Origin of the sequence: Psychromonas sp. Urea-02u-13, assembly GCF_002835995.1 — a bacterium.
Taxonomy (GTDB): domain Bacteria; phylum Pseudomonadota; class Gammaproteobacteria; order Enterobacterales; family Psychromonadaceae; genus Psychromonas.
This window is the reverse complement of record NZ_PJBZ01000068.1, coordinates 1-57671: the sequence shown is the minus strand read 5'-3', so window position 1 is coordinate 57671 and position 57671 is coordinate 1. Positions and strand designations below refer to the sequence as shown.

Genomic DNA, 57671 nt, shown 5'->3' with positions numbered 1-57671 from the left:
AATGCAAACTATCCAAAATCATTCTACGTACCACAGAATGTGTTCCGTTGAGTGTATTACCACAACCACTAAAGTTCATGTAGTGCTTTCTGTCTTCTGACATAATGTAATAAACACTACTGTCGAAACCACGAAAAGACAGTGTCGGGCCATTTTCATCTCCCTCGGCCGTATGGTTGTAAACAACATCCAAAATAACTTCAATATCCGCTGCATGTAATGCTTTGACCATATCGCGAAATTCATTAATTGGCCCTAATACAGATTGATCAGAGCTGTATTCCCGGTGCGTGGCAAATAGCGATAAAGGGCTATACCCCCAATAATTAACCAATCCTGCATGATGCTCACTTGGATCAAACTGATGCACTGGCATCAATTCCACCGCAGTAATACCAAGCTCTTTAAGGTAGGGAATTTTTTCAATTAAACCCGCATAAGTCCCACGTTTATCTTTACTGATACCAGAGCTCACATCCCGCGTAAATCCACCAATATGCATTTCATAAATAACACTGGTTGCAAAGGGGTGACGCGGATGTACATCCTCCTCCCAGTCATAATTATCAATATCAACGACAACACTTTTTAAGCATTTATCAATATTTGAGCCCTCTTTAATCGCAGCGTCACGACAAAAGTTTTCACCTCGTTCTACTAATAAACCGTAGGGATCAAGCAACACTTTATCTGGTTGAAATGACAAACCTTCATATGGCCGATAAGGCCCATTAACACGAAATGCATAGAGTTGCCCTGCATCAACCCCTTCAATAAAAATATGCCAGTAATAGGCGGTGCGATTATCAATATCTGACAGATTAAAGACTTGGCTCGCCTCTAAAGCATCCTTATCATCAAAAAACAGTAACTCGACCGATTCTGCTAATCGCGCATAAACACAAAAGTTGGCGCCTTTTTGAGAAAAAGTGACACCTAATTTATCCGGCTTTCCCTGCGAATGACTGTACATAATAGACTCCATGTTATCTGTTTTTATATATTGAAATTATAGAAGAAAATAAATGCTCTGCGGATAACAATTATTCACGTTGCTAGCACGATGAGGTTTTATGCTTTTTTCTGCGCGCAGAATAAACAGATAAAAACACAAGCAGCTAAAACCAACCCAATTCTAATGAATTAAAAGTCACTTTAATGGCAAATAATTACGCAACGCTAAAAGGATAAATATTAAAAATCAAATGCTTCCCTTTTTCTCACTCAAAACCAATAAATGCAAGCCTTGCAAGCACTTAAATCCTACCTAAACTTATTTTGATATTGCTGACCAACCTAGGCTCCACCAAGGTTAATCAATCACATTTATCTATTTTTCTATTACGTTTTTTTATATTGATACATGGAGTATTTTATGAAATTTCAACAAAGTCTAATCTCGTTATTTGTTCTTGCGACCCTCTCTGCTTGTGGCGGCAGTTCTTCCTCTAGCTCAACAACAGCTGAGTCGCTTTCTCTTGCTGGTAAAGCCGCTGACGGTTACCTGAGTAATGCTAAAGTTTGTCTGGATTTAAACAATAATAAAGTATGTGATACTGATGAGCCTTCTGCTGTCACTGGCGATGGCGGTGAATTTACATTAATCGGTGTTACGCAAGCTCAAATTGATGGCAACCCATTATTAGTCGAAATTGTTGCCGGTGAGACTATTGATGAAGATGAACCCGGTGTTGTATTAACACAAGGTTACACACTAAGCGCGCCTGCTGGTTATACCTTTGTAAGCCCACTCACCTCACTGGTACAAAACGAGATTGATAACGGCAGTAGCGTTGCTGAAGCCGAAGTCTCAGTACAAGGAAAATTAGGCACAACACTCTCCCTTAATGAAGATTATGTTGCCGGCACAGATGGACAAGAAAATGCAGCTGAATTTGAAAAATTACACCAAATAGCGCAAGTCACTGCCAATATTATTGCAGATAATATGACGCTTCTAGAAAGTGCAGCAGAAACAGAAGACATCTCGTTAGAAGAGTTAATTTCATTGGTAACCAATGAAGTTTATGATGCGTTAAATAATATTACTCAACAAGTTGAAGATATAGCTACCGACGATAGCCTAATTTTTGACGCTGATGGCATTGCAACAGAGGTGGATGAGGAACTTATTAGCCTTGAAAGTGGCGGTTTATCCGCTCAAGTCGCTCAAAATGAAGCAGAAAACACTTCTACTGCAACAAGCCTAGCTACGCTAATTAAAGGCACTGGCATCAACTGGTTTTGGAGCGAGGAAAATGGTGATGACTTTATATCATTAGAGTTTGGAAGACTAAATATTAATAGCGATGGCACCTTCACTGATATTGAATATGAAATAAATGCTGATGGCGTCACTGAAGAACGAGTTTATGAGGCCGAAACAGACCTCCTTTTAACCAGCAGTGGCTGGATTGTTGCTGATGATACGATCATGAACATCATTCTAAATGAAGATAACTCAATAACATTAATTATGGAAACATCGGAGTTGAACGAAACCGTTACTGGTAAAGAGCTAATTTTAGATGGCTTAAATGTTCAAAATGCACTAAGTAGTACTGGAGGCGATGGTTCATGGGCAGACACAGTGACTGATGAGCTAGTCTTTCCAGAGGGATCCAGGGCATATCAGCTAACATTCTCTAATACTGCATACCCTTATGAGCTTAATATGGGTGATTGGTGCGAAACTGATGATGTGTCACGATGGGAAGCTCTTGATGGCACATGTAATGCCGTGTACTTAAACGGTAGCTGGGCAACAACGCTTGCATCTTTGACTAAAGCTTCTGCTGCAACAAGCCCATATACTGAATTAACTTCTGTCTCAGCGGTCATTGGCTTAGCAAACACTAATATTGTTACAGAAATAATGACAGGAGGCATCGTTAATTTTTATAACCAAGATTATGATAATAATGCAACTAAGTTAGCTTCTGGTAGTTGGAAAGATCTAACCGTGCATGGAAAAGTATTACGGGAAATAAGTGTTCCAGCATCAATTGCAACGATATCTGGCCAGCAATGGACAAATGTTAATGATGACGATAATAAGCTGTATTTGACGGCTGTTGATGGTTTTGTACGTGTTGTGCATGCTGATAATGATTTTGGCGACGATGGTGAGTATGCATTTAACACCATAGCTAAAGAATTTATTTTAGAGAATGCAGATAGGGATAACATTGATAGTAACACAACTGAAACAGTCACCATTTCTACTTTAGACATAACAGTAGATGGCGTAATAACAGACTGGGGCAATACGAGCTCAATCATATCTGATGCAAATGGCGATGCAGGTGTAGGAGCCTTAGATCTCACAGCCCTATATTTAGCACAAGATGATAGTAATTTATATCTTCGCTTAGACAAAGCATCCCTAGCGCTTCCAATTGTAGAGGCCTACTACAACTATTGGATATATTTTGAATCTGATGATGGTGGTCCAGAGTTTGCCGTTGAGCTATTCCACTCTACCCACAATGAAGTTTCCCCTAGACTTTACGATTCAACAGGTGTCGATAGAGATTACAACTCACTTGAGCAGTTATCAGATTCATTAACAGTGAATACATCAACTCAGTATATTGAAGTGATGATACCTAAATCTTTTATTAATAACGATGCGAAATATAGCATTGACTTCTTTACCCATTATTCTAATGAAGTAAATACATGGAATGATGATGAAAGTGAGCATGACACTGCAGATACAATCGGGAGTGTCATATTTTAACGGTTATTAATTGATTAATAACCTTGAAGAGTTTAATTTGCTATATACATCTAGTTAAACTCTTTTTAAGCCTCTCTATCATCACTAAAAACCGGCAACGATAAATGCCAATAAATAGCACATATACGCAGTGAGAGTGTGCCAAGCATTGCAATCGTCATCGCGAAAATAGGGCCAAACTCAAAGTAGTGACAAATAACATATAACGTGGCGCCTAAAATGGAAGCTGTTGCATAGATCTCTTTTTGTAATACAAAGGGGATTTGACCACTTAACAAGTCGCGTATCATGCCACCAGCCACCCCAGTTATACATCCCATCGCAATAGCAACGGGCCCAGTAAAGCCTAACGTCAATGCTTTTTGTGCGCCAATAATAGTAAAAATAGCAAGACCAAAGGCATCTAAAAGAGGTAATAAATAGGCGGGAAAGCGGTGTATACGATGTAACCAATACACCGAAATAGCAGCGCTTGCCAGGATCACATAGATATAGGTATTATCAATAATCCAGAATACTGGGGTTGCCCCCATCATCATATCTCTTAACGTGCCGCCACCAATACCGGTAACACCAGCAAGTACAGCGATACCAAAAGGGTCCATACGTAAGCGAGTAGCCACTAACACACCAGATATTGCACAGACAATAACGCCGATCATGTCCAATATATAGATAAAACTTTCTAGCATTAAGGTACGTCCATGAAACAAAATAGTAGGCCATGAATGTTAGCGACCTAATATTCATCTTGCAAGCTATCCCTTAATAGATAGCTTAACCTATGCCTTTAATTCGCTTCTAGTTTAGTTTTTTGAGGCATTGATCTCCCTCTATATTGCGAAAACCAACGTGCACTATTTGCCCCAATCATTAACAAACATGGCGTTAAAATTAATGTCAGTAATGTTGCAAAAGTAAGGCCACCTGCAATAGCAGTCGCTAACTGTGCCCACCATTGAGTAGAAGGCGCACCAAATTCAATAGTACGCGCAACAAAATCGATATTCATTTTTAAGACCATGGGCATTAACCCAAGAATAGTCGTGACCGTTGTTAATAATACCGGCCTGATACGCTGGGCTCCCGTTCTTAATATTGCTTCGTGTGTTTCCATTCCGCGTTTTTTGAAAACATTAAAGGTATCAATCAATACAATATTGTTATTAACAACAATGCCCGCTAACGCAATCACCCCAATGCCCGACATGACAATACCAAAGGCACTTTGACTCAAAAATAGGCCGATAAATACACCCGCGGTTGAGAAGATAACCGCGCTGAGAATTAAGAATGATTGATAAAAAGAATTAAACTGCAGCACAAGAATTAACGCCATCACAGCAAGTGCCACCATAAACGCATTTTTCAAAAAGGCAGCGGCTTCCTGTTCATCTTCATTTTGACCACGTAATTTCAACGTTACACGCGCGTCTAACCCTAAGGTAGGTAGTTCTTTTTCTAACTCAGGTAAAATAAGACTCAAATTGTAACCCTCAGCCATATCAGCACTTACTGTCATGACAATACGACCATCTACTTTTTTAATCGAAGACTGTTTAGCCATTGGTGTTAACGTAACAAAATGACTCACAGGTATTTGACCAAAGGCAGTTTGTAGACGTAACTCAGCAAGCTTGCTCAAACTACGCTCGCTTTCAGGATAACGAACACGAATATCCAGCTCGTCATCTACATCATCGGGTCGATAAGTCCCTAACATCAGGCCGTTAGTCACAAATTGAACCGTACTTCCTAATAATGTGGCATCAGCACCATAACGCGCAGCATCTGCACGATTGATTTGAAACTGCCACTCTACCCCCGGTTTGTCGCCATCATCTTCCAAATTAATAAAATAGGGTTTAGTGGCTAACGCATGGTGTAGTTTATCAGCGGCACTTTGTAATAATTCAGGGTAACGAGAGCTTATTTCGATTTGTAATGCTTTACCCGTTGGAGGGCCTGCTTGGTCTTTTTTTAATTCAATTTCAACGCCGGGCAGATCTTTAGTACGCGCTTGAATATCAGCAATAATTTCACTCGCACTACGTCTATCTTGCCAATCACGTAAGTTAATACGCATCGAGCCAGCGGTCTCGCCTGTTGAGTCTCCCGTCTTCACGTAGAGCGTATCTATCTCATCTTTTAAAGGTAAAATTCTAGCTTCAATTGTAGCCATTATCTCATCTTGCTCATCAATCGAAAAATCGCCATAAGAACGCACTTTGACATTAATACCAGGAGGCTCAACATCAGGGAAGAACTCAACACCTAAATTTGAAGTGGCAAAAAGAGTCATGCCTGAACCAGCAATTAGCGTCGCCATGAATAAAACTAACCATGGACTTTTTAAGGATTTATTCAGTGTTTTAACATAGGCTCCGGTGAAACCTGTTAACGCTAAAAGATCCCCTTTATCCGCAATCAGGGCATTGTTTTGTTCTTTTTCAGAAAGCTTACGTGGTTTACCAAAAACACTGCCTAAGACAGGAATAAAAATAAGCGCCATTAACAATGATGCACTTAACGTGGCAATCAAGGTTAAAGGTAGATATTTCATAAATTCACCTGTCATACCAGGCCAAAAAAGTAACGGCGCAAATGCAGCTAATGTTGTCGCTGTTGATGCAATAATTGGCCATGCCATGCGTTTTGCAGCCGTTAAATAAGCTTGATGACGTTGAACACCCGCACTCATTTCCCGATCAGCAAATTCGGTGACAACAATCGCGCCATCTACGAGCATGCCTACCGCCATAATCAACGCAAATAACACCACAATATTGACCGTAATACCAAATAACCATAACACCAGAATACCGGTTAAAAACGAGCCAGGAATAGCAATGCCGACTAAACCTGCACTTCTTATTCCTAAGGTGGCGATAATAACGATCACCACTAATAACACCGCACTGATAACGTTATTCTGCAGATCATTAAGCATCTGTTTTACATCTTTAGAGCTATCACCCGCGTAACTTACCTGAATATTATTAGGCCAATATTCTCTATTTTCATCGATTAACGCTTTTACCTTATCAACCGTTTCAATAATATTTTCACCGGGGCGTTTAATGATTTCTAATGAAATAGTGGGTAAACCATTCACACGTACATAACTTGAAGGATCTTTAAAAGCGCGGCGTATTTGCGCAACATCCGCAAAGGTAATGACCTTGTCACCGGTTACTTTAATGGGCATTTCCATCACATCTTTAACCGAAGAAAAAACCGAAGGCACTTTAATAGGAAAACGCCCTTTGCCGTTATCCATTACCCCCGCGGCCACTAAACGATTATTACGTGAAATCAGGGTATAGATATCAGCCATGTCTAATTGATAGCTTTCCATTAGCAGAGGATCCGCGAGGATCTCAACCATATCTTCTCGATCGCCACCAATTCTAACTTCTAAGACTTCAGCAAAACTTTCCAATTTATCTTGCATCAAGCGAGCAAGCGTAATCATGGCACGCTCAGGTGTGCTACCAGAAAGTAAAATAGTTAACGCGGGGTTCTCACTGGCTAGCGTGACCTGTTTTACAACCGGTTCATCGCTATCTTGAGGTAATTTACTCTTGGCTTGATTGACCTGCTCACGCACATCAATTAATGCGTTTTTAATATCCGTATCGATGTAAAACTCAATCACTATCGAGGCATGCCCAGAACTTGCCGTGGACTTCATCTCTTTAATACCTTCAATACTGCGTAATTGTTGTTCGAGCGGTCTTAGTAACTGTCGCTCTGCATCCTCTGGTGATATGCCTTCATGGCCAACAGAGACATAAATAACAGGAATAGGGATATCAGGATCCGCTTCTTTAGGAATGTTGATATAAGCGGAAAGTCCTGCCACCAGTAAAAAAACGAGCATCATTAACACGGCACGTTTGCGCGATAATGAACCTTCAATGATTGTTTTCATACCTACTCCTTGGCAGCCGTTGCATCAACTTGTGCGCCCGGTTTCACAAAACCTTGCCCAAGCGTAATAATATCAACAGGCCCATCAAATCCAGATAACCAAGCCCCGTCATTGTCCGCTTCAACTAAGTTGATCGCTATAAACACTACAATGCCCTGCTTTACCAATTTAACGCCGAGGTTGCCCGACTCATCCATAGCAAGTGCAGAAGGAGAAACATAGATAGCGTCAACAGGGTAAAGTGGAATGGTTAATTTAGCGCTGATACCAGAGAAGATTTTAAAATCAGGGTTATCAAATTCAGCTTCAATACGAAAAGTACTGCTTTTACTGTCTGCCATTGATGCAATAAAGGTCAATTTTCCGCTAATCACATCGCCAGACAATAAAGTTGCAGTTACTTTTTGGCCACGTTTTAACTGAGTAATATAATGCTCAGTTGCATCACCCCGAATCACGATAGGGTTAGTATTTTCAATACTAAAAATAGGATCGCCAACCTGCATATAGTCCCCTTTATCTGCAAACTGTTCCTGTAATACCCCAGCAAAAGGCGCAACAACATGCGTTCGCTGTAGTTGTAGTTTTAATTTTTTCACACTGGTTTTAGCAACAAGATATAAGCTTTTCATTTCCGCAAGTCGGGCGCGTCCTTGAAGACCTCTGTCATTCAGAGATTTAACCGCTTTAAAGTTTAACTCTCGTTCAGCGAGTTGTGCTTCAGCTTGTGCGAGTCGTTCAGGTAGTTCACTTTTTTCTATGTTAATCAGACTTTTATTGGCCTTAACATAGTGCCCTTTTTGCGTTGATATCTTTATGATCTTACCCGCAACCTCTGCGCGAATAACGGCGCGACTATTAGCTTCGCTTTTCCCGTATAAACTGAGTTCTTTAATCATTGCTTGAGGGGTAAAATGTGTTGTTTGGACTTTAGGTAGTGCAACCACTGGTGTTTCTTTATCTTTCTCTATTAATTCACTTTGAGCGGGCGCTGAGAACATCCAAAAAAATAGTAGGGCTGTAATTAATAAAGTTAAATAGTATGGGCGTAAGACAATATAACTAACAGCAGAGAGAAACATAACAAACCTCAATAAATAATAAAATCCTAATAAATTTATATTATAGTGATTGAAGCTGATTACTAGGCAAAATGAGAGGTATTGTTATTTGAGCGGGGTTTTAAATGAAAAAATTGATGAAGCATTGTATTTCAAAACTTCATCACTTTTTAATAGAGCGGGATTTAGACTAAATTGAGAATGAAGAGCCACAACCACAGGTTGCTGTTGCATTTGGATTATCAATAAAGAAACGTGAGCCATCTAAGCCACTTGTATAATCAACAGTGCCACCCACTAAGTATTGCAGACTCATTGAATCAACAATCAAAGTAACGTCGTTTTTCTCTATTTGTGTATCGCCGTCATTAACTTTTTCATCGAAGGTAAACCCGTATGAAAAACCAGAACAACCACCACCCGTAACATAAACACGTAACTTCATGTTAGCTTCTTCGTCTTCCATTAGTGTTTTTACTTGATTTGCAGCGCTATCGCTGAAATAAATGGGTAATGCCATTTCTACTTCGGATGTCATGTTAACCTCTAATTCGATGTGATCTATCATGCATTATCTAATACCCGACTGTTTTGTTCAACTATTTATTCTATGGTGTCGTGCTATTGTCACTACTATCATATTCACTGGCATCACCGACATCATGTGTCGTTAATACACGCCAATCATAAAGTTGTTCAACACGCTGTGCTTTGTACCAACGATTACCCACAACATTTAAGTTTACAATCACCTCATCAACCATCATTCCCTCAGGTAATACAAAACTACCTTGCACGGTTTGGAAATATTTAAATTTAAAGCTTTTTTCAAGTGTTTCAGTCAATGCAGAAAGTGATACTTTTTTTAAATTTTCGCCTTCAAAAATGGACAAGCTAATATCGATATTGCCGCTTAAAAAACGTCTGCCCTTTTTTGACTGCATAAGCACAAGCTCGTAATCCCAACCACCCGTTTTTGCATTTTCAGTCATTTCAAATGAATGTGCCTTCACCCCTGTTTTTTCTAACTCTGGCGAGATAACACCTTCATAAAAATACAATTTATTATTAACAATGGCGAGTTCATTTTGAAGCTGTTTATTACTTTGAAGCAAACTTTTAATTGTCTGTTGGTCCGAAACAGAGATAATCTGCACACGTGAAAGGTCTGTTTCTACACGTTGGTTACGAATTTTTATGGTGTGTAAATCGACCGCCATCACAGATAACTTTTCGTCTAAAATATCCTGTTTAAACTTGCCTAAAAAAAAGCCTAATAATAAACATAGTAGTGAGATAACTAACCATTTTACAACACTATTTCTTAACCGTTTCACTGTTATTCCTTAGGATCTGTAGGGGCAACACGTGACATCGCTTTACGTGTTGTTTCTTGACGTTTACGACGCATAGAAAGTTTCATTGTGCGCTCTAGAAGTTGCGTATAAATAGGTCGCCCTCCTAAAGACTGAGCCACCATTGTAGCACCTAAGCAAGTTACAATAAGGGGTAAAATCATTTCATAATTACTAGTCATTTCAATAACTAATAAAATGCCAGTGATTGGCGCTCTTACCGTAGCCGCAAATAAGCCGCCCATACCCGCAATAGCAAATGTACCGGCATCCGTCACCAAATGAGGAAACAGTTGCTGTGCGGCCAAACCAAATAACATGCCAAATAGAGTCCCTAATGCAAGTGTTGGCGCAAATACACCGCCAGGGGCACCCGAACCAAAACTCAATAAGGTGGTAATAGTACGGAACATAAACAGCATGAGTAATCCGCCCATCAGATAATGCCCACCTTCAACTTCAGGAATCAGCTCGATACCACTAAATGCGATGTCCGGTTGCACAATTGATAACGCGCCAAAAATAGCCCCTAGAAAAAGACCAATGGAAACAAAACGCCAGCGCTGATTTTTATGAATCAATAAGTACATATCCTGTGTCGCAAGAATCATCCTATTAAAGAGGATACCAATCACACCAAAACAGAAACCTAAAAGAAGATATAACCACAAAGACATTAAATCGGGGTGAGAGTATTGGGTCACTGTCACAACGGCATCTTGATCGGTAATCAAACGCATCACAATGGTCGCCATCACGGCGCTCATAAATACGCTTTTTGTCGAGGTTAAACTGTAATTAAATTGAGAACGCATCTCCTCAATCACAAACATAATACCCGCAAGTGGTGCATTAAAGGCAGCAGCCAAACCACCAGCAGCCCCGGCTGCTAACAGCGCTTGAGCATCTACTTTGTTTACTTTAAAAATGTCTGAGATCATACGTCCAAGGTTTGCACCCAATTGCACCGAAGGCCCTTCGCGACCCAATGCCATGCCACTACCTAGCGCTAACAATCCACCAAAAAACTTAACCGGAATAACACGCTTCCAACGTACCGGACGCATCCCTTCCATCGCCCCTTCTATTTCAGGGATACCACTGCCACCCGCTTCAGGTGCAAATCGATGAGTGATATAAAATGCCAGCCCCGCCATCAACGATGAGATAGGAATAGCCACCGCCCACATCGGCACCGCGGAATCACTATAGGTGGCAATAAGATATAATCGTAATTCGCTAATCCAAATAATACCGTGATCAAATAAAGCTGACATAGCGCCAGCTAAGACGCCAATAAAAACAGATAACCAGATCAATAACGCACTGCTTTTTCGTGTAAAGAAACGATCCACAAAACGACGGAAATTATTGATAAAAAAAGATGACACGGTATTTTTCATACAATTGAAAACAACTTTATGTAGGTGAAAGCGGGAAAAAGCTATTATATAAAATAAACAACAAATAGAAACCTGATATAGCTCAAATAAACCATTGAAGGTAAAAATAATTACCTGTTATTCACAATGCTGAGAATCTGCTATATTGTCGCCTCTTAAAATAACTACAAATAGGAATAGCATGAGCCATTCAAAAACTCTTTTTCAACGCGCACAGGATATCATTCCTGGTGGCGTAAACTCCCCTGTTCGTGCTTTTAATGGCGTAGGCGGAGGTCCGTTATTTATTGAACGTGCACAGGATGCTTATATCTTTGATGTCGATAAAAAACAGTATATTGATTATGTCGGCTCATGGGGACCGATGATTCTTGGCCACAATCACCCGGCAATTAAAAAAGCCGTTATTGAAGCGGCAGAGAATGGCTTAAGTTTTGGCGCACCCACAGCTATTGAAATCACCATGGCAGAGAAAGTGAAAAGCCTGGTTCCTTCAATGGAACAATTACGCATGGTGAGCTCAGGTACTGAAGCGACAATGAGTGCGATTCGTTTAGCACGTGGTTATACAAACCGCGATAAAATTTTAAAATTTGAAGGTTGTTATCACGGCCATGCAGACTCGTTATTAGTTAAAGCTGGCTCAGGTGCGCTTACCTTAGGTCAACCAAGCTCTCCAGGTATTCCAGCTGATTTTGCTAAACATACCCTGACTGCAAACTATAATGATTTAGCCTCTGTCGAAGTGTTATTTTCAGAATACCCAGAGCAAATATCTTGTATTATTGTTGAGCCCGTTGCCGGAAATATGAACTGTATTCCACCTGCAGAAGGTTTTTTACAAGGCCTGCGAGCAATCTGTGATCAATACGGCGCGTTACTTATTTTAGATGAAGTGATGACAGGTTTTCGTGTTGCATTAGGTGGCGCACAAGCTCACTACTGTATCACCCCTGATTTAACAACATTAGGTAAAGTGATTGGTGGCGGCATGCCAGTGGGCGCTTTTGGTGGTAAAAAAGAAATAATGCAACACATTGCGCCAACGGGTCCAGTTTACCAAGCGGGTACACTTTCAGGTAACCCTATTGCAATGGCGGCAGGACTTGCCGCATTAAATGCGTTAGACACGCCAGAATACAAACAACTTGCACTGAAAACAGAAAAGCTAGCACTGGGTTTACAACAAGTAGCCAAAGAGGCAAACGTTGCATTAGCGGTAAATTACGTCGGTGGTATGTTTGGTTTCTTCTTCACCGAAGCACAGCAGGTAACAAACTTTGCAGATGTTTGTGATTGTGATGTAGAGAAATTCAAAAAATTCTTTCACCTCATGTTAGCCGAAGGTATCTATTTAGCACCTTCAGCCTTTGAAGCAGGTTTTTTATCTTTAGCGCATACAGACCAAGATATTGAAGATACGTTAACAGCTGCTAAGAAAGCATTTTTACAGCTTTAATTTAGCTTTCATAAGATTAATAATCTTTAAAGTGATTAATCTTTAAAAGTCATAAAAACAAAAAGGGGAAGGTAATTAATTACCTTCCCCTTTTTATTACGTTATTACTTACCCTAGGGCGTTAATAATAACGAGATTTTTATAATCTATTAGCCCGATTACTATTAATCTTGGTTCACTAAAACAAATTCAACTCTTCTGTTTAAGCGACGCTCTTCTTCCGTTAGATTTTTATTAACAGGTTCACTTTCGCCTACAGCAACATTAGAGAGTTGTTTCTCAGGTACGCCTAGGATTAATAATTCCGCAGTAATAGAAGCTGAACGCTTTTCTGAAAGTAATAAGTTATACGCTTCACTACCTTTAGTATCAGTATAGCCACGAACTTCTACAATCTGCTCTGGGTAATCTTTTAACAAGCCAGCAACACAGCTCATTTGCTTATCTGCTTTTTCAGTTGAAACCGTCGCATCAAAATCAAAATAACGTGGCTGGTAACCAATAAATTCATCATTTCGAATAATCACATATTCTAAACAGCTACTCAACACTTCAACACCAGAGTATTCAACCGCTATTGGAGCCACTTCGTTTTGTGCTGTTTCAGTCTCAACGGCAGGCTTAACTTCAGTTTTTGCACTTTCTACTTGAGGCTCAGGTGTTGATGAACAAGCAGCTAAAAAGGCGAAACTACAAGTGATTAAAAACAGTTTAATAGCAGACATACGATTTACTTCCTTGAAATTATTAAAATAAGCACATAATACATTTTTCATAAAAAGAAAGTCAACACAAAACAATGAAATACACAAAACAATTACAGTTTACAAAAGCAATAAGATTATTGAAGATAACGTTATCAATACTGAGCATCATTCACTGATATTAATACTCTTTTTTATTGCTTAGATTTGAATAAAAAGTACAAAGCAAAAAGATAAAAAAGAGAAATAATACAACACCATCATATATACTGTTTTTTTCCCTCAACATTGGCACGCTTTTATGAACTTCAAAGCAAAGTTTTTTTATTTTATAAAACCCATTTTCTGGGGAGTTATTATTGCTATTGTGGTTATGTATGGGACTAAATTCGTTCATACGCTTGGTAATTTACTCAATAACAATCAAGTTTCTAGCTACAGTGAAGCAGTAAAGAAAGCCTCTCCAGCGGTAGTGAATATATATTCACAACAATACGTCGATTCAAGCATCGATAATAAACAGCACCTACAACCAACCGGTTTAGGCTCTGGCATTATTGTCGATAAAAAAGGGTATATCCTCACCAACTTTCATGTTGTCGCACAAGCAGACCAAATTCTCATTGCCTTACAAGATGGCCGTTTATTCAGTGCCAAAGTAGTTGGCAGTGATGCCATTACTGATTTAGCGGTATTACAAATAGAAGGTAATAACTTACCTGTCATCCCACAAAATTTAGATTACATACCAAGAGTCGGTGATATTGTCCTCGCTATCGGTAACCCTTATAACTTAGGGCAAACCATTACCCAAGGCATTATCAGTGCAACGGGCCGTAACGGAATGAGTTCATCGGGGCGACAAGACTTCTTGCAAACCGATGCCGCTATTAATGAAGGAAACTCTGGTGGCGCACTCATCAATAGTCGTGGCGAGTTAGTGGGTATTAACACTTCTGAGTTTTATACCACGACACAAAACCTAAGCACCGGTATAAGTTTTGCGATTCCTTACCAATTATCACAACGTATTATGAAAAGCTTAATTAAAGATGGTCGTGTTATCAGGGGATCTTTAGGCTTAGTTGCTGAAAATCTAGATCCATTACTGGCACGTTTATGGGGATTGGAATCTCAAAACAGCATTATTATAAAATCCGTCAAGGATAATGGTCCTGCCTTTCATGCTGGCGTGAAGGTAAATGACATATTATTAAAAATTGATAACAAGCCGGTAATCAATCTCATCATGGCAATGGACAGTGTTGCGGAAATAAAACCGGGTAATACAACCACACTTACCTTGCTCAGAAAAGGCAAAGAGATTCAATTATCTGTTGTTATTGGCGAGCTAAGTACGCCTAAAACGTAATAGTAAAGGTATTAAGACAACGCCCTTACTTTAGAAAGTAAGGGCGCTTAAACAAAGAACATTACAGGGAACTTTAGTTTTTAATCATTGAATTTCAGGCACAAAAAAGGGAAGCATTAGCTTCCCTTTTTATTAACCTAAAAAGCTTACTCTTCGATACGTTTCATCTTCGCGCCGAGTGGGATTAGCTTATCTTCAATCGCTTCATAACCACGGTCGATATGATAAATTTCATCAACAATCGTTTCGCCTTGAGCAATTAATCCTGCAATAACTAAACTTGCTGACGCACGTAAATCCGTCGCCATCACTTTAGCACCGCTTAATTGATCATGATCGCCACAAATTGCAAGATTACCTTCAAGCTCAATGTTTGCGCCCATACGTTGTAATTCAGGCACATGCATAAAACGATTTTCAAAGATATTCTCTTTAATACGTCCAGTACCTGGCGCAACTGTATTTAATACAGTAAATTGCGCTTGCATATCCGTTGGGAAAGCAGGAAAAGGTGCAGTAGTAATATTGACAGATTTAAGCTCTCTGTCATGCATATCAACTTCAATCCAATCGTCACCTGAAGTCACTAATGCACCGGCCTCTTCTAATTTCCCAAGGACAGCCATTAAGAGATTTGGATCAGTTTTAAGACATTTCACTTTACCGCCACTAACCACACCAGCGACTAAAAAGGTACCCGTCTCAATGCGATCTGGTTGAACTTGGTAACTACAATCACCTAAAGACTCAACACCTTCGATAGTAATTCTATCAGTACCCGCACCAGTTATTTTGCCGCCCATTGCATTAATGAAATTAGCAAGATCAACCATTTCAGGCTCTTTAGCCGCATTTTCAATAGTGGTTATGCCTTCAGCAAGCGCAGCCGCCATCATCAAATTTCCAGTACCAGTAACACTCACCATATCCATGTATAAATGACAGCCTTTTAAGCGACCATCTACACGTGCTTTAATAAAGCCGTCTTCAACTTTAATAATGGCGCCCATTTGCTCTAAGCCATGGATATGAAGATTGACAGGTCGAGCACCAATTGCACAGCCACCAGGCAATGAAATATCCGCTTCTCCAAAACGTGCAACTAATGGACCTAATGCCAAAATAGAAGCGCGCATACTACGTACTAGCTCATAAGAAGCTGTGTAGTTTTTTACACCTGAAGCGTTTATATGTACGCTATGCCCATCTTGTGAAGTACTTGCACCAAGTTCTTCTAAAAGCTCTAACGTAGTAGAGATATCTTTTAATAAAGGCACGTTAGTTAAGTTAACATCACCCTTTGAAAGCAGTGTGGCAAAAAGAATTGGTAATGCCGCATTTTTGGCACCTGAAATAGTTACTTCGCCGTTTAGCTGGCAACCACCTTGAATTAAAAACTGACCCATCGAACTACCTTCCTAACTGACTAAATAAAATGTTTTTGTTTTTGCCATTCATCTGGCGTTAACGCTTTAATGGTTAAAGCATGGATTGCATTAGATGCAATCTCTTCGGTTAATGGCGCATATATTGTTTGTTGTTTTTTTACGCGGCTCATTCCATTAAAGAACTCAGCAACAGCAATCACTTGAAAAGTACCATTTTCACCTTTTACAATACATTCTTGTAACGTTAATGTACTTTCTAATTTTTCTTTTATAATTTCAATGTTCATTGAAAGCCTCGTTCTGTAAATAGAAAATCAACCCCGTATAACGCCGATAATATAGAAATCTTTTCGGAGCCATTGATAAATTTTATCGTTGAATAGGTTGTTTTAATTTGTGCCAAATAGGCAATACCCGCAGAGTCTATATTTTTTACCCCCTGCAAATCAATTGTTTTTATAGTGAGGTAACTTTTAATATTGGGGAATGATTGCTTTGACAACTCACTCAGCACTAAATTTCCAGAGATTGCTTTTTGCTCAATCATTTGTGCATCGCCCTTAAAATTCATTATTTTTCTTTTCTAAAAGCGCAATAACATGATCGATGCCTTTTTTATGGATAAGATCACCGAACTCTGATTGCTTAGTATTAAGCATGCTAATACCTTCAGCAATCACATCAAACACTTTCCATTCACCTGTTTTTTTGTTTTTACGTAATTTAAAGGCGATTTGTGTTACTTGCCCATTTTTATCACGAATTCTAACAGGAATAGAGATTATTCTCTTATCCTTAAAATGGCTATTATCTAATATTTCAATTTCTTGCTGATCATATTCATATAAAATATGGCCATAAGCATTCACTAAATAATCTCTAAAAGCGCTTACAAAATCATTACGCTGTTCTTTTGTTGTCTTTTTTAAATGTGCTCCCATCACTTTATAAGCAGCATACTTATAATCAAAGTAAGGAATCAACTCTTCTTCAATAATGACTTTGATATAACCTGGTTGCGTTTCTAACTTGTTTTTTTCAGCGTTAATACGCGCAAACGTATTACTGGAAACGGAATGAATAACCTCATTAGGATTATTACCAACAACGGCATCCGCGTAAACGAATGAAGTCAGTAAACTGAAAAACATAAACAGAGCAATGCGCATTAATCGTCCTTATTAAGTGAGTAGATAAATTGACCAATTAAGTCTTCTAATACCAATGCAGATTTTGTATCTTCAATGGTATCGCCATCAGCAAGCATCTCGATATCATCATCAATAAAACCTGGCGTAATACCAATGTATTGCTCACCGAGTAAACCAGAGGTTAATATAGACAATGACGATGTTTCTGGATAACTACCTTTATTCTCGAACATTGATAAACGAACAACAGCCATATAGCTTTGCACATCTAAAGTTATCTCTTCGACTCTACCCACTACAACACCGCCGACTTTAATAGGCGCTCTTACTTTTAACCCCCCGATATTCGAAAAGCTAGCGTTTAACGTATAACTACTGCCCTCTCCTTTAAAGGAAAGACCTGCCACGCTAAAGGCCAATATTGCGAGCGATAGCCCTGCACTAATGACAAACAACCCGACCCATAGTTCAATTTTTTTCTGAGACATAACTAATTCCAATTAATAAATTCTAAGCGCCAAACATTAAGGCAGTTAATACAAAGTCCATTGCGAGCGCTAACAATGATGAGATAACAACCGTTTTTGTTGTTGAGAGACTAATTCCTCGTGCAGTAGGTACTGCATAATAACCGTTATAAAGTGCAACCCAAGTAATGATAATGGCAAAGATGACGCTTTTTAAGACGCCATTCAGCACATCAGGTACATAATCAACACTGCCCTGCATAACAGACCAATAAGCGCCACTATCAACGCCTAACCAGCTAACTCCAATTAAATACCCTCCCCAGATTGCCATTACGTTAAACAGTAAGGTCAATAATGGTAGCGCCACAATGCCAGCAATTAAACGTGGCGCAAGTACACGCTTGTAAGGAGAAACAGCCATCATTTCCATGCTCGCTATCTGCTCTGTGCTTTGCATTAAACCTATTTCAGCTGTTAATGATGAACCTGCTCTACCCGCAAACAAAAGAGCAGCAACGACGGGGCCTAACTCACGTAACAAGGACAATGCCGAGAGGCTACCTAAGCTTTGCTCTGCGGCATAATCGACCAGTACATAATATCCCTGAAAACTCAGTACCATACCGATAAATAAACCGGAGGTTAAGATAATAGGCAGTGATAAAATACCAAGTTGAAAAAGTTGCTGAATAAACAACGGGAATAACTTGCGATGTGGCTTACCAAATAACGTTAACCACAACATTAAACATGCACGCCCAATTAAGTGCACAAATGTTAAACTCGTTTGACCTACATGGCTTATAAAAGAGGTTATCATCGATTTACCTGCTCCAAGTCATCTGCAAAACTTGCGCCTTTAAAGTGGAACGGTACAGGCCCTTCGCTTTTACCTAATAAAAACTGCTGCAATAATGCGTTATCTGTTTGTTTAAAAATATCGTCTACAGACCCACTGGCAATAATGCTTTGCTCCGCTAATACATAGACGTTATCAGCAATAGAAAGCACTTCATTAACATCGTGAGAAACAATAATTGAAGTGATTCCAAGTGTGCTATTAAGCTGCTTTACCAGCTTAAGCAAAACATTCATTGAAATAGGATCTTGTCCGGTAAAAGGTTCATCGTACATCACTAATTCAGGATCCAGCGCAATAGCACGAGCAAGTGCCACTCTTCTTGCCATACCACCAGAAAGTTCAGCAGGTTTTAGATCCTTCGCTCCACGTAAGCCCACCGCTTCTAATTTCATAAGCACTAAGGTTTGCAGTAATGACTCTTCTAATTTGAAATGCTCACGTAGCGGAAACGCGACATTCTCAAAGACAGAAAGATCGTTAAATAACGCACCACTTTGAAATAACATGCCCATTTTTTGACGCGCTTGATAACGCACCTTTTCACTACAATTGTGAATAGCTTGGTTATTAAAAAGTATTTCTCCACTGTCAACCGGGAGTTGTCCACCTATCAATTTTAATAGGGTTGTCTTTCCTATGCCACTTGGGCCAAGAATTGCGGTAATTTTTCCTCTTTCAAATTCGAAATCAAGATCATCAAAAAGTAATCGTTCATTTCGAGAAAAAGAGAGTTTTTTTATCACTAAGTGATTTGATTGCGCCATAAATTATGATGTTCATTTGATGATTTGAACGCTAGTTTATGGGATTACAGCTAATATTCAAACCTTAATGCACGTAATTTCTCTGTTTTATAATATTATTATGACAAAACAGATAATCATTACTCGCCTTGCCCCCCCCATTTTGCTATTTTATTTACCAGATAAACGATTAAAATAGAGGATCAGATGTTCACAACGCCCTACGGACTTATAAGCAATGAAAACTACCACCGTGCATCACAAATAAAACTATTGATTTGTGATGTTGATGGCGTGTTTTCCGATGGTCGCATCTACCTCGGCAATCAAGGTGAAGAGTTGAAAGCCTTTCACACTAAAGATGGCTTTGGCATGAAAGCGATAATGAACATGGGTATTGAGATCGCGATTATTACCGGTCGCCAATCAAATATTGTTGAAAACCGAATGACAGCATTAGGTGTCACGCATATTAAACAAGGCATCGACGATAAACTAAGTGTTTATCACTCTTTACTTGAAGAGCTGGAACTAACCAGTGAAGAAGTCGCTTATATTGGTGATGATGTAGTTGATCTACCTGTTATGCAACATTGTGGATTAGGCATTGCTGTTTTTGATGCACACCCTCTTGTATTACAAGGTGCTGACTTAATCACCCATACAAAAGGTGGATTTGGCGCAGTACGTGAAATTTGTGATCTCTTTTTACAGTGCAACAATAAGCTCAATACAACACAGGGTAAAAGCGAATAGATGAATAAACGCCAAGCCATTCCCTACGCTCTCCTTCTTATTGCTTTTTTAACCTGGTTATATCTAAAACCCCAGGACGAACTTGCTGTACTCGCAGAACATCATCCGAGCTATATTGCATACAACCTCGATAATACCCATTATGATGAAACAGGGAAAATCACGCATAAAACTTATGCTACGAAAGCAATAAGTTACAGTGATAAAGAGATCACCATTTTTGAAAATCCAAAAGTTATTTTATATATAACAAATGAACAGGATAATAGCGTAACAACGTGGCAAGTTACTGCTCAAAATGGCACTCTTTCAGAAAATAATAAATTATTGTTATTTGGCGATGTCTGGGTAAAAAATCTCAGCTTAGATCAATTAGTACAAACAATGAATACTGAAAAAATGACAGTGTTACTCGCAGAAAAAGAACTTAGCAGTCAATTGCTTGTCCATTGGCAAGGCCCACAAATGAAGCAACAGGGCATTGGTATGTGGGCATCACTTGCTAGCGAAGAATTAATTGTAAAAAAACAGGTTAAATCGGTATATCTAAATGAAAATAAATAAAATAAGTTTAATTTTTGGCGCAATGATCTGGTCACTATCAGCACAAGCTTTAGAGTCTGATTACGATCAAGCAATCAATGTAAGCTCTGTGGGACAACATGCCAAAATGAAGAGTAATACCATCGTTTTTACCGAAGATGTATTATTAACACAAGGCACGATAAAAATAACAGGTGATAAGCTAACCGTCATTCGCGGCACATTAGCAAATCATGAAATTATGATTGCAGAAGGTAAAGTAGCGACATTCTATCAAACACAAGATGATGGAAAACCCTTTGATGCAGAAGCAGACAAGATTCACTATGATGTCGCTAAATCAAAAATAACACTGACCGGTAACGCTCAAGTAAAACAGCTCGATAGCCAGATAAACGGTGCTAAAATAATTTACTTTCTTGAAACAGAAGAGCTAATTGTTAAAAGTGATAAAGCAACTGAAGAACGTGTTAAAACTGTATTTTTGCCCTCTCAATTTGAAAAAGAAAAAAGTGAACCAAGCCCTGTAGCAGAAACAGAAACAGAAAACAATGAGCCTAGCGCAGAATTAGACACAGACAACAAGCAACAGACTGAGCAACAATAATGGCAGAATTAATCGCAACAGGTTTAGTAAAAAGCTACAAAGGCCGCACTGTTGTTAATGGTGTTAGTTTAACCGTTAGAACAGGCGAAATAGTTGGTTTACTCGGACCAAATGGGGCAGGAAAAACCACTTCATTCTATATGGTTGTTGGCCTTGTGAAACAAGATGAAGGCACGATTGTCATTGATGATGAAGATATTTCTCATCATCCTATGCATATCCGAGCGCAAAAAGGCATTGGTTACCTTCCTCAAGAAGCCTCTATTTTTCGTCGTTTAACCGTGACTGAAAATATCATGGGTATTTTAGAAACACGTAAAGAGCTGACTAAAGCACAACGTTTAGAAAAACTAAATACTTTGTTAGAAGAGTTTAATATTCAGCATATTCGCAATAATAAAGGCATGAGCCTTTCTGGTGGCGAGCGACGTCGTGTAGAAATTGCCCGTGCACTTGCGACAGAGCCTAAATTTATTTTACTTGATGAACCCTTTGCCGGAGTTGACCCTATTTCTGTTATTGATATTAAAAATATCATTGGTCAGTTACGTGATAGAGGTTTAGGTGTATTAATTACCGATCATAACGTGCGTGAAACATTAGATGTATGTCAACACTCCTATATTGTTAGCCATGGTGAAATTATTGCAATTGGGACGCAAGACGAAATATTAGCAAATGATCATGTAAAACAAGTGTATCTCGGTGAAGAATTCAAACTATAGGTTATAGTTAAAGCCTAATTTAGATAGGAAGAAGCTGCTTTGATGAAACAAGGGTTACAATTAAAGATGGGTCAGCAATTAGCGATGACCCCTCAATTACAGCAAGCCATAAAATTATTACAACTATCAACCCTTGAGTTACAGCAAGAGATACAGAACGCACTTGATGAAAACCCTCTTCTTGATCAAGAAGATAATAGCTCTGTCGAAGAAGTAATAAAAGAAAAAGACAGTAGTCAATTAGATACCAGTGAAGCCTTAACACAACAAGAGTTTTCACAGGAAACACCCGACGAAAATAATTGGGAAGAATCTTATACACCACCTCCAACGACGTCTGTTTCTTCTGGCTCAGCAAGTTACGATGGTGAAGATACTATCTATCAAGGCGAATCTTCAGTCTCACTGCAAGATCATCTTATTTGGCAAATGCAACTGACCCCTTTCACAGAAACAGACCTGCTTATTGCGATGGCCATTATCGACTCTATCGATGAATCAGGCTACCTAACAAGTACCTGTGACTCTATTCTAGAAGCGCTAGCTAACGAAGTTGAAGGCCTGGAACTTGATGAAATAGAAGCCGTATTAAAAAGAGTTCAACATTTTGACCCTATTGGTATTGCCGCAAAATCAGCACAAGACTGCCTGCAAATACAACTACGCCATCTTGCAAAAGAAACACCATGGCGTGATGAAGCATTAAACATACTCGAACTGCATATGGATTTATTGGGAAATCGAGATTATAGGACACTAGCGCGTAAGACAAAATTAAAAGAACCAGAGCTTGCGGAAATAATGCGCCTGATTCAAACGCTAGAACCAAGACCAGGTAATCAGTTTGAAGATACTCAAGCACAATACATTGTGCCCGACGTTTATGTTAAAAAAATTGCCGGACAATGGCGTGTCTCGCTCAACCCAGACTGCAATCCCAACCTGTCTATTAATCAACAATATGCAGATCTTTGTAAAGGTAAGATTAGCAAAACAGACTCTCAATTTATCAAAGGCAATCTGCAAGATGCCAAATGGTTCATCAAAAGCCTTGAAAGCCGCAATGAAACGCTGTTAAAAGTGTCTAACTGTATAGTACAGCAACAACAAGCCTTTTTTGAATACGGTGATGAGGCCATGAAACCAATGGTACTCAATGATGTAGCCTATGAAGTAGAAATGCATGAATCCACTATTTCACGTGTTACCACACAAAAGTTTATGCATACTCCAGGTGGTATTTACGAACTCAAGTTTTTCTTTTCCAGTCATGTTGCAACTGAAAGTGGTGGAGAGTGTTCATCTACAGCCATTCGCGCATTAATAAAAAAATTAGTAAATGCAGAAGTTACAACAAAGCCGCTCAGCGATAATAAAATAACGCAATTATTAGAACAGCAGGGAATAAAAGTCGCTCGACGCACGATTGCAAAATACCGAGAGTCTTTAGGAATTCCTCCATCAAATCAGCGTAAACAATTGTTATAATTTGAGTAAATACACATAGTCATTGCTTCAATACTGATAAATGTTAAGAAAATAAGATTTCTTAATAGCCATTCTATTTTAACCTGATAAAATCGCGCCAAATGTAGCAATTAAAAAAGTTAATATGAAAATATCTGAACTATTAGATAAAGAATCTGTTTTTAGTCAAACGACTTGTACTAGCAAAAAGTGTGCTTTAGAAAAAATTAGCCACATTGCAGCTGAAAAATTAGATATGGATCCCCAGCAGTTATTTAATGCGCTCATTGCCAGAGAGAAAATAGGCTCTACTGGGGTGGGTCATGGTATTGCAATTCCCCATGTTAAAATTGATAGCTCACACTCTGCAACGGCTATTTTTATGCAATGTAGCTCAGGTATAGACTATGATTCCTATGACGGAAATAAAGTGGATATACTGTTTGCTATCTTTGTTCCCGAAGACCGTTGTAAACAATATTTGACGGCATTGTCAGAAATCAGCAAAAAACTGTTAGATAAACGTTATATACGTCAAATCAGAAGTGCTGAAAATAATGAAAGTTTATATAAGTTACTGCAAATCGACTAATCGATAGGAAATAAAATGAAGCTAATCATTATTAGTGGGCGATCAGGATCAGGGAAAACAATTGCACTACATGTGCTTGAAGATCTAGGTTACAACTGTATTGATGGGGTTCCTTTTCAGCTTTTAGAACAGCTTATCGATAGTGTTGATCCTATCAACAACAAAATCGCCATCACTTTAGATATTCGTAACCTACCCAGTAGCGCACAAGATATTGAGCAACTATTAGCAACACTCAAAGCAAAAGTAGAGATAGAAATTCTCTATATTGATGCAATCAGTACAGAGCTAATACGTCGCTATAGTGAAACAAGACGACTGCACCCCCTTTCAAAACAAAAGCTATCGCTTTCACAGGCACTAGAACTCGAAAGTGAGCTATTAGCGCCAATCAAGCAAAGTGCAGCCCTTGAGATAGATACAACAACACTGTCAATTCACAATTTGAATGAGCGACTTAAGATTTATTTACAAGGTTCAAGTAAAAGTAACCTATTAATTATTTTTCAATCATTCGGCTTTAAATATATTCACCCTGAAGACGCTGATTACATTTTTGACGTGCGCTTTTTACCCAACCCTCATTGGGAAGCAGAATTACAGCAATACAATGGGCAAGAGCAGCCTATTATTGATTACTTGGAATCATTTCCAGTCGTTGAACAGACGGCGAATCAGATAGAAAACCTCTTTCAATCGTGGTTACCACACCTAGAAAATAACAATCGTAACTATGTCACTATTGCAATTGGTTGCACAGGTGGAAAACATCGTTCAGTGTATCTAACCGAAAAAATTGCCTCTCGCTTTAAGAGTAAGTATCAGGTGCAAATCGAACACAAATGTTTACGTGTAAAATAAGAGAAGCATAAAAAAGTGGATATCATCAAGCAAACTATTACAATACAGAACAAATTGGGTTTACATACACGTGCAACCATTAAACTTGTTGAATTAGTTAATGATTTTGATGCCAAAATTACGATTAGACATCATGATAAGCAAGCCGATGCAGACAGTGTTCTAGGCTTATTGGTATTAGAGACTTGTTATGGCCAAGAGATAGAAATTATAGCGACAGGTAATGAAGCTCAGCAAGCAATGTCAGCCGTTACCCAGTTAATTGAAGATAAATTTTTAGAAGAAGAATAATTCGGAGAAAGCAGATGCTGGAAAAAACAGAGTTAAAAGATACCCAACAGCAACTGCAAACCATCAATAAAGCACTCGAAAGTGGCATGTTTGTACTGGCACGCAGCATCCTTGAAAAAATGCATGCTTGTGATGTTGCACTATTACTTGAGTCTTCTCCCCCCGCAAATCGTAAAGTCCTCTGGAACCTCACAGATCATGATCAGCAAGGTGAAATCCTCGAAGAATTAAATGAAGATGCCAAAGATGGCATTATCAGCCTGATGGATGCCACTAATCTAGTGGCAGTCACAGAAGGCATGGATACCGACGATCTTGCTTATATATTACGTGGCATCCCAGATAGTCTTTACCAAGCAGTGCTGGAGCAAATGGATGCTCAGGATAGACATCGTGTAGAGCAAGCATTGGCTTATCCTGAAGATACAGCCGGATCTATCATGAATACCGACACTATCACTCTGCGTCCTGACGTTTCTATCGATGTGGTATTACGCTATTTACGCCTTAAAGGTGAACTACCCGAAGCCACTGATACTTTATATGTAGTTAATGCAGGCGATCACCTTATTGGTGATGTGCCGCTTTCAACACTATTAACCGTCGACCCGTCGCTTTCTGTCAAAGAAGTCATGAACAATAAAACAGGTAGTTTATTAGCAGAAATGCCTGAACTTGAAATCGCCAAGTTATTCGAGCGACATGATTGGATTTCAGCGCCTGTTGTGGATCATAACAACCAATTACTGGGTCGTATTACTATCGATGATGTCGTTGATATTATCCGTGAAAATGCCGAACATTCCATGATGGGTATGGCGGGGATGGACGATGATGAAGATACCTTTGCCCCTATTTTACCCAGTGCTAAGCGTCGAACGGTATGGTTATCGATTAATTTAATTGCAGCCTTTATTGCTGCCTCTGTGTCGAATATGTTTGAAGCAACATTAGAACAGATGGCAACTTTAGCGGTATTAATGACTATCGTTCCAAGCATGGGTGGCATTGCAGGTAACCAAACATTAGCACTGGTTATTCGTGGTATCGCAGTCGGACATATAGGTAATACCAATACACGTTGGTTAATTGGTAAAGAAGCAGCTATTGGTCTTTTAAATGGTATGGTTTGGGCAATCTTTGTTGCCATCGCTGTCGTGATATGGAAAGGAGATATTACTGTCGGTATTATTATTGCCGGAGCGATGTTTATTAACCTATCCGTTGCAGGTATTGCTGGTGTGAGTATTCCGTTGATTATGCATAAGTATAAAATTGACCCTGCATTAGCAGGTGGGATGGCATTAACAACCATTACAGATGTTGTGGGTTTATTCTCATTTTTAGGAATGGCAACATTAGTACTACAACATAGTTAAAAGCTAATCGCTTGAAGCTGGAAAGCATTAAGCCTTCTAGCTTCGTGCATCAAGTCTGCTATCTAGCTTATAAACTCTAACCAAGACTCAATTAAGTTTTTAAAGTCCTCTAATCCGCAACACGCTTCTATTTCAGCATCATAGAATGACAAACTATCATCTAACGTTTCATCTTCATCAGTTTCCATCAAACGGTGATTGGTCACTTGTGCGTCTGCATTGGTTAATAACAAATTAAATTCACTGCCCGCTAATTTATACTCTGTTAATGCTCTCGTTTGTACAGCAATAATATTTACAATAAGCGCTTCAACCCAGGCGGTAGACTGCCCTTCCATTTCAAGCCAGGTTGCAATGGCCTCATGGTCCATTTCAGTTTGAACGGTTGCGTGCTCAGTAATAAAATCTTTTCTAAATTCGAATTCCATTTTTATACCAATTGTATTAAGTATGTGATCTAATTCTTGCGTAGGAAAAATAGCTTAGATCAAGGCGTAAATTGATGTGAATGGTTGTTCCCTTTACGAGATTTACAACGCGGAAATAAGCTATTTTAACAAGTAAAATTTATCAGCTATTTATTTCGATTGGCATTACATCTTCTTAAAAGCAAAAAAGGCCCCCATGTTGCCATGGGAGCCTTTAATAAAAAGTCAGTGACTAGCTGTTTACAGCTTTAGCTGATGCTGCAATTTCTAATACGTCTGTTGGTACAAGCTCGTAAGCGGCTTGTGGTTTTAAAACAACATTTGATTTAGTAGCAACCATTAACATTTGCTTTAAACGGCTAGATTCGAAAGGTTTTAATAATAAACCTTGCACGTCTAATAAGCTGTTTAAACCAAGTAGCTCACGCTGAACATCGAAATGAGAGCTTAAAATACAGATATCAGCAGCGGCTGATGTTTGGCCTATACGGATATTTTTAATGAGTTCAATACCTGAGTTATCAGATAATAAAGTATCAACAATCACTAAATCGAAGTCTTGAAGTGCAACAGAACGTTCTGCTTCAATTGTTGTAGCAACACCTTCAACATATGCAACGTCTAGCTCTTCTAATAATTCGATTAGCTGGATACGGTCAGTAGCAGCACCCTCAACGACTAATACTTTCATCGTACTGATGACGTTACTAGCACCTTCAGATTGTGTCATTGGAGCAATACTGTTTTCAGAAACGCCAACACCTTCCATACGAGCAATGTAGCCACGTTTTGGAATAGTAGAGATATTTAAGCCGTGTAAGCTTAATGTTCCGATACTTTTACGTAATTGAGAAATATGTTGGTTAATTGTATGATCCGTCACTAGACGTCCCCATACATGTTGAGCAAGATCTTCACGAGTTACTACTGTATTTACATTTTTACATAGGAAATGTAATAACGATGTACGTAATGGACCTAAGTAAACCTTACGGCTTCCGTGAATAAGACTGTTTTGACTTGTGTCAATGTGGTATTCGCCCACAACTAAGCTTTTTTCTAACATAATAGCACCCACTTTTATGATTTATTTAATATCGATTATTAAAAATAGAGAAGGATTTTGCTTATCGTAGCAACCCCCCTACTTTATCTATTTTTATTTCATTTTGTCATTGATTATTACTGGACTGTTTCGACAGCCTCTGTTTTTTGTCATCTTTTAAGATAATATCAATTTTTGGTGAAAAAACAAGCTAATTTAAGATTTTTCATTCTTTTGTCACATTAGATTAACCTAGATTGTTATTTATCAAATAGTTATTTTATATCCATTCAGTCTAAAAATAAATATGATATATCCTATATGCATAAAAAAGTTTATTTCTAGTGACCGAAAATAGTCTTTTGAATGATATTTAATCTAAATGAGTAGTTAAATAACGTTAATTATGATGCTTTTCACTGCAATAACTCAGTCAGCTTTATCGCTAATAAGGTTAAATGAAAGTTCAAATAGCGATACCTTATAAGGGCGCCTACACTTTTATAGTTATGCATACTTAATATATTCAACAACAGAGTCAAATTAGCAGAGCTTAAGTGATTATTTTGATGCGATTTAAACGACTCGATAAGTAATAGCTATAAATAGAAACAAACATTGTTACTTTCAATTCACAGTATTTAGGCAGCAAATACTGTGCTAAATCGAAAATATCTGTGCATCTTCGTTGAATTACGACCGGTGACAATGTGCTCTATGTGTATCTCCCTCGTACGCATTGCTTGTGGCGCTATCTTTAATAAAGAGTAATAACGCTGTTTTCTTCGCGTTTAAAAGTGAGGCCCAATATTTTCAATATATAGTTTTTCAAGCTCCGCTTTTTCAAACACCCTAGCCCCTTCAAAAAAAGAGACTTGATCGATTTTTCTGATGCCACTTGAAAGCTGAATGACACCCAAGAAGAATTATTCAGACAAAGCAATCTACGCGAATGAGTACCATCAATAGTAAAAATTTAACAAAGATAATTAACATTACGATTTCTGCTATCCAACATAAATCACATGAATAGTGTTAATTTAATGTTAATTCGCCCAAAACCTAGTCGTTACTAGAAAATCAGGTAAACTGTTGGCAAAATTTGTCCTTGCTAAAAATGATGATAATATTTTTAGCACACTAGAGAGAGAGTTTTAAATGAGTCTATATTTAGAGTACATCAAAGAAATTGAAAGTCGTAATAATGAGCTAGGATTAGCTCCTCTACCAATTGATTCTGCTGATTTATTATCAGAAATAATTGGTCAAATTAAAGATTTAGGAAATGAGTATCGAAAAGATTCGCTTAATTTCTTCATTTATAACACTTTGCCTGGCACGACTAGTGCTGCAAGTGCAAAATCAGCATTTTTAAAAGAGATCATTTTAGGTGAATTCGACGTTGCTGAAATAACCCCAGAATTTGCTTTTGAATTGTTGTCACACATGAAAGGTGGTTCTTCAATTTCCGTGCTACTTGATTTAGCCCTATCTGATGATGCATCAGTGGCAACTACAGCAGCTAAAGTATTAAAAACACAAGTATTCCTATACGACGCAGATACAAGCCGTCTTGAAACAGCTTATAAAGCTGGCAATGTTATCGCTAAAGAGATTCTTGAAAGCTACGCTGAAGCAGAGTTCTTCACTAAATTACCTAACGTTGCAGAAAAAATTGAAGTAGTCACTTATATTGCTGGTGAAGGTGATATCTCAACTGATTTACTTTCTCCTGGTCATCAAGCGCATTCACGTGCTGACCGTGAGTTACATGGCCAATGTATGATGACGCCAGAAGCTCAAGAAGAAATTAAAGCATTACAAGTTAAACACCCAGAAGCGAAAGTCATGCTTATTGCTGAAAAAGGCACAATGGGCGTAGGTTCTTCTCGTATGTCTGGTGTGAACAATGTGGCACTTTGGGCTGGTAAGCAAGCAAGTCCTTATGTTCCTTTCATTAATATCGCGCCTGTTGTTGCTGGTACTAACGGTATCTCTCCAATCTTCTTAACAACCGTTGATGTAACGGGTGGTATCGGTCTTGATCTTAAAAACTGGGTTAAGAAAGTAGATGCAAACGGTAATACTGTTGTTGATGCAAATGGCGATGCTGTTTTAGAAGAAGCTTACTCAGTAGAAACTGGGTCAGTTTTAACTATCGATACAGTTGCTAAGAAATTATTCAACGGTGATAAAGAACTTTCTGATATATCTTCAGCGTTTACACCACAAAAAGTTGAGTTCATGAAAGCCGGTGGTTCTTACGCGGTAACATTTGGTAAGAAATTACAAACGTTTGCTTCAGAAACACTTGGCGTTGCAACAAAGCTTGTCTATGCAACTTCAAAAGAAATTTCGCATGAAGGCCAAGGTCTGACAGCGGTTGAAAAAATATTTAATAACAACGCTGTTGGCGTTCAGTCAGAAGCTGCATTACATGCGGGCTCTGATGTTCGTGTTAAAGTAAACATCGTTGGTTCTCAAGATACGACCGGTCCTATGACTTGTCAGGAACTTGAAGCAATGGCCGCTTCTACTATTTCTCCATTAGTAGACGGCGCTTACCAGTCTGGTTGTCATACGGCATCTGTTTGGGATAACAAAGCGAAAGCTAACATTCCTAAGCTAATGAGCTTCATGAACAAATTTGGTCTTATCACTGCACGTGACCCTAAAGGTCTCTACCCAGCGATGACTGATGTTATTCATAAAGTATTAAACGATATTACCATTGATGATCGCGCTATCATCATTGGTGGTGACTCGCATACTCGTATGTCTAAAGGTGTGGCGTTCGGCGCTGACTCAGGCACAGTAGCGGTAGCACTAGCAACAGGTGAAGCAGCAATGCCTATCCCTGACTCTGTAAAAGTTACGTTTAAAGGTAACATGCAAGGTCACATGGATTTCCGTGATGTTGTACATGCGACTCAAGCACAAATGCTTAAGCAGTTTGGCGGCGAGAATGTATTCCAAGGTCGCATCATTGAAGTGCATATCGGTACTTTGCTAGCTGACCAAGCATTCACATTTACCGATTGGTCTGCAGAAATGAAAGCCAAAGCGTCTATCTGTATTTCTGAAGATGCAACGTTAATTGAGTCACTTGAGCTTGCTAAGAGCCGTATCCAAATCATGATCAACAAGGGTATGGAAAACGAAGCAGCAACACTTAAAGGCCTAATCGCTTTAGCTGACAAACGTATCGGTGATATTAAGTCAGGTACTAATCCAGCACTAGCACCCGATGACAATGCTAAATATTACGCAGAAGTTGTGATTGATTTAGACGTTATCGACCAGCCTATGATTGCAGATCCAGATGTTAACAACGAAGATGCATCTAAGCGTTATACGCATGATGTTATTCGTCCTGTTTCATTCTACAAAGGTAAATCGGTAGATTTAGGTTTTGTTGGTTCTTGTATGGTACATAAAGGTGATATGCAAATTGTCGCTCAAATGTTGCGTAACCTTGAGAAAATTAATGGTAGCGTTTCGTTCAAAGCACCATTAGTGATTGCGCCACCAACATACAACATTGTTGATGAGCTTAAAGCTGAAGGCGATTGGGATATCTTGCAAAAGTATTCTGGTTTCGAATTTGACGATACAAACCCGAAAGGCGCTGCACGTACTAAATACGAAAATATTATGTACTTAGAACGCCCAGGCTGTAACTTATGTATGGGTAACCAAGAGAAAGCTGAACCAGGTGATACTGTTATCGCCACTTCAACACGTTTATTCCAAGGTCGTGTTGTAGCAGATACTGCAGAGAAGAAAGGTGAATCACTACTAGGCTCTACGCCTTTAGTTGTTCTTTCAACAGTGCTAGGTCGCTTCCCTACCATCGAAGAGTACAAATCAGCTGTAGAAGGTATCGATTTAACGCGATTTACGCCTCCTACTGAAGAAATGACGACTAAATTCGCTGGTAAAGCAGTGCCAATTAAAGTTTTATAATGCTCAGAAGCGCTATTTTAAACGCTAAATGAGAATAAAATATGAGGGTTATTTATTTGGATTGAGTGAGGTAAACTCCCAATCAACTAAAATAAGTAAGCCTCTTTTTTTTAATTTGAATATTTACCCATTAATATTTTACTAATGTAGATTTACAGAGGTTTCAAAGCCCCCCTGCACGACAACTTCATTCTATTGATCTCAAAGCAGTAATTAGCTAGACCAGGAAAAAATAAAAAGTCTTTTTAGAAGCGCTTATGATTAGTAGATAACAAAATGTCAGTTAAAATACCAGTTAAAGTATCATGGCCTAAGTTATAAACTGCATTGACAGCGTTACTCCTTCCCACAAAAAACATCAAAACCAACTCCCTTAAAAAACATTGATCTAGATCAATTAAAACACATCAATTACAATAAGTTACATAAGATACAAAGCATTTACATGCTATATATTTGACTGTAAACTTGAGTTTATCTCTTTTCAAACCTACTCTCTGGAAAGCAGAGAGCTGGGCAATATATTGTCCTAATATTATTTATTATTTTGGAATACTTATGTCAGATAATCACAATGAGCCTGAAGTACACAATAAGGCCTCAGAATGGAAAACATTTCTTGTACTTACTGTTTGCCTATTTCCAGCGTTAAGTGTTGCCTTAATTGGCGCTTATGGCTTTGGAATATGGTTCCTACAAATGTTTTTAATGGGTCCTCCTGGCCATTAACCTTCCACTCTAATTATTAAGGTCTCATTATGATTCAAATCATCAAACGTTTTTGGCACATTGCCAGCAAACCAAGCGTTCATTTAAGCTTCGGTTTTTTAACCATTGGCGGGTTCCTCGCCGGTATCATCTTTTGGGGTGGTTTTAATACCGCACTTGAAGTAACTAATACCGAAAAGTTCTGTATTGGCTGTCATGAAATGGCAGATAACGTCTACGTAGAACTGCAAGAAACAGTGCATTGGCAAAACCGTTCAGGTGTACGAGCAACCTGTCCAGATTGTCATGTTCCACACAATTGGAGCGATAAAATCGCCAGAAAAATGCAAGCTTCTAAGGAAGTTTGGGCAACTGTTTTTGGTACGGTTAATACACGCGAAAAATTCTTAGCGAAACGTGGCGAGCTTGCACAGCATGAGTGGGATCGATTCAGCGCAAATAATTCAATGGAATGTAAAAACTGTCATAACTACGAAAGCATGGACTTTGAAATAATGTCTGAACGAGCACAAGTACAGATGAAAATGGCAGCTGAGCGCGATCAAAGTTGTGTCGATTGTCATAAAGGAATCGCACATAACTTACCTGATAACATGAACTCTGGTGAAGGTACGCTATCTAAACTTGAAGAGATGGCGACATCAGGCTACAAAGCGGGCAACAGTTATTACAGCGTTCGACAGCTACCGTTATTTACCGATGAGACAATGACCACTGAAGCGGGCCAATTAAATGCAGCCACTAAAGTAACCGTACTGGCAGTTGAAGGTGACGCGATTCAGGTTGAGCTTGATGTATGGCGTAAAACGAAAGGTTTTGGCCGTGTTATGTTTGAAGACTTTGCAATGAACATCAACGATGGTTACCTGACTAAAGAAGTCGCGCAAAGTGATGACTACATGAATAAAGGTGAAACTAAAATTGATGATCTGACAGGTTTGCCTTGGCAGAAAGTAGAAGTAAAACTGTGGGCACGTAATGGTTCTTTGACTGAGTCTCGCGATACCTTGTGGACCTTTGCTAAATCGACTTACGATACTAGCTGTAGTGTTTGTCATACCCAGCCAGCAGAAAACCATTTCGATACCAACACTTGGCCAGGTATGTTTAATGGCATGTTGTCATTCGTGAATTTAGACGGTGATACACAAGCATTAGTCCTTAAATATTTACAAAAACACTCATCTGATTTTTCAGATGAAGCGCATTAATTAGGAGCTCACAATGTCAATTTCAAGACGTAGTTTTTTAAAAGGTTTGTTAGCTTCTAGTGGTGCTGCATTAGTTGGACCTGGGTTATTACAAGTGGCACATGCTGCCACTACAGAAGTCGCGGGCACTTGGAAAGTAAGTGGTTCCCATTGGGGCGCTTTCCGCGCACGTGTTTACGCAGGTAAAGTACAAGAAATTAAAGCCTTTGAAGTCGATAAATATCCAACGGATATGCTTAATGGTATCAAAGGTATTATTTATAGCCCTTCTCGTATTCGCTACCCAATGGTGCGTTACGAGTGGTATTTAAACCGTGAAAAAAGTGATACCACTAAACGTGGCGACAACCGCTTTATTCGTGTGACGTGGGATGAAGCAATCACCCTATTCCACAGTGAACTTGAACGTATGCAAACGCAATACGGTCCGTGGGCAATTCATGCAGGTAGTACAGGTTGGCGCTCAACAGGCCAAGTACATTCTTGTGGTAATCACATGGCACGTGCGATTGCGATGCATGGTTATACGGTTAATAAAGTAGGTGACTACTCTACGGGCGCAGGTCAAACGATCATGCCTTACGTATTAGGCACCACAGAAGTATATGCACAAGGTACTTCATGGCCTTTGATCCTAAAAAACAGTAAAACCATTGTACTTTGGGGTAATGATTTAGTTAAAAATCTTCAGGTCGGTTGGAATTGTGAAACGCACGAGTCATTTGAATACCTTGAGCAATTAAAAGAGAAGATTGCCAACAAAGAGATCCGCGTGATCAGTGTTGATCCCGTTGGCACTAAAACACAAGATTACTTAAAATCAGAGCATCGCTACATCAACCCACAAACCGATGTACCGTTTATGTTGGCGATTGCGCATACGCTTTATAAAGAAAACTTATACGATAAGAAATTTATTGAAACCTACGCATTAGGTTTTGAAGATTTCTTGCCTTACCTATTAGGTGAGACAAAAGATAAAGTTGAAAAGACACCTGAATGGGCAGAAACAATTTGTGGTATTAAAGCGGATGATATCCGTGAATTTGCACGTACGATTGTTAAAGAACGTACGCAAATTATGGTCGGTTGGAGTATTCAACGCCAGCAACATGGTGAACAACCTTATTGGATGGCAGCCGTGCTTGCGACTATGTTAGGCCAAATCGGCTTACCTGGTGGCGGTATTAGTTACGCACATCACTATAGCTCGGTGGGTGTTTCTTCAACGGGTGCTGCAGGCCCAGGTGGATTCCCACGTAATCCAGATAAACCACAAAACCGTATTCATAAAAACAAAGACTTTAACGGTTACAGCAGTACTATTCCTGTTGCACGCTGGGTCGACAGTATTTTAGAACCAGGTAAGAAGATTCAAGCGAATGGTGCGACGATCACTCTACCCGATATCAAGATGATGGTCTTTTCAGGTTGTAATCCTTGGCATCATCACCAAGATCGTAACAACATGAAAAAAGCCTTCCATAAGCTTGAAACAGTTGTTTCCGTTGATTTCACTTGGACGGCAACCTGTCGTTTTTCTGACATCGTATTACCCGCTTGTACACAATGGGAGCGTAACGATTTAGATCTTTACGGTTCATACAGCGCACGTGGCATTATTGCCATGCAGAAATTGGTTGATCCACTATTTCAATCTAAAACAGACTTTGAAATCTTTACCCTGCTTGCCCGTAAATTAGGTCAAGAGCACGATTACACCCGTGGTAAAAGTGAAATGCAGTGGGTAGAAAAATTGTATAATGATTGTGTTGAAGCCAATAAAGCAGGCTTTAAAATGCCTGATTTCAAAACATTCTGGAAAGAAGGTTTTGTAGATTTTGGTAAAGGTAAAGATTGGACTCGCCAAGCGGCTTTCCGAGAAGATCCAGAGATCAATGCGTTGGGTACACCATCGGGCTTTATCGAAATATTTAGTCGTAAGATTGACAGATACGGTTACAAAGAGTGTCAAGGTCATCCAATGTGGTTTGAAAAATCAGAACGTTCACACGGTGGTCCTGGTTCAGACAAGCACCCTATTTGGTTACAATCTTGTCACCCGAACAAACGTTTACATTCACAGATGTGTGATTCACAGCAATTCCGTGAAACTTACACGGTGAAAGGTCGTGAGCCAATCTATCTTAATCCACAAGATGCTAAGCAACGTGGCATTAAAGATGGTGATTTAGTGCGTGTATTTAACGATCGTGGTCAACTACTTGCCGGTGCGGTTGTTTCAGATAATTTCTCAGAAGGTGTGGCACGTATCGAAGAAGGCGCTTGGTATGCCCCTGTCGATGAGTCAATTGGTTCAATGTGTACCTACGGCGATCCAAATACCTTAACGCAAGATATTCCAACCTCAGAGCTTGCACAGGCAACTAGCGCAAATACTTGCCAAGTGCAGTATGAGAAATTTACAGGTAAAGTACCTGCTGTAACGGCCTTCTCAGGCCCAACTGAAGTAGGATAATACAATCAATGGATGAAAATGAATTAAATGAGCAGCGCGCAAGCCTTTATTGGTGGTTTGCAACCTTGCTGACAAAAGAGCTAGATAAAGAGAAACTCGCTCATTACTTTTCTGGCGAAGGCGTAGCACTGCTTACTCAACTAGGTACAGAGCCTAAATTTGAACAAGCGGTGGCGCAGATAAAAGCGGCGCTAGTGACCATTATGGCGATTAAGCAACCTAGCTTAGAATTAGCAGCAGACTTTAGTCAGCTGTTTCTAACGGATGCTAAAAAAGGCGCGCCGCCTTATGCGTCTGTTTATCTTTCTGAAACGGGTCAACTATTTGAAAAACCGCATCATGAGATGTTAGATATTTTTAAACAGCAAGGCTTGATGATCGACCCCGACTTTAAAGAGCCGGCGGATCATATTGCGATTCAATTAGATTATTTAGGTAACCTAATCATGAAAGAAGATGAAAATAGTCAGCAAGCACAAACTGACTTTATTGAGCATCAGCTTTTATCTTGGTTAAGCACTTTTGTTAGCGCGACTCAGAAGGTGAATAATTCCGGTTTCTATCAAGGTATTTGTCAGCTTCTATTGCTCTTTGTTGAACAAGATCTTAATGAATTAAACGCATAAAAAAAGGGGAATCATATGATTCCCCTTTTTCTTTTTAAATCTTTATTACTTTATTTTAAGCACTTTTATCAAAGCTTTGAATCAGCGAAACTACTTCGACACACTGCTTATTCTCTAAATCGATACTAACATTCATTTGTGGGTTAGATAAGCTCTCAAGCGCAATTTGGCTATCACAAATACGATTAATAATTTGTACCACTTCAGACATCTTCTTATTACTCATCTCGATACTAATGACTTCAGGCTTAGCAAATACCGATGGTGATATTGTCGCAATAACAAACATTGTTACGAATAACTTTTTCATTGTACATCCTTGTAATTTCAATGATAACAGCAATATACGCGCATCATACACAGAGAACTTCAACAATCAAACAACAATCAAGTAAAGATCAAACGTACATTTAAAAGAAATAAAAAAGGCTTGTTACCTTAACGATAACAAGCCTCAAAATGCTAAGTCATTAAACGGTTATTTTTTACGTTTAACTGCTTTTGCATTTGGAAGATCTGTAATAGAACCTTCGTAAATTTCAGCAGCAAGACCAACAGATTCATGTAATGTTGGGTGAGCATGAATAGTTAATGCGATATCTTCTGCATCACAACCCATTTCGATTGCAAGACCGATTTCACCTAATAATTCACCTGCGTTAGTACCAACAACTGAACCACCAATAATACGGTGAGTATCTTTATCAAAGATAAGCTTAGTCATACCGTCAGAGCAATCAGATGCGATTGCACGACCAGAAGCCGCCCAAGGGAATACTGATTTTTCGAAGTTAATACCTTGCTCTTTCGCTTCACGTTCAGTTAAACCAACCCATGCCATTTCTGGCTCAGTGTAAGCAATTGAAGGAATTGTTTTAGGATCAAAGTAATGTTTCTTACCCGCGATAACTTCAGCAGCAACATGGCCTTCATGCACACCTTTATGCGCAAGCATAGGTTGACCAACGATATCGCCGATTGCGTGAATGTGTGGCACGTTAGTCATCATTTGCTTATCAACTTCAATGAAACCACGTTCTGTTACCGTAATACCCGCTTTTTCAGCATCTACTGAGAAACCGTTTGGAACACGACCAACAGCCACTAATACAGCATCATAAGCTTTCGCTTCAGCGGGTGCATTTTTACCTTCAAAAGAAACGTATAACGCGTCTTCTTTAGCATCAACGCCCGTTACTTTAGTTGATAACATGATGTTGAACTTGTCTTTAACTTTCTTAGTGTAAACTTGCACAATATCTTTATCGGCAGCAGGCACTAATTGGTCAGCAAATTCTACAACATCAACATCAGAACCTAATGATTTGTAAACTGTTCCCATTTCAAGACCGATGATACCACCGCCTAAAATAAGTAAACGTTTTGGTACAGATTTAAGTTCAAGCGCATCTGTAGAATCCCAAACACGTGGATCATCATGCGGAATAAACGGTAATTTAACTGGGCGAGAGCCGGCAGCAATGATTGCGTTATCAAAAGTGATTGTAGTCACTTCGCCTTCACGATCTGTCGCTTCAATAGTATTAGCGCCAGTAAAGCGTCCCCAACCATTTACAGTTGTCACTTTACGCATTTTAGCCATGCCTTGAAGGCCGCCAGTTAGCTGTGAAACAACTTTGTCTTTCCAGATACGGATTTTATCGATATCTGTTGAAGGTTCGCCAAATAAAACACCATGCTCTGATAATGCTTTTGCTTCTTCAATTACTTTTGATACATGAAGTAAAGCTTTAGAAGGAATACAACCAACATTCAGACAAACACCACCTAGTGTTTCATATTTTTCGATTAATACAGTTTCTAAACCTAAATCTGCTGCGCGAAATGCTGCTGAATAACCAGCAGGGCCAGAGCCTATTACGACAACTTGTGCTTTGATTTCTTTACTCATTTTGACCTCTGTGTTTGATATCAATAATGCCAACATTTAAATATGCGTTGATTCTATTTAAATGTTAAATAAATGCAAAATAAAAGGTCGACAAATGCCGACCCGTTAACATAATTTTTGGAATTACTTTAAATTGTACGAAACCTTAGTATTGACAATTTTTTGTGGCAACTTATTCGTCTCGTACAGCGCTAACAAATTTATAGGATCAACGTGCGTAGATCAGATAAGTAGTTGTTAATTGCAGTAATAAAGCGTGCGCCATCAGCACCATCAATAACACGATGATCGTAAGAAAGAGCAAGCGGAACCATTAAGCGAGGCTCAAATTTAGCGCCATCCCAAACAGGCTTCATCGCAGATTTTGAAACACCTAAAATAGCTACTTCAGGTGCATTAACGATAGGTGTAAATTGTGTACCACCGATACCGCCAAGACTTGAAATACTCATGCTTCCACCCTGCATATCTTTCGCAGTTAGTTTGCCTTTACGTGCTTTTTGAGAGATTTCACCCAGTTCACGAGAAATATCGTAAATGCCTTTGTTAATTACATCTTTAACAACAGGAACAACTAGACCGTTTGGTGTATCTACTGCGATACCGATGTTGATGTATTTCTTAAGAATTACATTTTCGCCATCAGTTGATAGTGCAGCATTGAAGTTAGGGTATTCTTTTAATGCTTTAGCAACGGCTTTCATCATAAATACAAGCGGGCTAATTTTAAGACCTAAATCTTGTTTAGCAGCAATTGCATTTTGCTCTTTACGGAACGTTTCTAAATCAGTGATATCTGCTTCATCAAACTGCGTTACGTGTGGGATAGTTACCCAGTTACGGTGCAATGTTGGACCAGAGATTTTCTGAATACGTGAAAGAGGTTTAATCTCAATTTCACCAAATTTAGAGTAATCAATTTCAGCGTAAGGCAATACTTGTAAACCACCACCGCCACCGCTTTTTGCGATTGCTAATTGTGCTTTAACAAATTTTTGTACGTCATCTTTGCTAATGCGACCTTTACGGCCAGTTGCTGGAATGCGTGCTAAATCAAGGTCAAATTCACGTGCTAAACGACGCACTGAAGGAGACGCTTTGATTGAACCAGTAGTCACAGGTTCAGCAGCTTTCGCGGCAGCAGGCGCAGCTTTAGGTGCAGGAGCGGCAACTGGAGCAGCGGCTTGTGCAGGTGCAGCAGCCGGTGCGCTACCTAATGCTTCAACTACTAGAATTAATGTGCCTTCAGATACTTTATCGCCAGCAGCGATTTTAATTTCTTTTACAGTACCAGCAAACGGTGCAGGTACGTCCATTGAAGCTTTATCACCTTCAACAGAAAGGATATCTTGGTCTTCTGCAATCACATCACCAACAGAAACTAACACTTCTGTTACTTCAACTTCATCACCACCGATATCAGGAACACAAACTTCTTTTAGTTGTGTTGCAGCAGCAGGAGCAGCAACTTCAGCCACAGCTTCTGTAACAACAGCAGCAACAGGTGCTTCTGCAGTGGCAGCGCCAGCAACTTCAATGATTAAAACCACTTGGCCTTCAGAAACGCTGTCACCCACGTTCATTTTGATTTCTTTAACCGTGCCGCCAAATGCAGCAGGTACGTCCATTGAAGCTTTATCACCTTCAATTGACATCACATCTTGATCTTCAACGATAACATCGCCAACAGACACTAAAATTTCAGTAACATCAGCAGCATCAGCACCAATATCAGGCAGTAAAAATTCTTTTAATTCAGACATAATAATCTTCCTAATTAATCAATGAGCACAGTTTTGTTTGTGCTCATCTTAAGTTGGTTTATGCAAACAGAGGATTAACTTTGTTTGTATCAATATCAAACTTAGCAATCGCTTCTGTTACTACAGATGCTTTAATATCACCACGTTTTGCAAGTTCACTCAGAGCAGCAACAACAACATAACCCGCGTTCACTTCAAAGTGACGACGTAGGTTTGCACGGCTATCTGAACGACCGAATCCATCAGTACCTAATACTTTGTAAGTATCAGATGGGATAAATGCACGTACTTGCTCTGCATAGTTTTTCATGTAATCCGTTGCTGCGATTGTTGGTGCATCACCTAATACTTGTGTGATGTAAGCAACTTTGTCTTCAGCTTCAGGGTTTAACATGTTTTCACGTTCTACATGCTGACCTTCACGTGTTAATTCATTGAATGAAGTAACAGAGAATACATCAGATGCAACGTTGTATTCTTCGCTTAGAATTTGCGCCGCTTTAGTCACTTCGTTCATAATAGTACCAGAGCTCAATAATTGAACTTTAGTGCTACCAGCATATGATTTAAGTTTGTAGATACCTTTACGGATACCTTCTTCAGCGCCTTCAGGCATTGCTGGCATAGCGTAGTTTTCGTTCATTACTGTTAAGTAGTAGAAAACGTTTTCTGGGTTATCGCCATACATACGCTCAATACCGTGTTGTACGATAACAGCAAGCTCATAAGCAAATGTTGGGTCGTAAGAGATACAGTTAGGAATCGTATTTGCTTGAATATGACTGTGGCCATCTTCATGCTGTAGACCTTCACCATTTAGCGTAGTACGACCAGCAGTAGCACCTAATAGGAAACCACGTGCTTGTTGATCGCCCGCTAACCATGCCATATCACCAATGCGTTGGAAACCAAACATTGAGTAGTAGATGTAGAATGGAATCATTGGTAAGTCATTAGTACTGTATGACGTTGCAGCAGCAACCCATGAAGACATAGAACCTAGTTCGTTGATACCTTCTTGAAGTACTTGACCCGATACCGCTTCTTTATAGTAAGAAACAACACCGCGATCTTCTGGTGTGTATTCTTGACCATCTGGGTTATAAATACCCACTTGGCGGAATAGACCTTCCATACCGAATGTACGTGCTTCATCACAGATAATTGGAACGATGTTTTTACCGATACCTTTATCTTTTAATAACACGTTTAAGATACGTACGTAAGCCATCGTTGTTGAGATATCACGTTTTTGCTCTTGTAAAAGAGGCGCAAATTTCTCAAGTGTAGGTACTTCTAATTTACCACTAAACTGAGGTGAACGCTTAGGAGTGTAACCTAATAACGCATCACGACGAGCATGTAAATATGTATGCTCTTCAGTGCCTTCTTCTAACGTTAAGTACGGTAGTTCAGCAGCTTTTTCATTACTTACGATATCTTGTAGACCTAGGCGATCACGTAGACTCTGAATATGAGACTCGTTCATCTTCTTCACGCCGTGAGCAATATTTTTACCCTCAGCGGCAGCGCCCATGCCGTAACCTTTAACTGTTTTAGCAAGAATAACCGTTGGTTTACCCATCGTTTCTTCTGCATTTTTGAAAGCAGCAAACAGTTTAGATGAATCATGACCACCACGTTTCAGAGCAAAAATCTCATCATCAGTCATGTCTGCAACTAGTGCAGCTGTTTCAGGGTATTTACCAAAGAAGTTTTCACGCACGTATGCGCCATCTTTAGATTTAAATGTTTGGTAATCACCATCAACGGTTTCATCCATTAATTGTAATAATTTACCTGAAGTATCTTTAGCAAGTAGTGCATCCCAGTTACCGCCCCAGATAACTTTAACAACATTCCAACCAGCACCTGTAAATAGGCCTTCTAGTTCTTGAATGATGCTACCGTTACCCATAACAGGACCGTCAAGGCGCTGTAGGTTGCAGTTAACTAAGAAACATAAGTTATCTAATTTTTCACGTGAAGCGAATGATAATGAACCACGAGATTCCGGCTCATCCATCTCACCATCACCTAGGAAAGCATAAACACGTTGTGCAGTTGTGTCTTTAAGACCACGACCGTTCAAGTATTTTAAGAAACGTGCTTGATAGATAGATGTAATTGGACCAAGACCCATAGAAACTGTTGGGAACTGCCAGAATTCAGGTAATAGTTTTGGATGCGGGTATGAAGGAAGACCTTCGCCATCGACTTCTTGACGGAAGTTATCAAGTTGAGCTGCCGATAAACGACCTTCAACAAATGCACGCGCGTAAATACCAGGAGAGATATGACCTTGGTAATAAACTAAATCACCACCATCCGTTGCATTTGCAGCACGGAAGAAATGGTTAAAACAAACTTCGTAGAAAGCAGCGGCAGACTGGTAAGAAGCCATGTGGCCACCTAAGTCTAAGTCTTTCTTAGAAGCACGCATAACAATCATGATCGCGTTCCAGCGAATGATTGAACGGATGCGTTGTTCAAGTTTAAGATCACCAGGGTAAGCTGGTTGCTTGCTAACAGGGATTGTATTTACATAATTAGTGTTAATACCGTGTGGTAAGTTAACACCCTCTACACGCGCTTTTTCCATTACTTTTTCAAGAATAAATTGTGCGCGTTCAGAGCCTTCATCTTCAAGAATATCGGCTAGTGCTGCAAGCCATTCTGAAGTTTCTTGTGCATCAATATCACTGTTTAAGATGTCAGTCATGACACTTTCCTTCTTTGTACTTAAGTATCTTAGCCGTAGGCTAAGCGTTTAATTTGTAACTATTTAGATTCACCCACTACCTGTGGTTAATGCCAAGTGGCAATAAGTAATCTAAATAATTACCCATGTTGATTCTTTTAAATTTATCCACGTACATCACTGAACGTGTTTTTACACTGTAACGATTTAGATTCACCTACTACTAACAAATGGTTAATACCAAGTGGCAATAAGTAATCTAAATAGCTATTAGCTGACTATCCAATGTGATTCTTTAAATTTATCCACGTAATATCACTAAACGTGTTTTTACCATGTAACGTGTTTTACTATGTAACGATTTAGATTCACCAACTACTAAAAATGATTAATACCAAGTGGCAATAAGTAATCTAAATAGCTATTAGCTCACTATCCATGTGATTCTTTAAATTTATCCACGTACATCACTAAACGTGTTGCTGCTATATAACTATTTAGATTCACCAACTACTAACAAATGGTTAATACCAAGTGGCAATAAGTAGTCTAAATAGCTATTAGCTGACTATCCAATGTGATTCTTTAAATTTATCCACGTAATATCACTAAACGTGTTTTTCCACTATAACGATTTAGATTCACCAACTACTAACAAATGGTTAATACCAAGTGGTAATAAGTAATCTAAATAGCTATTAGCTCACTATCCATAGTGATTCTGCTATTTTTAAATAATGTAGATTTAAAAACGCCCTAATTCGCGTTTAAAAGAGCTTTCTTCACGTAACATGACTGAACGTGATTCTTCAATGTAGATAAGGTGTTGTGCTGATGCTTTTTGTGCAACTAAAGGTTGCTTAGAAAGAATGGCTTCCAGCAACTGTAGACGATGTTGATGAATTTTTTTAGCGACTTCAGGATAATCATAAAGTTGCTTAACATTGTCTGAAATGTTTTTTTCTAATAAAGGTTTGATACCACGTGCTAAATGCAAGAAAACCACATTACGAGATGCTTCAATAACCGCTAAATAAAACAAAGCAACACTTTGAATCTCAAGCTCTAAGTCATCATTTTTTTGCGCATCTTCAATGGCAGCAAAACAATGTTTTATTTTATCGAAATCTTCAGCTGTTCCACGAAGCGCTGCATAATAAGCAGAAAAACCTTCCAAAGCATGGCGGAATTCAAGCAAATCATATTGCGATTCAGGGTGGGTATTTAATAATTCAAAAAGAGGATCGGTTAATTTCTCACGTAATGCTTCTTTAACGTAAGTGCCTCCACCTTGACGACGTGTTAATAGCCCTTTTGACTCTAAGCGCTGAATGGCTTCGCGTAAAGAGGGACGAGAAACATCAAATTGCTTAGCAAGTTCACGTTCTGCAGGTAGCTTTTCGCCTAACTCAAGCGAGCCATCTAAAATCATACTTTCAATGCGATCTTCTATTACATCAGCTAATTTAGGTTGCTTGATTTTTGCGTAAGCCATGGTGCCCTTTATTATCAAGTTGTAAAGTGGTATTACCAATTTACGATATACAGAGAAATTAACAATTTTTTTAACATCTGTCTAGCAAAGTTTGATCTGACGCAGGTAACAAAGTGTCATTTGGTATGAATTTGAACAGTAAATGACAAAAAGTTAAAAATGGTAATACCAATTTAACTTTTTTGTTAAACGTTTGTTGAAATGGTTAATAATCTAAAAAACATAAAATGCTTATTAAGCCAACAAAGACGGCCCAAAAAAGACGCCACTTGCAGTGTTTAAACTGCAAGTGGCGTTAACGGTTAAGTGTATTTAATTCGCTTAATAGTGCGCGCTCAATAGACAATTAACTCTGCGAAAGATCCATCAGTTCGCGTAAAGCAACCTGACACATACTAAACTCTGGTTTATTAACCGCCATAATCGCTTCGGCCATACGTTGCCAGCGCTCAGAAAGAATATGATGCGAGGTATGCCATTCTACAAATGCATCACCAATATCAACTCCCTCTTTCACTTTTTCTAAAATACCTTTACTAATGCGCAACTGTTGCCATTCAAGATCATCGCGCATTGCTTCGCGTGCTAATGACTGCCAGTGACTATCACCCGGTAACAAGTTAAGCTGCTTGCTGATATCAAACAGTTTTAACGACTCGCCACTGTGGAAATAAACACGTAATGCCTGTTCTGGTTTCACCGCTGCTTTTTTAGCAATTGAGATAACCCCTAACATTGCATAAATTTGATCACTACTTGCTAGTGAGGCAGCTAAAGCAGTTGGCACATTATCTTCCACGAGACAATCAATCACCTCTTTCCTGTGGGTTACTGAACTGCCAATTAATAACTCATCAAATTGTGCCACTAGTTTTTGCAAAGGCGCTTGGTAACATTTAACTAATTTACCGGTGTCTAAATCCGCACGATGATTACGTACTAACCAACGTGTAGCATGACGCACCATACGTTTTAAACGTTCAATGAGAACGCTTTGTACTTCAGTGCTAATAATATTATCTAGGTCTTCAATCGCTTGTAATGTTTCACTCATTGAGAAAATATCACGGGCAGCGACCCAAGCTTTACTGACATCTAAGAATGAACAACCGGCACTCGCCATAATACGGTAAGTAAAAGTAGGCCCCATGCAGTTAAACAGATCGTTACTCACTTGTGTGGCTACGATTTCAGTGACCAGTGGATGTTGATGCACTTCTTGTTGGTATTGTTTAACCAAAGAAGCAGGGAATATTTTTTCTGCTTCTTTTAGTAAGTACGGATCATCGGCTATTTTTTCATGCGCTAATGCTTCCTTAAGCTCGTTTTTAGCATACGAAAGCATTACAGAAATACTTGGACGGGTTAAACCGCACTCTGTGCTCTTATACTCATTTAAGACATCATCGCTCGGAATAAATTCTAATGAACGATTCAGTTTGCCTTTGTCTTCTAAGTCAATAATCAAACGTCGGAACTCTTCAATACGTTTGTAGCTATCACCGAAAGAAAGACTAATGGATTGCGCTTGGCGATAATTATTAGCCAATACAATTTGCGCCACTTCATCGGTCATATTAACCAGCCAAACATTACGCTGCTTAACCGTTAAATCACCTTTTGAGACTAATTTATCTAATAATATTTTAATGTTAACTTCTAAATCTGAACAGTTAACACCGGCCGCATTATCAATCGCATCGGTAAAGCAATGCCCGCCGTTAAGAGAATATTCAATACGCGCGAGTTGTGTAAAGCCTAAGTTCCCGCCTTCACCTACCACAGCACAACGTAACTCTGCACCATCAATACGTAAGACATCGTTGGCTTTATCACCTACGTCTGCATGGGTTTCTGTTTCACCTTTAACGTAAGTCCCAATACCCCCATTCCATAACAAATCGACCTGCGATTTAAGTAACAGTGTAATAAGCGCAGTTGGTGTTATCTCTTTTTGGTAAATATCAAAACGCTTCGCCATTTCAGGGCTAACACTAATTGATTTAGCACTACGTTCAAAGATACCGCCACCTTTAGAAATAAGCTTTTTATCGTAATCATTCCAGCCTGTTCTTGGCGTTTCAAATAAACGTAATCGCTCTTTAAAGTTAACTTCATTATCCACTGGTGAAGGGTCAATAAAGATGTGTAAATGGTTAAACGCAGCCAGTAATGAAATACACTTAGAACTCAGCATACCGTTACCAAAAACATCCCCTGCCATATCACCAATGCCAATAACGGTAATAGGTTTCGTTTGTACGTCTGTGCCTAACTCGCGGAAATGACGCTGTACACTTATCCACGCACCACGCGCGGTAATGCCCATTTTCTTATGGTCATAACCATTACTGCCACCCGAAGCAAAAGCATCGTTAAGCCAGAAATTTCTATCGGTTGCTAATTCGTTAGCGATATCAGAAAAAGTAGCCGTGCCTTTATCGGCTGCAACCACTAAATAAGGGTCGTCACTATCGTAGCGAACAACATCAAGCGGTGGAATAACTTTGCCGTTATCCAAATTATCAGTGATGCTCAGTAACGCACTGATGAAAATTTTGTAACAACTAATTCCCTCAGTCATGAAGGCTTCTCTGTCCATTTCAGCAGTCAGTTGCTTAGCAACAAAACCGCCTTTTGCACCAACAGGTACAATCACAGCGTTCTTAACTTGCTGTGCTTTTACTAGCCCTAATACCTCAGTACGGAAATCTTCTCCCCTGTCTGACCAGCGCAAGCCACCACGTGCCACTTTACCACCGCGCAAATGCACACCTTCAACACGAGGTGAGTAAACAAAAATTTCATAATTTAAGCGCGGTAATGGGATTTCAGTCAGCAGGCTATGATCAAATTTAAAACTAAGGTAATCATGGCTTTCACCATTATTAGTTTGATAATAGTTACAGCGTATCGTCGCCATAATCAGCTCTACATACTTGCGTAATACTCTGTCTTCGTTAAGGTTTTTAACATCATTTAATGCATTTATTATTTTATCTTGTAGCTTTTCTTGCTTCGCCAAATCACCTGCTTTTTTAGGATCAAAACGTAAACTAAACAGTGTCACAATTTCTTTCACTAATTTATGGTGATCTAATAACGTTTTTGCAATCGCCGACAGGCTGAAACCAAAACGTAACTGTTTTAGATATTTAGCATAAGCACGTAACATGCTTATATCTCGCCAATTTAGGCCAGCACCTAAGATCAATTTATTGAAAGGGTCATTATCTGTTTTTGCATACCAAACAGATAAAAAGGCATCGGCAAAACGCGCTCTGTATGCTTCAGGGTCAAAGTGTTTCACTTGAGAATAGAGTAAAGTGAAATCATATAACCAAAATGATTCCTCGCCGATTGGCGTCACTTTATAAGGATATTCTTCAGCAACTTTAAGGCCCATATTTTCTAAAATAGGAATCAAGTCAGATAACAGCAAAGAACCATCTTGATGGAACAGTTTTAACTTAAGTTCACTGCTATTAGGCTCTATTGAGCGATAGAAACGTAAGGTCATTGAACGTTTTTCATCGTTATACAAAGACTCAATACGCTCAATATCAGCAACTGCAACGCGCGAACTAAAACCGTCTTGGTAGCTACTAGGAAAAGCGTCTGCATATTTCTTGGTTAATTTAATGCCCGTCTCTTCGCCAAACTGCTCAATCAACGCATCGTGTAATTCATCATCCCAATGTCGAGTTAACTGCTTCATTCGCTCTTGAATCGCTTTCTCTTCTAATACCTGATTAAGCGGCGACTTAAGACGCAATACAACACGTAAACGCGCTAGATTTGATTCACTGAGGTAGGTTTGAAAATCAATATCTTCTACCTCTAAAGTACGGCAAATAAGACCTTCAAAAGTACGTCTTACTTCGGTGCTATAAATATCTCGTGGTACGTATAACGTAGCAATCACAAATTGTTTGTTACCCGCACAACGCATGAATAGTTTTAATTCTTTGCGTTCCTGTGCATGTAATACTTCAACCACATTATTGAGTAATATCGCTTCGTTACAAAGCAGAAGATCTTCCACCGGGAAAGTATAAAGAATTTGCGACAACTCTTTAAAGTAATGACTACCCTTGCTATAGCTAGATTTCGCTAATACATTACTTATTTTATGACGCACAATCGGAATATCTTTAGGTGTTCCGCTATAAACCGATGACGTGTATAAACCGATAAAGCGGTAACCAGAAATGAGCTCCCCTTGATCATTAAATCGTTTGATATAAATAACATCAGGATAGGCAGGACGATGTACCATCGCACGTTGCGAGGCTTTACTAAAATGAATGAGCGATTGTTTCTGTAGGGTATCAAACAACTCAAAAGGCAGTGGATCTTGTAAAAAATCATCGCGCTTTAATAGGCCCAGTTGGCTATTCGCCACTAAATGAACCCCATCTTCTTTAACAATAAACTGATCGCAACCAATAAACGTAAAGTGATCATCAAGTAACCAAGTTAAAAATGTTTGCTGCTCTTCGATATCTTTAATTTGTGGGCTGAATTTGTCGCTCTTATTTTGCTTAAGCGCACTTTTAACCAATTTACTTAATACACTAAAATCATCAACCACTAAACTAACATCTAATAATGCGCTTTCGATGCTACTTTTGATCTGCTCTCGTTCAGCATTCGAACTGGTATGATCGACTTCAAAATAGAGCACTAACTCTTCTGCTGATTTTGCAGTGAGTGAACTCAGTTTTCCTGATTTAGAACGTTCACTTGATATTTCGCTATAAAAAACGCGATGTAATTTAATATTTAATTCATTGAGTACCAATTTTAAGGTATCAATAACAAAAGGGATATTACGACAAACAACACTAATAACAGTATGTGCGGACTGCCATTCATCCTGTTCTACATCAGGATTGAAGACTTTGACTTTCGCGCTATCGCCCTTACGCACAAGCACTTCGCGCCATAGTGAAACAGTCAATCCGTTAAGATCATCCTGTGGAATTTGGGCAAGGTCTGTAATAGATACATCACGATAAACGCTGTTAATAAACAGCTGTAATGTTTTTTGATCTTTGTCTGAAAAGTGTTTTTTTAGCTGGGTAAAGATTTGCTCTAAAATATCATTTTTTTGGTTGAGAGTAGAAGTCATCTGTATCACCTGTTTTTATAAATCGCTAGACTTACAACATAGTGATAAATCAACTATTTTACAAACATTTATGATAAAAAAAAGGGGCTGTATTTTGCTATTCTTTTTTGCCCTCCTTTATACCTAAAACAGCCTCTTTTAGTGTTGTTAGAAACGTGAAGCGAGTCTTGTTTTTTACAATTTCCTATAAACAAAAATATGTTATAAGACGTATAAAAAAGGGAGTAAAAATGCACTCCCTTTATCAAACTAGTTAATAAGATTAACTATTATTTTTCAGATGGTCGACCGGCTGTTTTACCAGCAACCTTAAATGTGAAGCTTAAGTTGCTGGTACAGGCTTTTTCCTGAATCAATCACTAAATAAAAAACATAAAAAAAGGGAGTGCAAATGCACTCCCTTTATCAAACTAGTTAATGAGATTAACTATTATTTTTCAGATGTACGACCGTATGTTTTACCAGCAACCGTAAATGTGAAGTTTGTAGGGACAGGCATTGGCATGTACAGACGAAGTGCAATCGAAATTGTTTCACCTGGTAACCATTGTGGCGCGCCCCAACCTTCTGCTTTAAGCTGTGCAGAGAAACGGTGGAAGTCGTTTGATAGACCGCCAACATTACCCATGCTCAGACCCGTTTCTGCGATATTATCAACAGACCATTTAACACCAGAGTACATATCAACTAAGTTAACGATTCCGTTACCTGATGGTACTGCATAAGGTTTCAATGTATCTGCGATTTGCGCATTCATTGGTACAGCTGGAGATGCATTAAACGCGATAGCAGCACCAGACAAATCTACGTCAGAGTTGTTCGTTAGTTTAAGTGCGATTTGGATTGGGTAGTTATCTTCACCTTTAGGTAAGTAACCTACTAAGTCCGCATCAACATCAACAGTTTCCATTGGGATAACGAAGTTCTCATCACCGGCTTTAACACCATATGGAGCGGCTGTTTTAATCATGTCGTAAGCAGTATCAGTTAATGTGCTACCAAAGTAATGGTAACCTAAACCGTTTTGCTCTGGCGTCGAGTAATCACCCGCCATTTCCCAGAACATAATACCACCAGCGCCTTGGTCGATTGCGTATTGAACTTTAGCTTTGAATGATTTTAAGTTTTCAGTTGAAAGGAAAACTTTCTTCTCTTCATTCCATAACCATGAAGCTTGTGCAACTTCATCATAGTTCTCAACATATGTACCAACGTTAGCTTTAGCAGCTGCATCAGTATAAACCTTCACGTAACTCGCATTATTTTTATCAGGAGAAACATCTTGGTCAACATTTGATGGATGGTATACATCTACGTAAGGAGTTGGTAATCCAGCGCGTAAGTTTTCAACGTGCCAAATAGGGTTTGCACCAGCAAACATTTCTTTACCCATTGCATCGCCATCAAACCATAGGTTATCAATACCTTCAGCGCCGTAACCACATGGAGCACCCGCTTTAGGGCTTAGAGCATCAGGACCTAAGTTGCCACCAGTACCTAAATAACATTCTTTCTGATTTGGTAATGAAGCTAAACCGTTAAGACCGTTAGTACCGCCTTCAACTTGTTGGAAACCACGTGTGTAGTAAGGAAGACCGATGTTAATACGACCACCAGCAAGCGCTGTACGGAAGTATTTGAAAGACCAATCAATATTCAAGTAACCTTGACCATTGTAGTATTTCGCATCGCCACCTTCGTAGATACCCGCATCTTTGATTTCAGCATCAGTACCGTTGTCAAACAATGCAGCATTGTGACCTGCAAAGTGATTCCATGCACCGTGTAAATCGTAAGACATGATATTTACGTAATCTAAGTATTGAAGTGCTTGGAAACCTTCAAAACCACGTAATAAATAACCCGATGAAGGAGAAGCGATAGTTAGCATGTAATGCTCTTTATCTGCAGCACCTTGCATATCAAGTTCTGTACGTAATGCTTCCATTAGCGCCATGTAACCGCCCCATAGTTTCCCACGGTGCATGTTAGAGACAGACCAATCATTTGGATGACCCGCATCAGACATTGAAGATGGGTATTCGTAATCTATATCGATACCATCAAAGTCATATTGGTTAACAAATTTAGCGGCTGATTTAGCAAATTTATTGATAGCAGCATGGTTGATTTCACCCGTTGCATCATCAATTGTTAAGCTGTAGAAACCACCATCCATGTAACGACCAGCGTCATCGAAGTGAGCTCCTGTTTCAGCCCAACCACCAACAGAAAGTAATAACTTAACGTCATTTTTCTTAGCGTATTGGTTTAATAAGTTAAAGTGACCTTTGTACGGTAGTGATGGGTCCATTGCATTTTCAGCACCTTCCCAAGTCATACCTGTCGCAGGGTTTTTCGGATCTGTTGTATCACCAATAGAAACTTCGCCTTGCTTATCAATATGTGCAAATGCGTAGTTAATATGCGTCACACTATCCCAAGCAACATCAGATGCTAGGAATGAAGGTTGACCGTTTGCACCGTTTCTCCATGACGTAAAGTAACCGATAATACGACGTGGATGATCAGCACCCATGATTTCACGACCTTCTGTATCATAAACAGTACAGTAAGGTGTGTTTGCGCCAGGGACAACAAATAAACCATCAGGACGACATACATCATCCGGGTTTCCGCCAGTTACTGGTGGAGTAGGTGTTACAACTGGAGTCGGTGTTACTACTGGTGTAGGCGTTACAACTGGAGTCGGCGTTACAACTGGAGTCGGCGTTACTACTGGCGTAGGCGTTACTACTGGAGTAGGTGTTACAACTGGTGTAGGCGTTACAACTGGAGTCGGTGTTACTACACCACCACTTGTCAGTGTCCAAACACCCCAATCACCTGTAGTACCAGGCTCTTGCCCTTTCGTCCACCAACCAGCAACATAAGTAGAACCGTTATGGGTCACTTCATCGCCAGTATTATAAACACTGCTCGCATCCCATCCATTACCTGTTCTAGGTGGAGGCGTAACCACTGGTGTAGGTGTTGCTACTGGAGTTGGTTCAGCAGTAGCAACTGAAGTTGGCGTTACTACTGGTGTAGGCTCAGGAGTTGGTTCAACTGTTGGCACTGAAGTAGGCGTTACAACACCACATTCGGCAGTTGTCCAAAACCACGTTGCAGATGCACTTGGTGTTTCCCAAGTACCTGGATTGTTTTGAGCTTCGTAACACTCACCTTGGTATGTAACAACGTCGCCATTAGCAACCTTTGTTTTACCAGGAACAAACTCTGTAGCAGCTAGTGCTGAAGAGCTCGCAAAAACACCGACACTAAATAAAGCAATTGAAACTGCTTTTTTTGTTGGAGTAAATGTAAACATTTATATCTTCCTTGATTAAAATAAAGAGAACATTTAATCAAGCAAAGGAAGTCACAAAAGAACAGAGTAAAATAGAGAGGAGAGTAACCGATAGGGAATAGATCTATTCCGCTAAAATTACACTATCAATATCTTCCTTGACTCCGATAGTTTAATGATTGTTAACTAAAAACACTTCCTGTGCTTAATAAAAAGCTGAATTAACAGATCCAATATACCCTTTATAAGGTAGAAATCAAGTCAGATAAATATCAACCCAAGGGTTTGATTGTAAAAAAGAGATCGCAGTCTCTTTTTTGAATTGTTGGCTGTTCTCAGCGAGTTGCGACATGGTTTATATCAACACTGTCAGCCTAACCTTTCATTGTTATTGTTTGTATAGAGAACTTTCAATTCGTCTTTATACGCAGAAGTAACCAGTACGAGACAAGCTCGTTTGAGGAAGTTGTTAATACGTTTAGCGTGATTTCGCCTATGGCGACTTCATTTTCTTTAGCGAGTAAAGAAAACAGAAGCAAAAGAAAGCTCGCCACTGCCATTTTTTTATCTTGCACGTCCTGATTGCTTAAACGCATCGGCTCAAACAGCACATCCTTGTGCTGACTGAGCCTAGGCCTGACAAAGGGCACGCAGAGCTTAACCCTCCTCATGACACTATGCTGTCGCATAATTCGTTCCATGCAGGCTCTTGCTAAGCAATCAAGCCTTAGCAAGAAAAATGGAAGGGGTAATTGTGTACGCATTGCTTGACGAATGACTGCTCAATATTAAAGGCCTACGCATGAGAACTTTACTTATAAAATTCAAAATGAAAGACCTACCCGAATGGCACTGCCCCCCAACACATCCTAATTATGCGTTCTTATTCCAATGCGCTAGCAGTTGATTATATTGAAACTGATCTTTCTTAACACCGTTGCCATGCTTATAAGCCAAACCAAGTAATAATGCTGAATAAGGGCTGGTAGACTGGATAGAAACTAATAAAGGGATAGCGCGATCATAGTTTTTTTTCTCATAGTAGTAATATCGGGCTAATTGCGCAGTCGCAAGATCCGCTCCTTCACCTGAGAAGTTTCGTGCTAACTCCCAATGATAAATGATTAGAGACCAATCTTTATCTTTATCATTTTTATCCAAGGCTTTAATTAAAACCCCCATTCGGAAATGCGCGAGGCCAACTAATTCGGTACTGGCATAATCGTGTTCAAGCAACATCTGGTAATATACGACCGCTTTTTTGTAAGTACACTTAATAACTAGCGCCCCAAATGTACCAGGTAAACTACGCCCAAAAAGGTACATGTCGGCGGCTTCTTCTATGCAACCAAGATCCCCAACTTCTGCACCTCGAACAATACACGTTTGTGCATCGGCTCGTGAGGTATCCTTGGCATGCCTATCCATTTCTTTTTTTGTCAGAGTTTGCTCTTCATTATTGATACGTTCGCCAGAGTAGCCACCCGTAAATACAAGCTTGGCAAATGCAAGGCCAGCTTCGTGATTTTCTTCTTCAACCGATAGTCTTAGCAACTCTTTACCGTCTTTACGTTTTACTAGGTCGCTTATCATTTTTTAGTTCTCTTTTTGTAAGTTGGTAGGGGAATTGGCAATAATCAATGGTATCGGTATATTAACACCGCAGCCATTCTTATAAACCAATTGATTATGTTGAATAAGGACTTGTAGACTGAATAGAAGCTAACAACGGCCGACAGTCGAAACCTCTGTGAGGTAAGATTAAAAAATGATTGGATGAGCTTGACGAACGATAATGCAAAATGAAAGACCAGCCCCCATCCACACCGTAATTAACTAACTGAATTTGAATGATAAGTTAACATTTTTAACTAAAGTTTAAACTTGCCTTTAAAATAGTGAAGTACAATACTGTCATTTATATTCAATACACCAAGTTTAATTTGAGGTTTTATTATGCTTAAAAAAGCTCCCTTAGCATTGCTGTTAACTATGGCTTCTTTCAATTCTTTCGCGGCAAATGATACGCTTGCTGCTGAATGCGGTTCAGTGACTATCGCTGATATGAACTTGGGTAGTGCCACCTTAGTTGCTAATATTGATGCGTTTATCTTAGAACATGGCTATGGCTGCGATGTTGATATTGTGCCGGGTAATTCAACGATAACAGCCACATCAATGATTGAAAAAAACACCCCAGATATCGCACCTGAATTTTGGACTAACCAGATCAGATCGACATTGGCGAAAGGTGGTGAAGAAGGCCGCATTGTTGTTGCCGGTGATTTACTGTCTGATGGCGCGGTGTCTGGTTTTTGGGTACCTAAGTATATGGTCGAGAAAGATCCGTCTTTAGCAACGCTTGCTGGTATTAAGGCCAATGCTAAATTATTCAAGCACCCAGAAGACCCAAGCCGTTCTGCTTTCATGGCTTGTCCTGCGGGCTGGACTTGTCAGATATCAACGACTAACTTATTCAATGCTATGAATCTGGCTGATTACGGCTTTGATTTAGTTGATCCAGGTTCCGGCGCTGGCTTGGCTGGTTCTATGGTTAAAGCGTATGAAAATAAAGAAGCGTGGTTCGGTTATTACTGGTCACCAACGGCAATCATGGATAAGTACGATATGGTTCGCGTTGATTTTGGTACTGGGTTTAACCGTGAAGAATTCGAGAATTGCACCATCATCGAAGACTGTGAAAACCCGAAAGTAACGGATTATCCAGCAGCGCCAGTACAGAGTATTGTGACTACAGATTTTTCTAAGCGAGAGCCTGCAGTGATGCAATATTTGTCTAAACGTGCATTTACCAATGCTGAAATGAATCAGCAGTTGGCATGGATACAAGAAGAGCAAGCCGATGGTGATTACGCTGCAGAACACTTCTTATTGAATAATAAAACGATATGGAGCCAGTGGTTACCCCTGGACGTAGTGAAGAAAGTTGAAACTGCATTAGCTGATTTATAATCAATAGATCTCATTGATGTAGTGAAATTGCAGATGTAAGCATAAACAAAGGAAGCTGAAATGCTTCCTTTTTAACGAATTTTTATTAGCTAGATAATGTTTGTTGTCGCGCTGATAACAAACCTTGATAAATCGGGTCACAAAACTCAGTGACTTCTTCGCTATTCGCTGACTCGAAACTTGAATCCCATTTTACGATTGTCCCTTCATTTCTATCTAACAGTTTCACCACGCCAAAAAACACTAAAAAGGTAGGACCCCCATAACTTGCACACAATAAAATCAAGGCATTACATCTAAAACCTTCGTTAGGTGCGGAATCTATGCAGCTTCACAAATCCCGTTTGCATTTTTCTAGCTCAATGAATTCCTTTAGCAAGTGACGACATGGATGTCGTCGCTAAGTTCGGTTCTGCGCAGGGATGCGCAGTCCGAACTGGTGCGATTTAAAGGGATTAATTGAGTTAGATAAAAAATGCTCGGGCGGTTTTCTTTTGGTTCTGTTTTCTTTTGGTTCTGTTTTCTTTAGTCCGTACAAAGAATCTTGCTAATCCAGACTGCGAAACATGTTTTGGTGCTGGATTAACTACTCGACGACAGTCGAACCCCCTGTGAGGTTAGATTAAAAAATGATTGGATGAGCTGACGAACAAGGGACTCAAAATAAAAACTAAAGATTAAAGACCTTACCCGAATGGCACTGCATTAAGCTATAAACGCAATATTTTCAGGACATTAAAGGTCAGAGTAAATTTAATGCCTTTGGTAAATCAACCTAAAAACATGAACTTAATGGGTTAACTTGAATTCGCTCTCTCCCTGTAAAGCCTATTATCTATAGCTTTTAGGCTTAATGCAGTGCCATTCAGACCTTACCCTCTCTACTATAAAAGATATTATAAAAAGTGACCAGTGCGAGGCAAGCTCGCTTAATGCCACTATTTATACGTTTAGTGTGGTTCCGCCTCTCGGCGCCTAGCGGTTACAGAACCGAAACATGTTTCGCAGTCTGGATTAGCGAGCTTCCTTTAACG

Annotated in this window: 45 protein-coding genes (1 of these 45 running past the window's edge); 18 read left to right on the top strand and 27 right to left on the bottom strand. The window is 39.3% G+C overall.

Annotated features, from left to right (window positions below):
* Positions 1 to 973: the 5' end (the start) of a glycogen debranching protein GlgX gene (gene glgX, locus CXF74_RS12740; protein ID WP_101082813.1), read on the bottom strand. 1082 nt of this gene lie to the left of the window's left edge; only the first 973 of its 2055 coding nucleotides appear in the window; its start codon is at positions 971 to 973; its stop codon lies beyond the left edge, outside the window.
* A gap of 402 nt (positions 974 to 1375) precedes the next feature.
* Between glgX and CXF74_RS12735 the strand changes: the two genes are divergently transcribed.
* Positions 1376 to 3742: a hypothetical protein gene (locus tag CXF74_RS12735; RefSeq protein ID WP_101082812.1), complete on the top strand. Its 2367-nt coding sequence runs from the start codon at positions 1376 to 1378 to the stop codon at positions 3740 to 3742.
* 65 nt (positions 3743 to 3807) lie between these two features.
* On the opposite strand, the gene CXF74_RS12730 is transcribed toward CXF74_RS12735, so the two are convergent.
* The 6 genes from CXF74_RS12730 to clcA form a co-directional block, all read right to left on the bottom strand.
* Positions 3808 to 4434, bottom strand: a complete 627-nt coding sequence (locus CXF74_RS12730; RefSeq protein WP_101082811.1) for a trimeric intracellular cation channel family protein — start codon at positions 4432 to 4434, stop codon at positions 3808 to 3810.
* Positions 4435 to 4532: 98 nt separating this feature from the next.
* The gene (locus CXF74_RS12725) at positions 4533 to 7676 is read right to left on the bottom strand and encodes an efflux RND transporter permease subunit (RefSeq protein WP_101082810.1); all 3144 of its coding nucleotides are present in this window, start codon (positions 7674 to 7676) and stop codon (positions 4533 to 4535) included.
* 2 nt (positions 7677 to 7678) lie between these two features.
* On the bottom strand, positions 7679 to 8758 hold the full coding sequence (locus tag CXF74_RS12720) for an efflux RND transporter periplasmic adaptor subunit (protein ID WP_101082809.1): 1080 nt from the start codon (positions 8756 to 8758) through the stop codon (positions 7679 to 7681).
* Positions 8759 to 8927: 169 nt separating this feature from the next.
* Complete coding sequence (gene erpA, locus CXF74_RS12715) at positions 8928 to 9275, bottom strand: iron-sulfur cluster insertion protein ErpA (protein ID WP_101082808.1); 348 nt, start codon at positions 9273 to 9275, stop codon at positions 8928 to 8930.
* 70 nt (positions 9276 to 9345) lie between these two features.
* The gene (locus CXF74_RS12710) at positions 9346 to 10074 is read right to left on the bottom strand and encodes a DUF6776 family protein (RefSeq protein WP_101082807.1); all 729 of its coding nucleotides are present in this window, start codon (positions 10072 to 10074) and stop codon (positions 9346 to 9348) included.
* 2 nt (positions 10075 to 10076) lie between these two features.
* Entirely contained in the window at positions 10077 to 11483 is a 1407-nt protein-coding gene (gene clcA / locus CXF74_RS12705) for a H(+)/Cl(-) exchange transporter ClcA (RefSeq protein ID WP_232772516.1), read from the bottom strand.
* 193 nt (positions 11484 to 11676) lie between these two features.
* On the opposite strand from clcA, the gene hemL reads away from it, so the two are divergent.
* Positions 11677 to 12954 carry a glutamate-1-semialdehyde 2,1-aminomutase gene (hemL, locus tag CXF74_RS12700; protein ID WP_101082805.1) on the top strand — a complete coding sequence of 426 codons (1278 nt, stop codon included), beginning with the start codon at positions 11677 to 11679 and terminating at the stop codon, positions 12952 to 12954.
* A 164-nt stretch (positions 12955 to 13118) separates the two neighbouring features.
* Here the strand turns inward: hemL and CXF74_RS12695 are convergent, their stop codons facing one another.
* Positions 13119 to 13679, bottom strand: a complete 561-nt coding sequence (locus tag CXF74_RS12695) for an OmpA family protein (RefSeq protein WP_157822401.1) — start codon at positions 13677 to 13679, stop codon at positions 13119 to 13121.
* Between the two features lie 280 nt (positions 13680 to 13959).
* Here CXF74_RS12695 and degS point away from each other — a divergent pair, with 280 nt between their 5' ends.
* Positions 13960 to 15030, top strand: a complete 1071-nt coding sequence (gene degS / locus CXF74_RS12690; protein WP_101082803.1) for an outer membrane-stress sensor serine endopeptidase DegS — start codon at positions 13960 to 13962, stop codon at positions 15028 to 15030.
* 146 nt (positions 15031 to 15176) lie between these two features.
* Here degS and murA read toward each other — a convergent pair whose 3' ends face one another.
* Genes murA through CXF74_RS12655 form a run of 7 tightly spaced genes read right to left on the bottom strand, consistent with a single transcriptional unit; the run spans position 15177 to position 19665 of the window.
* Entirely contained in the window at positions 15177 to 16436 is a 1260-nt protein-coding gene (murA, locus tag CXF74_RS12685) for a UDP-N-acetylglucosamine 1-carboxyvinyltransferase (protein WP_101082802.1), read from the bottom strand.
* A 20-nt stretch (positions 16437 to 16456) separates the two neighbouring features.
* On the bottom strand, positions 16457 to 16705 hold the full coding sequence (locus tag CXF74_RS12680) for a BolA family protein (protein WP_101082801.1): 249 nt from the start codon (positions 16703 to 16705) through the stop codon (positions 16457 to 16459).
* Positions 16702 to 16989 carry an STAS domain-containing protein gene (locus CXF74_RS12675; protein ID WP_232772515.1) on the bottom strand — a complete coding sequence of 96 codons (288 nt, stop codon included), beginning with the start codon at positions 16987 to 16989 and terminating at the stop codon, positions 16702 to 16704. The genes CXF74_RS12680 and CXF74_RS12675 overlap by 4 nt, the downstream gene beginning before the upstream one ends.
* Entirely contained in the window at positions 16979 to 17587 is a 609-nt protein-coding gene (locus tag CXF74_RS12670; protein WP_101082800.1) for an MlaC/ttg2D family ABC transporter substrate-binding protein, read from the bottom strand. Before CXF74_RS12670 ends, CXF74_RS12675 begins: the two co-directional genes overlap by 11 nt.
* Entirely contained in the window at positions 17587 to 18057 is a 471-nt protein-coding gene (gene mlaD, locus CXF74_RS12665) for an outer membrane lipid asymmetry maintenance protein MlaD (protein WP_101082799.1), read from the bottom strand. The genes CXF74_RS12670 and mlaD overlap by 1 nt, the downstream gene beginning before the upstream one ends.
* A 22-nt stretch (positions 18058 to 18079) precedes the next feature.
* A complete protein-coding gene (mlaE, locus tag CXF74_RS12660; RefSeq protein ID WP_101082798.1) occupies positions 18080 to 18859 on the bottom strand; it encodes a lipid asymmetry maintenance ABC transporter permease subunit MlaE in 780 nt (259 codons plus the stop codon).
* A complete protein-coding gene (locus CXF74_RS12655; RefSeq protein WP_101082797.1) occupies positions 18856 to 19665 on the bottom strand; it encodes an ATP-binding cassette domain-containing protein in 810 nt (269 codons plus the stop codon). The genes mlaE and CXF74_RS12655 overlap by 4 nt, the downstream gene beginning before the upstream one ends.
* A 186-nt stretch (positions 19666 to 19851) precedes the next feature.
* On the opposite strand from CXF74_RS12655, the gene kdsC reads away from it, so the two are divergent.
* From kdsC to mgtE, 9 genes are all read left to right on the top strand, one after another.
* Entirely contained in the window at positions 19852 to 20400 is a 549-nt protein-coding gene (kdsC, locus tag CXF74_RS12650) for a 3-deoxy-manno-octulosonate-8-phosphatase KdsC (protein WP_101082796.1), read from the top strand.
* Entirely contained in the window at positions 20401 to 20964 is a 564-nt protein-coding gene (lptC, locus tag CXF74_RS12645; RefSeq protein ID WP_101082795.1) for an LPS export ABC transporter periplasmic protein LptC, read from the top strand.
* A complete protein-coding gene (gene lptA, locus CXF74_RS12640) occupies positions 20951 to 21550 on the top strand; it encodes a lipopolysaccharide transport periplasmic protein LptA (RefSeq protein WP_101082794.1) in 600 nt (199 codons plus the stop codon). Before lptC ends, lptA begins: the two co-directional genes overlap by 14 nt.
* Entirely contained in the window at positions 21550 to 22275 is a 726-nt protein-coding gene (lptB, locus tag CXF74_RS12635) for an LPS export ABC transporter ATP-binding protein (RefSeq protein WP_101082793.1), read from the top strand. Before lptA ends, lptB begins: the two co-directional genes overlap by 1 nt.
* A 42-nt stretch (positions 22276 to 22317) precedes the next feature.
* On the top strand, positions 22318 to 23763 hold the full coding sequence (locus tag CXF74_RS12630; RefSeq protein ID WP_101082792.1) for an RNA polymerase factor sigma-54: 1446 nt from the start codon (positions 22318 to 22320) through the stop codon (positions 23761 to 23763).
* 124 nt (positions 23764 to 23887) lie between these two features.
* A complete protein-coding gene (locus CXF74_RS12625) occupies positions 23888 to 24334 on the top strand; it encodes a PTS sugar transporter subunit IIA (RefSeq protein ID WP_101082791.1) in 447 nt (148 codons plus the stop codon).
* 15 nt (positions 24335 to 24349) lie between these two features.
* Entirely contained in the window at positions 24350 to 25195 is an 846-nt protein-coding gene (gene rapZ, locus CXF74_RS12620; RefSeq protein ID WP_101082790.1) for an RNase adapter RapZ, read from the top strand.
* 15 nt (positions 25196 to 25210) lie between these two features.
* A complete protein-coding gene (locus CXF74_RS12615; RefSeq protein WP_101082789.1) occupies positions 25211 to 25486 on the top strand; it encodes an HPr family phosphocarrier protein in 276 nt (91 codons plus the stop codon).
* A gap of 14 nt (positions 25487 to 25500) precedes the next feature.
* Complete coding sequence (gene mgtE / locus CXF74_RS12610; RefSeq protein WP_101082788.1) at positions 25501 to 26865, top strand: magnesium transporter; 1365 nt, start codon at positions 25501 to 25503, stop codon at positions 26863 to 26865.
* Between the two features lie 62 nt (positions 26866 to 26927).
* Here mgtE and CXF74_RS12605 read toward each other — a convergent pair whose 3' ends face one another.
* Together CXF74_RS12605 and CXF74_RS12600 are read right to left on the bottom strand one after the other, a co-directional pair.
* Entirely contained in the window at positions 26928 to 27293 is a 366-nt protein-coding gene (locus CXF74_RS12605; RefSeq protein ID WP_101082787.1) for a YacL family protein, read from the bottom strand.
* A gap of 232 nt (positions 27294 to 27525) precedes the next feature.
* Positions 27526 to 28359, bottom strand: a complete 834-nt coding sequence (locus CXF74_RS12600; protein WP_101082786.1) for a winged helix-turn-helix domain-containing protein — start codon at positions 28357 to 28359, stop codon at positions 27526 to 27528.
* 1137 nt (positions 28360 to 29496) lie between these two features.
* On the opposite strand from CXF74_RS12600, the gene CXF74_RS12595 reads away from it, so the two are divergent.
* From CXF74_RS12595 to torD, 5 genes are all read left to right on the top strand, one after another.
* A complete protein-coding gene (locus CXF74_RS12595) occupies positions 29497 to 32304 on the top strand; it encodes a bifunctional aconitate hydratase 2/2-methylisocitrate dehydratase (RefSeq protein ID WP_101082785.1) in 2808 nt (935 codons plus the stop codon).
* Positions 32305 to 32862: 558 nt separating this feature from the next.
* Complete coding sequence (locus CXF74_RS12590) at positions 32863 to 33033, top strand: periplasmic nitrate reductase, NapE protein (RefSeq protein WP_101082784.1); 171 nt, start codon at positions 32863 to 32865, stop codon at positions 33031 to 33033.
* A 29-nt stretch (positions 33034 to 33062) separates the two neighbouring features.
* The gene (gene torC / locus CXF74_RS12585; protein WP_101082783.1) at positions 33063 to 34244 is read left to right on the top strand and encodes a pentaheme c-type cytochrome TorC; all 1182 of its coding nucleotides are present in this window, start codon (positions 33063 to 33065) and stop codon (positions 34242 to 34244) included.
* A 13-nt stretch (positions 34245 to 34257) separates the two neighbouring features.
* A complete protein-coding gene (torA, locus tag CXF74_RS12580; protein WP_101082782.1) occupies positions 34258 to 36723 on the top strand; it encodes a trimethylamine-N-oxide reductase TorA in 2466 nt (821 codons plus the stop codon).
* An 8-nt stretch (positions 36724 to 36731) separates the two neighbouring features.
* Complete coding sequence (torD, locus tag CXF74_RS12575) at positions 36732 to 37349, top strand: molecular chaperone TorD (RefSeq protein WP_101082781.1); 618 nt, start codon at positions 36732 to 36734, stop codon at positions 37347 to 37349.
* Between the two features lie 55 nt (positions 37350 to 37404).
* Here the strand turns inward: torD and CXF74_RS12570 are convergent, their stop codons facing one another.
* The 9 genes from CXF74_RS12570 to CXF74_RS12510 all read right to left on the bottom strand — a co-directional run bounded on the left by CXF74_RS12570 (position 37405) and on the right by CXF74_RS12510 (position 55257).
* Positions 37405 to 37659 (bottom strand): hypothetical protein, encoded by a 255-nt coding sequence (locus CXF74_RS12570; protein WP_101082780.1) that lies wholly within the window; start codon positions 37657 to 37659, stop codon positions 37405 to 37407.
* 168 nt (positions 37660 to 37827) lie between these two features.
* Positions 37828 to 39261, bottom strand: coding sequence for a dihydrolipoyl dehydrogenase (lpdA, locus tag CXF74_RS12565; RefSeq protein ID WP_101082779.1), 1434 nt, complete (start codon positions 39259 to 39261; stop codon positions 37828 to 37830).
* A gap of 200 nt (positions 39262 to 39461) precedes the next feature.
* A complete protein-coding gene (gene aceF, locus CXF74_RS12560) occupies positions 39462 to 41024 on the bottom strand; it encodes a dihydrolipoyllysine-residue acetyltransferase (protein WP_101082778.1) in 1563 nt (520 codons plus the stop codon).
* A gap of 58 nt (positions 41025 to 41082) precedes the next feature.
* Complete coding sequence (gene aceE, locus CXF74_RS12555; protein ID WP_101082777.1) at positions 41083 to 43746, bottom strand: pyruvate dehydrogenase (acetyl-transferring), homodimeric type; 2664 nt, start codon at positions 43744 to 43746, stop codon at positions 41083 to 41085.
* A 724-nt stretch (positions 43747 to 44470) separates the two neighbouring features.
* Positions 44471 to 45220, bottom strand: a complete 750-nt coding sequence (pdhR, locus tag CXF74_RS12550) for a pyruvate dehydrogenase complex transcriptional repressor PdhR (protein WP_101082776.1) — start codon at positions 45218 to 45220, stop codon at positions 44471 to 44473.
* 346 nt (positions 45221 to 45566) lie between these two features.
* On the bottom strand, positions 45567 to 50354 hold the full coding sequence (locus CXF74_RS12545) for an NAD-glutamate dehydrogenase (RefSeq protein ID WP_101082775.1): 4788 nt from the start codon (positions 50352 to 50354) through the stop codon (positions 45567 to 45569).
* Positions 50355 to 50784: 430 nt separating this feature from the next.
* A complete protein-coding gene (locus tag CXF74_RS21970; protein ID WP_157822400.1) occupies positions 50785 to 53685 on the bottom strand; it encodes a glycosyl hydrolase family 18 protein in 2901 nt (966 codons plus the stop codon).
* 389 nt (positions 53686 to 54074) lie between these two features.
* Positions 54075 to 54353 (bottom strand): hypothetical protein, encoded by a 279-nt coding sequence (locus CXF74_RS12515; RefSeq protein WP_101082774.1) that lies wholly within the window; start codon positions 54351 to 54353, stop codon positions 54075 to 54077.
* Positions 54354 to 54537: 184 nt separating this feature from the next.
* Positions 54538 to 55257: a hypothetical protein gene (locus tag CXF74_RS12510; RefSeq protein WP_101082773.1), complete on the bottom strand. Its 720-nt coding sequence runs from the start codon at positions 55255 to 55257 to the stop codon at positions 54538 to 54540.
* Positions 55258 to 55620: 363 nt separating this feature from the next.
* On the opposite strand from CXF74_RS12510, the gene CXF74_RS12505 reads away from it, so the two are divergent.
* The gene (locus CXF74_RS12505) at positions 55621 to 56637 is read left to right on the top strand and encodes an ABC transporter substrate-binding protein (RefSeq protein WP_101082772.1); all 1017 of its coding nucleotides are present in this window, start codon (positions 55621 to 55623) and stop codon (positions 56635 to 56637) included.
* 85 nt (positions 56638 to 56722) lie between these two features.
* On the opposite strand, the gene CXF74_RS12500 is transcribed toward CXF74_RS12505, so the two are convergent.
* Positions 56723 to 56923 (bottom strand): hypothetical protein, encoded by a 201-nt coding sequence (locus CXF74_RS12500; protein WP_232772514.1) that lies wholly within the window; start codon positions 56921 to 56923, stop codon positions 56723 to 56725.
* Positions 56924 to 57671: the final 748 nt, after the last annotated feature.

Coding starts and splice junctions, on each gene's coding strand:
- CXF74_RS12735 (WP_101082812.1), top strand. CDS start 1,376: ATGAAATTTCAACAAAGTCTAATCTCGTTATTTGTTCTTGCGACCCTC.
- CXF74_RS12730 (WP_101082811.1), bottom strand. CDS start 4,434: ATGCTAGAAAGTTTTATCTATATATTGGACATGATCGGCGTTATTGTC.
- CXF74_RS12725 (WP_101082810.1), bottom strand. CDS start 7,676: ATGAAAACAATCATTGAAGGTTCATTATCGCGCAAACGTGCCGTGTTA.
- CXF74_RS12720 (WP_101082809.1), bottom strand. CDS start 8,758: ATGTTTCTCTCTGCTGTTAGTTATATTGTCTTACGCCCATACTATTTA.
- erpA (WP_101082808.1), bottom strand. CDS start 9,275: ATGACATCCGAAGTAGAAATGGCATTACCCATTTATTTCAGCGATAGC.
- hemL (WP_101082805.1), top strand. CDS start 11,677: ATGAGCCATTCAAAAACTCTTTTTCAACGCGCACAGGATATCATTCCT.
- CXF74_RS12695 (WP_157822401.1), bottom strand. CDS start 13,679: ATGTCTGCTATTAAACTGTTTTTAATCACTTGTAGTTTCGCCTTTTTA.
- degS (WP_101082803.1), top strand. CDS start 13,960: ATGAACTTCAAAGCAAAGTTTTTTTATTTTATAAAACCCATTTTCTGG.
- murA (WP_101082802.1), bottom strand. CDS start 16,436: ATGGGTCAGTTTTTAATTCAAGGTGGTTGCCAGCTAAACGGCGAAGTA.
- CXF74_RS12680 (WP_101082801.1), bottom strand. CDS start 16,705: ATGAACATTGAAATTATAAAAGAAAAATTAGAAAGTACATTAACGTTA.
- CXF74_RS12675 (WP_232772515.1), bottom strand. CDS start 16,989: ATGAATTTTAAGGGCGATGCACAAATGATTGAGCAAAAAGCAATCTCT.
- CXF74_RS12670 (WP_101082800.1), bottom strand. CDS start 17,587: ATGCGCATTGCTCTGTTTATGTTTTTCAGTTTACTGACTTCATTCGTT.
- mlaD (WP_101082799.1), bottom strand. CDS start 18,057: ATGTCTCAGAAAAAAATTGAACTATGGGTCGGGTTGTTTGTCATTAGT.
- mlaE (WP_101082798.1), bottom strand. CDS start 18,859: ATGATAACCTCTTTTATAAGCCATGTAGGTCAAACGAGTTTAACATTT.
- CXF74_RS12655 (WP_101082797.1), bottom strand. CDS start 19,665: ATGGCGCAATCAAATCACTTAGTGATAAAAAAACTCTCTTTTTCTCGA.
- kdsC (WP_101082796.1), top strand. CDS start 19,852: ATGTTCACAACGCCCTACGGACTTATAAGCAATGAAAACTACCACCGT.
- lptC (WP_101082795.1), top strand. CDS start 20,401: ATGAATAAACGCCAAGCCATTCCCTACGCTCTCCTTCTTATTGCTTTT.
- lptA (WP_101082794.1), top strand. CDS start 20,951: ATGAAAATAAATAAAATAAGTTTAATTTTTGGCGCAATGATCTGGTCA.
- lptB (WP_101082793.1), top strand. CDS start 21,550: ATGGCAGAATTAATCGCAACAGGTTTAGTAAAAAGCTACAAAGGCCGC.
- CXF74_RS12630 (WP_101082792.1), top strand. CDS start 22,318: ATGAAACAAGGGTTACAATTAAAGATGGGTCAGCAATTAGCGATGACC.
- CXF74_RS12625 (WP_101082791.1), top strand. CDS start 23,888: ATGAAAATATCTGAACTATTAGATAAAGAATCTGTTTTTAGTCAAACG.
- rapZ (WP_101082790.1), top strand. CDS start 24,350: ATGAAGCTAATCATTATTAGTGGGCGATCAGGATCAGGGAAAACAATT.
- mgtE (WP_101082788.1), top strand. CDS start 25,501: ATGCTGGAAAAAACAGAGTTAAAAGATACCCAACAGCAACTGCAAACC.
- CXF74_RS12605 (WP_101082787.1), bottom strand. CDS start 27,293: ATGGAATTCGAATTTAGAAAAGATTTTATTACTGAGCACGCAACCGTT.
- CXF74_RS12600 (WP_101082786.1), bottom strand. CDS start 28,359: ATGTTAGAAAAAAGCTTAGTTGTGGGCGAATACCACATTGACACAAGT.
- CXF74_RS12595 (WP_101082785.1), top strand. CDS start 29,497: ATGAGTCTATATTTAGAGTACATCAAAGAAATTGAAAGTCGTAATAAT.
- CXF74_RS12590 (WP_101082784.1), top strand. CDS start 32,863: ATGTCAGATAATCACAATGAGCCTGAAGTACACAATAAGGCCTCAGAA.
- torC (WP_101082783.1), top strand. CDS start 33,063: ATGATTCAAATCATCAAACGTTTTTGGCACATTGCCAGCAAACCAAGC.
- torA (WP_101082782.1), top strand. CDS start 34,258: ATGTCAATTTCAAGACGTAGTTTTTTAAAAGGTTTGTTAGCTTCTAGT.
- torD (WP_101082781.1), top strand. CDS start 36,732: ATGGATGAAAATGAATTAAATGAGCAGCGCGCAAGCCTTTATTGGTGG.
- CXF74_RS12570 (WP_101082780.1), bottom strand. CDS start 37,659: ATGAAAAAGTTATTCGTAACAATGTTTGTTATTGCGACAATATCACCA.
- lpdA (WP_101082779.1), bottom strand. CDS start 39,261: ATGAGTAAAGAAATCAAAGCACAAGTTGTCGTAATAGGCTCTGGCCCT.
- aceF (WP_101082778.1), bottom strand. CDS start 41,024: ATGTCTGAATTAAAAGAATTTTTACTGCCTGATATTGGTGCTGATGCT.
- aceE (WP_101082777.1), bottom strand. CDS start 43,746: ATGACTGACATCTTAAACAGTGATATTGATGCACAAGAAACTTCAGAA.
- pdhR (WP_101082776.1), bottom strand. CDS start 45,220: ATGGCTTACGCAAAAATCAAGCAACCTAAATTAGCTGATGTAATAGAA.
- CXF74_RS12545 (WP_101082775.1), bottom strand. CDS start 50,354: ATGACTTCTACTCTCAACCAAAAAAATGATATTTTAGAGCAAATCTTT.
- CXF74_RS21970 (WP_157822400.1), bottom strand. CDS start 53,685: ATGTTTACATTTACTCCAACAAAAAAAGCAGTTTCAATTGCTTTATTT.
- CXF74_RS12515 (WP_101082774.1), bottom strand. CDS start 54,353: ATGCGACAGCATAGTGTCATGAGGAGGGTTAAGCTCTGCGTGCCCTTT.
- CXF74_RS12510 (WP_101082773.1), bottom strand. CDS start 55,257: ATGATAAGCGACCTAGTAAAACGTAAAGACGGTAAAGAGTTGCTAAGA.
- CXF74_RS12505 (WP_101082772.1), top strand. CDS start 55,621: ATGCTTAAAAAAGCTCCCTTAGCATTGCTGTTAACTATGGCTTCTTTC.